This window comes from Synergistaceae bacterium, from assembly GCA_031272035.1.
In the GTDB taxonomy this organism is placed as follows: Bacteria; Synergistota; Synergistia; order Synergistales; family Aminobacteriaceae; genus JAISSA01.
This window is the reverse complement of the sequence record JAISUO010000061.1, coordinates 1-43,868: the sequence shown is the minus strand read 5'-3', so window position 1 is coordinate 43,868 and position 43,868 is coordinate 1. Positions and strand designations below refer to the sequence as shown.

Here is a 43,868-nt window from a genome sequence, read left to right as displayed (position 1 = left end):
CTATGCTTTTCAGCTCCAAACCACAGGAAGACCGGCCGCCCGACTGCGCTCCGGAAGAAATGGAGGGGATGCGCAGCATCAGAGTCAGGAGGTGACCCTCGCTCTCAAAGGCCTCTTCCAACAGGTTTCGGGGAACGACAAAAGCCCGTTCCGTATCTCCCGTCCGGAGAACCGTCCATGTCCCAAGCGACCGATCATTGACAAATACCACCAGTGACAAATCCGGCAACAGTGCGGTTGCGGGATACTCTTTTCCTGTCAGCGTCAGGATCTGGTCGCCTTCCGGTTTTCGATCGACCTTCATAAAAAACTTGACCCTGTTGCTGTAGGATCTCCACACCGTTACGGCGGCGCCTTCCTGATAGTCCTCGACGGGAATGAGGCCCTCCGACATTTTCAGCCAGGGCAGAGCCCGCTCCTCTCTCAAACTCAGAGGAAACTCCGGCAGGGGGAGCAAATCTTCCGCGAAGAAAAAATTGACCCCCGTCCCGGTACGACTCTGCGCCAGATGTCCAAGCCCCGGATTTCTGTGAAAAACGATCTCCTCCGGATTGACGTATTCCTGTTTGATGTGGAATCGATCAAAAACACCGTCAAACTCGAAGATCGACCGGTCCAGAAAAACGGTCTCTCCCTGATGAGGCTCCAGAAGCTCTCGTATCCATCCGTTGAAACTCCATTGGTATCGGCAAAAGAAAAACGCCATCCCTCCCGTGTTGAAAAGCGCCAGCAGCAACGGCACGCTTAAAAACAGACCTTTCCTTTCGGGAAGGGTATCCAGACACAAAAAGGGAAAAAGCCACACAAAGGGCGCGTACCGCAGCGTCCAGGCGTAAGGCTGAATGAAGGTCATCAGCAGCAGAGTGAGCCAGAGCCAGAGGTTTCCCCGACCCCTCAACAGCACCTGCAGCAATATCGCGACGCACAGCAAAAGGCCGAACAGAGGCCCCAGACCTCCCGTGTGGGTATGATACGCGTTTTCGAAAACTTTCCAGTCGGCCACGGGAGAACTCAGAGGATTTCTGAGCCTTGCGGGAATAAGCTGCCCTCCCGGATGGGAAAAAATCGAAAAAAGAAGTCTTGTGACGCGATTGCGGGCCAAAGGATAAACGGTGTCTCCATAATCGCTTATAATCGACGACGTTTCCTTCTGGAAAGACTGCACTGCAGGGTAAAAAATATTCTTCCCCTCCCGCAGGTTGGTGATGTAAGGATGAAAATTCATCACGCAGCTCACGAGAATCACCATCCCTCCAAGCCGCAGCCCCAACGCGCAGGATTTTCTCAGCGCTCCGAAACAGGATCCCGAGCCTTCTTTTTGTCGTTTCCTGTATTCCTCCCACAAACAATTTACACAGATGAAGAAAATAATGATGCTCCCGTAGGGAAACCCCGTGGTCTTCACCCCGAACAGCAGGGACAGCGACATGACCCCAAGGGCGAACTCGACGCCCGACGGAACTTTTTTTCGGAAAAAACCATTCGCGAACAACAGGCCGATCAAACAAAGAGCCGACAGGTCTCCATCGATGACCAGAGTCGTCCACTCCAGCGCAATGATGGGATTCAGACAGGCCGCGTACCACAGGCATTTTTTGAGAAGGGATTCGCCCCGCTTTACATGGGCCGTGTAAAAAAGCGTCGCCGCAAAAAGAAGAACATGACTGACCTTCCCGAACTGAATATCCCCCAGAGCCGCCGTCAGGCACGCCGCGAAGTACATGACCGATTTCGGATAGTACGTGGCCACCTCGGACCAGACGTCCGGAGCCCGGCCCAGGTCCATGTAACCGTCGTATACGGGGTTGAAGCCTCCGGCGATCCGTCGTATCGCGGGCTGAAAGTAGGCCAGTCCGTCGTGCATCATGTCGAGAAAATACCAGGAAAGGCCATGGGCGACGAAAAGAATCATTATAAAAACGACGATTTCCCTCCACGTTATTTCCCGACGCAAATAAACGGCCGTCCCCAGCAGAGCGGCGTGAGCGCACAGGTACGCGCCCGCCGGCGAGCCAACTCTCAGCAATAAAAACGCCGACAGAATGAAGGAGGGCAAAAAGACGTACAACACCAGAAAAAACGCCACCATCAGAGGCGAGAAAATTTTGGGAACCTCTTTTACCGCCATTTCACCTGAAAGCCGTGTCGTCATCGGAGCTCCACCTGCCCGTCATTTTCGTTTTTATTTTCAGAGCCGGGCCGAAACTCCAGACGATCCAGCCTCAGGCCAAAGGGAGACACCGCATCGCGTAAGGTCATGAAAGAAACGGAGGGAATGCGCAGCGACAAAATCAGGAGATGCCCGTCGTCCTCAAAGGATTCTTCCAGCAGCGACCGTGGGATGACGAAACGTTTTTCACCGCCGTCGGCCTTCACGCTCCAGACTCCAAGGGGCTGATGATTTACAAAGACCACCACCGGCAGTTCCTTCCCGTCCCCGGCGGAGGCGGGATACAGCGCCCCATTGAGAATCAGGCTCAGACCGCTTTTCGGCTTTTCATCGACCTTCATGAAAAACCGGACCTTATTGCCGGAGGACCTCCAGACAGTTTCCGCGATGCCTTCCCGATAAATTTCGATGGGAACAAGTCCTTCCGACATCCGCAGCCAGGGCAGAGCCTTTTCGCTGTTGAGCGTCAGGGGCTGCTCCGGCAGGGGAAGCAGATCTTCCGGGAAAAAGACGTTCACCCCGTCGGGAGTGCGGCTCCAGGCCAAATGCCCGATTTCCGGAAATCTGTGGAAGAGGACCTCTTCCGGATTGATGTATTTTTGCCGAAGGCGGAACCGGTCAAAAATGCCGGCAAAGTCGAAGATCGACCGGTCCAAAAATACGACTTCTCCCTCATAGGGCTGGAGATTTTGTCTCATGGCCCAATTGCTTTTCCATTGATTTTCCCCGAAGAAAAATAAAAGGCCCCCCGCGTTGACCGCCGCAATCGGCAGGAGAACGATCAGCACCCGTTCCTTTTTTCCGGAAACGCCGTCCAGACACACAAAAGGGAAAAGCCACACGAAGGGAGCGTACCGCAGCGTCCAGGCGTAAGGCTGAATAAAGGTCATCAAAAGCAGTGTCAGCAGCAGCCAAAAGTTTTCTCCGACCCTGGTCCTGTCCTCATCACGCAGCAGAACCCCCGCCAGAACGGACAGGCACAGAAAAATTCCGAACAGAGGCCCCATAGCTCCCCCGTGGACGCTGGGTCCGTTGGCGAGCAGCCGCCAGTCGGGAAAGGGCGAACTGAAGGGGTTCCGAATCCTGGCGGGTTCGATGTCCGGAACCGCACGGGCCATGATGGAAAAAAGCAGCCTCGTAAAACGGTTGTGGGCCATGGGATAAACTTCGTCTTCAACGTGATCCAGGCCCGTTGGCTGATTTACACGAAAAGACTGAACCGCAGGATAAAAAATATTCTTCCCCTCCCGCAGATTGGTCAGATATGGATGAAAATTGAGGACACAGCTCACCAGAAAGACCATTCCTCCAAGCCGCAGGCCCAGCCGGAACGAACTTCCCAGGGCATCGAAAAGGCGCTTTCCCGTCGATTCTCCCGACCTTTTCACGTACTCCACCCAAAGCCTGTTCACACAAATAAAGAAAAGAATGATGCTCCCATAGGGGCAACCGGTCGTCTTCACTCCGAACAGCAGAGCCAGCGACACGATCCCCAGGGTGTACTCCACGCCTGAGGGAACTCCGCCTCTGAAAAAAACTCCGGCAAACAGGAGCCCGATCAGAGAGAGGGAACCCAGATCCCCGTCGACGACCAGCGTCGTACACTCCGTCAGGACGATGGGGTTCAGGCAGGCCAGATACCAGACGCATTTTTTGAGGAAGGATTCGCTTCGGGTCACATGCGCCGTATAAAAGATTGAAGCCGCGAAGAGGACAATATGACTGGCTTTTCCAAACTGAATATCCCCGAAAACCGCCGTCAGACACGCCGCGAAATACATGATGGACTTCGGGTAGTACGTGGCCACCTCGGACCAGACGTCGGGGGCCCGGCCGAAGTCCATATAACCGTCGTACACCGGATTGAAGCCCTTGGCTATCCGCTTTATCGCGGGCTGAAAGTAGGCCTGGCCGTCGTGAAAAAAGTCAAAAAACCACCAGGAAACGCCATATGCGGCTCCAATGACGAGAACGAACAGAACGACGTCCCGCCAGGAGATTTTCCCGCGGCGGTACAGGTAAAACGCCGCCGCCGGCAGGACGGCATGAGAACACCCGAAGGCCAGAGCGGGAGACCCCACGCGCAGCAGCAGGAACACCGAGAGAATGAAAGAAGGCAAAAACACGTACAGCACCAGAAAAAACGCCATGTACAGCTGGGTCGGCATCAGTCTTTCGGTTTCATTTTGAATCGGCATCGTCGTCTCCGATCTTTGGCCGCAGCTCCAGGCTTTCCAGTTCCAGCCCGAAGTCCGACGTCTTCCACTGGGACAGACTCACGGAAGAGACCGCGGGCATACGCAGCATCAGCTTCAGAAGGTGTCCCTCCTCGTTGAAGGCCTTTTCCAGCAATTTTCGGGGCACGACAAAAGTTTGTTCGTTTCCCGTGCGGTCGATTTTCCACACCCCTATGGCCTGATCGTTTACAAAGGGCACGACAGACAAATTCGAGATCAGCGCATAATTTGTATAGAGTTTTCCCTTCAGCGTCAAAAGCCAGTCGTTTTCGGGTTTTCGATCGAAAGACATGAAAAATTTGACCCTGTTGCTGTAGGAGCGCCAGATTCTCACGCGACGTCCCTCCTGGTACTCCTCCGAGGGGACGAGTCCCTCCGACATGTAAAGCCAGGGCAGGGCCGCCTCGTCACTCAGGTTCATCGAAAACTCCGGCGGAGGAAGCAGGTCCTCGGCCAGAAAGATATTGACGCCCTTCGCGTCCCGATCCTGCGCCAGGCGTCCAAATCCCGGATTTCTGTGAAAAACGACCTCTTCCGGATTCACATATTCCGGAGTGACGGAGAATCGTTTAAAAATACTGTCGAAATCAAATATCGACTGATCCATAAAAACGATTTTCCCCCGGCAGGGTTCAAAAAAATCCCGCAGCCACAGGTTGAAGTACCATTGATACCTTCCGGAAAAAAATGCGATCCCGCCCGCATTGAAGGCCGCAAGCAGCAGAGGGAGCGCGATAAAAACTTTTTTCTTTTCGGGAACGCTGTCCAGACACACAAAAGGGAACAGCCACACGAAGGGGCTGTACCTCAGCACCCAGGCGTGAGGCTGAATGAAGGTCATCAAAAGCAGCGTAAGCAATAACCAGAGATTTCCCGGGCCCTTCAGGAGGACCTGCAGAAGGATGGCGGCGCAGAGCAGCAAACCGAACCAGGGGCCGAGCCCGCCCGCGTAGATGTTGTACGAGTTCTCGAAGTGCCGCCAGTCCGGCGCCGGAGAGCTGAGGGGGGAGCGAATCCAGGCCGGAGACAGAGTCGACATGGGAGAGGCAAAAATGGAAAAAAGCAGCCTTGTGAAACGATCGTGCCGGGTCGGGTACACCGCGTCTCCAATTTGATCCAAATAGGAGGGCTGATTCGTCTGAAAAGACTGAACCGCAGGATAAAAAATATTTTTTCCCTCACGCAGATTGGTGATATAAGGATGAAAATTGAGAACGCAGCTCACGAGCAGGACCATCCCTCCAAGGCGCAGACCCGGCCGGAAGGCATTTCCCAGGGCTCTGAAAAAACGCGGCCCTGCTCTTTCGTCCGGTCGCTTCGCGTACTCCGTCCAAAGCCGATTCACACAGATGAAGAAAATAATGATGCTTCCATAGGGAAATCCCGTGGTTTTCACGCCGAACAGCAGCGCCAGCGCCATGATCCCCAAAGCGTACTCCACGCCCGAAATCATTTTCCCTTTGAAAAAACTGTTCGCGAACAGCAGCCCGATCAGGCAGAGAGAGGCAAGGTCCCCGTCCACGATCAGCGACGTCCACTGGTTCAAAATGATGGGATTCAGACAGGCCAGATACCAGACGCATTTTTTCAGGAGGGACTCCCCTCGCGTCGTCTCCGCTGCGTAAAAAAGCGTGGCCGCAAAAAGAAGAATATGGCTGACCTTGCCGAATTGAACATCTCCCAACGCCGCCGTCAGACAGGCCGCGAAGTACATTGTCGACTTCGGATAGTACGTGGCCACGTCGGACCAGATGTCCGGCCCTCGGCCAAAGTCCATATAGCCGTCGTAAACCGGATTGAAGCCTCCCGCGATCTGACTTATCGCCGGCTGAAAGTAGGCCAGCCCGTCGTGAAAAAAGTCGAAAAAATACCAGGAAACGGCGTGGGCGATAACCAGAAGCCCTGCAAAAACGAGAACTGTCGTCCAGTTTATTTCCATACTTATTCTCTGGCGCAGGTAAAAAGCCAGGGCCAGTAAAACGGCGTGGGAACATCCATAAGCGACCGTCGGGGACCCCACTCTCAGCAGCAGAAATACCGACAAAATAAACGAAGGCAAAAAGACATACAACACCAGAAAAAACGCCATCAGCAAAGGAGAAAAAAGGCGCTCCGCCTCCGGAGAGCTCCGTTCCGCAGATTTATTCTGAATCATCATCGAGATGTTTCCCCCTTTTCTTCCGCACCGCCGGCGTCTCCGTCATCCGCTTTCTCCGCGCCCAAACCGAACTCCAGCCCCTCCAGTTCCAGGCCGAAGGTCGCGGGATCGATTCGCCCGGTTGGCAGAATTTTGAGAGAAACGGCGGGGATACGCAACATCAGCGTCAAAAGATGCCCGTCGTCCTCAAAAGACCCCTCCAGCAGCTTCCGGGGAATGGAAAACTTTTGCTCCCCCGCCTCAGGAGTAATTTTCCACTCTCCAACGGGCTGATTGTCGATCAATACCGGCAGAGACAGGTCGGGCGGAACTCCGTCGATGGAGTAGGAATTTCCGCGCAGGGTCAGAACCCCGTCTCTCTCCGGGGCACGGTCGACTCGCATGAAAAATTTGATTTTATTGCCATAGGAACGCCAGACGACGTCGAGCTGGCCGTCCAGGGAAATTTCCTCCGGAAAGAGTCCCTCCGACATGCGAAGCCAGGGAAAGGCTTCCCTCTGATTCAGGGCCAGCGGGAACTCCGGCAGAGGGAGCAGGTCCTCCGGGAAAAACAGGTTCACTCCGTCGGGAGTGCGGCTCAGGGCCAGATGTCCGAGAGCCGGAACTCTGGAAAAAACGGTTTCCTCCGGGTTCACATATTTGCGCTTCAGGCCGAACCGGTCAAAAATACCCTCCCACTGGAAGACCGTTTCATCCAGAAAAACCACCGATCCCCGGTAAGGTTCCAGCATTTCTCTCAGATCCCGGCTTAAACGCCACTGGTACGTCCAGAAGAAAAACAGGATGCCTCCCACGTTAAGGACCGCCACCAGCAGAGGAACGGTCAGAAAGAGTTTCCACCGCTCGGGAACGACGCTCAGGCAGACGAAGGGAAAAAGCCAGACGAAGGGGCTGTACCTCAGCACCCAGGCGTGAGGCTGGATGAAGGTCAGGAGCAGCAGCGTCAGAAGCAGCCAAAGGTTTCCCCGACCCTTCGAAAAAACCTGCGCCAGAACCGCCATGACCAGCAAAAGACCGAACAGGGGCCCCAGCCCCCCCGCGTACATGTTGTAGGTGGCCTCAAAGGGCTTCCAGTCGGCCACGGAAGCTTCAAAGGGATTTTTCAGCTTCGCGGGGACGGATTTGACCTCCGGATGAGAAAAGACGGAAAAAAACAGCCTCGTAAAACGATTGTGAGCGTCGGGATAGACATCGTTCCCCAGCGCGTCCAGATTGGTAGGGGAAGGGCTGTGGAAGGACTGAATCACGGGATAAAAAATATTTTTCCCCTCCCGCAGGTTGGTGATATAGGGATGAAAATTGAGAACGCAGCTCACGAGAAGCACCGTTCCGCCCAGTTTCAGTCCCGGCCTGAAGGTCCGCCTCAGAGCGTTCCAAAAACCCTTCTTCCGCCACGCCTTCCAGAGACAATGCACGCAAATAAAGAAAACAAGGATGCTTCCATAGGGAAAACCCGTCGTCTTCACGCCGAACAGCAGCGACAGCGCCATAACGCCCAAGGCGTATTCTCTCTTCGAGAGGGTCCGGCCCGTAAAAAAGGCGTTCGCGAACAGCAGTCCGATCGAACAGAGGGACGCCAGGTCCCCGTCGATGATCGTGGTCGTCCATTGAGTGAGGATGACGGGGTTCAAACAGGCCGCGAACCACACGCACTTTTTGACGGCGGACTCCCCTCGGGTGGCGTGGGCGGTATAAAGGACCACAGCCGCAAAAAGAAGAACGTGCCCGGCTTTTCCGAACTGAATGTCCCCAAGAGCGGCCGTAGCGCAGGCCGCGAAGTACACCATGGACTTCGGATAATAGGTGGCCACCTCGGACCAGAGATCCTTCGGGCGGCCGAGATTCATATAGCCGTCGTACAGGGGATTGAAACCTGCCGCAATACGGCGGATGGCGGGCTGAAAATAAGCCAGTCCGTCCGTGAAAAAATCGAAAAAGTACCAGGAAACGGCATAAGCGGCAAGGAGTAAAAGGACGAAAAGAACGCCCTCCCGCCCGTTCATTTTCCGGCGCGGATAAAAAACCGTCCCCAGCAGGATGACATGAGAACATCCGAAGGCCAAAGCCGGAGAGCCCGTCCGCAGCAGCAAAAAAACAGACAGAATGAACGAAGGCAAAAACACGTACAGCACCAGAAAAAACGCCACATTCAGAGGGGAAAAAAGCCCCTGTCCTTCTGTTTGTCCTTCCGTTTCCCTCAGTTCCACGCTTTGCACCTCCAGAAAACTTTTCACAGATATACAACCAAACTCAGGGGGCGTCCCCCCGGAACCCATTCTTAATTATCTATCTGAAATATCGGGCGAAATTCCATTTTTTCGAACATCAGGCTGAATTCCTGCCAGGCTTTGGGAACATCAGGGTTCGTCAGCCGCAGCATCACCGTCAGCAAATGCATTTCATCCTCATAACTTTCCTCCAGAATTTTTCGAGGGAGAAGGACGGTTTTCTCCTCCGGTTCCGGACGGTCGAAAAGCCACTCCCCTATCCGCTGATTGTTGGCGTAAATCTCAATCGACTGTTTCGCGAAATCTCCTTTTTCATCCACCCGAGGGGAGGCGGTAAGCAGGAAATTTCTGTCCGTCTCCGGCCGTTCCTTCACCTGCACATAAAATTTGACCTTGTTGGAATAGTTCCAGCAGCCTTTGGGAACGGGGAAGGCGGAGATCGTCATCAGCGTGGGCTGTTCCGACGGGTCGTACAGCATAATGCCCTCCGCCATTTTCCGCCAGGGCTCGGCTTCCTTCTCCGCCAGCAGAACGGGAAAGTCCGGCAGAGGGGGAATGTCCTCTTCGAAGGCGATGTTGCTGCCGAACACCGGTCTGCCCAGGTGACGCTCCCGACGTTCCGTCCAGAAAGAGGCCCCGGGAAAAGTCGTCTGTTCCGGATTGGCAAATTTTTGTTTAATCCCAAATCGATCGAAAAATCCATCACACTGAAAAACGCTTTTATCCAAAAGGACATACTGCCCGCTGTAAGGGGCGAGAGCCCTGACGATCCGCCGGGTATTTTCCCAGGAATCGTCCGCATACACCCAGGTCGTTCCCGCAATGTTGGCCAGGGCGAGGATAATCGGCGCCACAAGAAGATAATCCTTCTCTCGGGGAAGGGACAGACAAAACACGAAAGGCGTCATCCAGAGAAAAGGGGCGTACCGCGCAAACCAGGCGTGAGGCTGTATAAAAAGCAGCAATCCCAGAGTGAAAAGCATCCACACCCAGCCCTTTCGCTCTCCGTTTTTCAGCGTCAGGGAAAAAATCCAGTAAATGAAGCTCAACAGGAACAGCAGAAAAAACAGGGGGCCCAAACCTCCGGCCACGGCAAGTCCGCCTCCCCGAAACAGTTTCCATTCAATCCATGGAGCCCCCAGGGGGTTTTTAAGTTCGGCGGGAGAGGCGAAAAGAGCGTTCAGGCGCGTGTCGGGATAAACCGTAACCACAGGGTAGGACGCGATGGAAAAGAGAAGCCTCGTGAAACGATTATGAGCGTCGGGAAAAACGGACCGCGCCAGTTCCTCCAAGGCCAGCGACACATTACTGTCGGCGGAAGCGTCCACTCCCATCAGTGGATAAAAAATATTCTTTCCCTGCAGAAGATTGGTGATATAAGGAGAAAACCCCAGCACGACCACCAGGCACAGAAGAGGAACTCCCAGCTTCAGGCTCAGCTTCGCGGCCCGCATAAAAGCCGTTTTCCCGCGGGCCTTCCAGTTCCCCGACGAGGCGCGCCAGGTCTCCAGAAGACGATGGAGAGCAATACAGAACAGGATGATGCCGCCATAGGCAAACCCCGACGTTTTGACGCAAAAGAGCATCGCCAGGCAAAGAACCCCGATGACATGCGAAAGTCGGGTCAGGGGCTTCTCTGAAAAATGAAGATACGCGTAAAAAAGCCCCATCGTGGACAGAGAGGCCAGCGCCCCGTCCACCAGATACCCCGTAAACTGAAGCGCGGCTATGGGGTTCAGAGCGGCCAGCAGCCAGAAAAAACGTCTCAGAAAAGACTCTCCGCGGGTGTGATGAAACACGAACAGAACCGTCGCAAAAAGCAGAATCAGGTGATAGGCCTTTCCCCACTGGATGTCTCCGAAAACCGCCGTGACCGATGCCGCAAAATACCAGGCCATTCTGGGAAAATACGTCGCCTGGTCGCTCCAGGTATCGTGAGGACGCCCAAAGCTCATATAGCCGTCGTACACGGGATTGAAGCCCGCGGCAATACGGCTGATCGCCGGCTGATGGTAGACCAGAGCGTCGTGAAAAAAGTCGAAAAAGATATAGGAAACAAGGTGGCTGACGACGACAATGGCGACAAAGCACAGGCATTCCCTCCAGCCGGTTTCCTTCCGTCGGAGGAGAATCAGCCCGCCCAGAATACAAAGAGATGTCCCGTAGGCCGCGGCGGGGGAAGCCGTCCTCAGCAGCAAAAAGACGGAAAGAAGAAACGACGGCAAAAAAACGTAAAGCAGAAGAAGCAGCGAAACATCGATAAAAGAAAATTTCACGTTTTTGCGGAACACTGAAAACCCCTCCTGAAATAACCGGCTCCGCGTCAGGACGCCGGTTTCTCCCGCCAGGGGAGAAGTTCCACCCTTTCCAGCTCCAGTCCGAAGGAAGCCGTTTCCCACTTCGGAAGGCTGAAGGGAACGGCGGGGATGCGCAGCATCAGCGTCAAAAGACGACCTTCCGCTTCAAAGGCTTCTTTCAATAACCGCGCGGGAACGATAAAAGTCCCCCCGGCTTCGTTCTCACAGCCCGCCTTCCAGGTTCCCACCCACCGGTCGCCGACGAACACCCCAACGCTCAGATCGGGCCTCGGGCCGTACAGATCGTACGGTTTTCCCCGCAGGGTCAGGCGCAGGTCGCCTTCCGGCCCGTCGTCGACCCGCAGGTAAAATTTGATTCTGTTGCCGGAAGACCTCCAGATTTTTCCGCCGGACTCGTCGACGGCCGACAGCCCTTCCGACATCCGCAGCCAGGGCAGGGCTTTCTCCTCGCTCAGCACCAGCGGGAAGTCCGGAAGAGGAGGTAAATCTTCAGAAAAAAAGAAATTGACTCCCATGGGAGAGGCGTCCTGCCCCAGGCGCCTCAGCCCTGGATATCGGAAAAAAAAGGCTTCTTCCGGGTTGACATATTTTTGTTTAAGATCAAATCGATTGAAAATGCCATCAAATTCGAATATCGTCCGGTCCAAAAACACAGTTTCTCCGCAGTGAGGCGCAAAATCCTCCGTCGTCATTCGCGTAGCCCGCCACTGTTCGGCGCAGAGAAAATAAAAAACTCCCCCCGAGTTCACCAGGGCGATCAGCAGCGGGACGATCAAAAAGCGCGATTTCTTTTGAGGAACCGCGTCCAGACACAGAAAGGGAAAAAGCCAGACAAAGGGGCTGTACCGCAGCACCCAGGCGTGAGGCTGAATGAACGTCATCATCAGCAAAGTGAGCCACAGCCAGAGGTTGCCCCTTCCCGACGAAAGAACCTGCGCCAGAACGGCCAGGCACAGCAGAAGCCCGAACAGGGGCCCCAGCCCTCCCGCGTACAGGTTGTAGGCGTTTCCGAAAATCCACCAGTCGGACAGGGGGGCGCTGAAGGGGTTTTTCAGCCGAGCCGGACGGGGATCCGGGTTTGGATGGGCAAAAATGGAAAAAAGAAATCGCGTGAATCGATTATGGGCCTCGGGATAGACGATATTGGTCATATCTTCAAGTCCGGCGGCCGTATCCATTTTTTCCAGGGAGCTCCCCTGAACCAGCGGATAAAAAATATGCCTTCCCTCGCGCAGATTGGTCAGGTACGGATTGAAGCCGATGACGGCGCTCAGCAGCAGCACCGTGCCTCCAAGGCGAAGTCCGGTCACAGTGGCGCTTTTAAACGCTTCGAAGAAACGCCGCCCCGCCGGAGGATTTTCGTTTTCCCGGTAAACCGCGTACAGACGATGCAGACAGATGAAAAACAGAATAACGCTTCCATAGGCAAATCCCGTCGTTTTCACGCAGAACAGAAAAGACAGCGCCATGACGCCCAGAGCGTATTCCAGCCTGGAAACGGATCTTTGAGTGAAAAAGGCGTTAGCAAACAAAAGTCCGATCAGCGAAAGCGAGGCCAAAGCTCCGTCGATGATCAGGGAAGTCCACTGGGTGAGGGCGATGGGATTCAGACAGGCCAGAATCCACAGGCATTTTTTCAGAAACCCGTCGTTTCGCGTCACATGGATCGCATAAAACAGGGCGGAAAACAGAAGAAGAATATGATAAGTCTTTCCCGGCTGGATGTCCCCCAGCGCCGCCAGCGCGCAGGCCGCAAAGTACATCGCGGCCTTCGGGTAAAAGGTGGAGGCATCGGACCACACGTCGGGGGAACGCCCGAAATCCATATATCCATCGTACGCCGGACTGAACCCTTCGGCTATCCGGCGGATCGCGGGCTGAAAATAAGCCAGAGCGTCATGAAAAAAATCAAAAAAACACCAGGAAACGCCATAGGAAAAGGCGATCAAAAGAAGGAAAACGGCAATTTCCTTCCATGAAATCTCACGGCGCAGATAAAAAAATATCCCCGGAAGAACCAGGTGGGAACATCCAAAGGCCAACGCCGGTGAACCCACCCGCAGCAATAAAAAAACGGAGAGAATAAAGGAGGGCAGAAAAACGTACGACATCAAAAAAAACGCCGCCCGCAGAAAAGAAAAAGATCGTTTTGCCGCCAGAGGAGCGATTTGCGCCTGAAACATGAGATTCCTATCTTTTATTTTTCCGGCAAACCCGTTCGAGTTCGTTCCGCTGACGCTCGTGCGCCACAAAGGTATCCAGGATCAGCGCGCAGTTCAGCGTAACCGCCGAAACCAAAACAAGCCCCGTCGCCAGCAGCGCCAGAGGAACGCGGGTGATGAAACGCGTCCGCATGAATTCCAGCAAAACCGGAACCCCGGAGGCGCACCCCGCCAGGAGAAACAAGAGGGACAGCGCTCCGAAAAACAGCAGAGGCCGATAATCCTTCAAAATGAAAAAAATGGTTTTCAACACCCGCATCCCGTCACGCAGGGTGTTCAGCTTGGAAAAACTCCCCTCCGGACGATTTCTGTAAGCGATGGGAATTTCCACAATAGAAAGTTTACGATCCAGAGCTCGAATCGTCATCTCCGTTTCCACCTCGAAGCCATCCGATAAAATGGGAACATTCTCCACAAAAGAGCGGCTGAAAACTCTGTACCCCGTCATAATATCACGCAAATCACTTTTAAAACAAAAGTTTACTAATTTTTTGACCAGTATATTTCCAAAACCGTGAAAGCGCCGGTCGTTCACCTGGCCGTACGCTCCGCCGGAGATGCGGTCCCCCACGGCCATATCCGAGTTTCCCGCCTCGACGGGCGCCAGAAGTTTATGAACGTCTTCGGCGGGGTAGGTGTCGTCTCCGTCCACCATGATATAAACGTCGGCGTCGATGGAGCGGAAAATTTCGCGAACCACGGCCCCCTTGCCCTGACGCGCCACAAAAAAAACCTCCGCCCCGGCCGCGGAGGCCAGTTCCGCGCTGTTATCGGTGGACCGGTTGTTCATGACGACAATTCTGCAATCGGCGGGCAATTCTTTTTTGAAGTCCGTCACCACCTTCGCGATGGTAAGCTCTTCGTTATAACAGGGAATGACCAGCACTCTCCTCAGGATACTCACCCTCTGTTCATCAACACGGATTTTTCGAACAGACCTATCTTATACCACCACTGTGAAAAAAACAGGCGCGTCCCCATAAAAAAAGCCCCCCGAAGGGGGCCGTATAACATTTTTCTCAGATTTTCGGGGCTTTTTACCGGGCGACCATCCACACGGTGTTGCTGGCGGTCGTGTAGCTGTCCGTCAGGTTCGTGCTCTTCAGCAGTCCTGTGGTCTGAGCTCTGCCCTGCAGCTTGGACTTGACTTCGCTGCTCTTGTTGGACAGGTTGTAGTACACCCACCATCTGCGGGTGGAATCCACCGAGAGGCCGTAAGGACTGCCCGAAATTGTGTACTTCGCCGGGTTGTCCACGTAGGGCGTCAGATAGGTGACCGTCAGGGTGTAGGTGGTGCTGTTCTCGAAAATATCCATGCTGTCCGCGTAGAGCATCAGGGACGCCGCCTTCATGTTGCGCAGGTCGCTGATAATCGTGGAGGCCTCGGCCGAAGCCGTCGCCGCGCCGCTGGAAAGAAGCATTGCCGCCGCAAGAATACCGATAATAACGATAACGATCAACAACTCAACCAGTGTAAAACCTTTACGCACTTTTACCATTACCAATTCCTCCTTTAAGGATATTGCTTTTTCGCTCCGGATCAACCAACTGCTCATTCGCTCTGGAGCTTTTGGCGAAAAGTATAAGGCTTATTTACTCTATATCAATAGGACTTTAGACCTAATTCTATATCATTCTTAGAATTTTTTTAAAAATTTACAACAACAAACAAAAAACCCCCCGAAGGGGGTCGCAAACTGCCCGCCCCGCCGCGTGCGCTACCGGGCCACCATCCACACGGTCCCGGCGGAGCTTATGTAGCTGTCCGTCAGGTTCGTGCTCTTCAGAAGCCCCGTGCTCTGGGCTCTGCCCTGCAGCTTGGACTTGACCTCGCTGCTTTTGTGGGTCAGGTCGTAGTATACCCACCATCTCTCATTCGTATCCACCGAGAGACCGTAAGGATTGCCCGTAATCATGTACTTCGCCGGGTTGTCCACGTAGGGCGTCAGGTAGGTGATCGTCAGGGTGTAGGTGGTGTTCTCAAAAACATCCATACTGTCCGCGTAGAGCATCAGGGACGCCGCCTTCATGCTGCGCAGGTCGCTGATAATCGTGGCAGCCTCGGCTGAAGCGGTGGCCGCGCCGCTGGAAAGAAGCATCGCCGACGCCAGAATACCGATAATGACGATAACAATCAACAACTCCACCAGAGTAAAGCCTTTTCGCACTTTAATCATCACTCATTCCTCCTTAAAATATCCGCTTTTTACTTCAGACAACCTTACAACCTTCGGGCAAGCCCTTCGCCCGCTCTCTCCGCTTCTCACAAGTATAGGGCACATCGACTCCATGACAATAGGGCCTGAGAATCTAAACTGATATTTTCATATTCTTTTAATCTCGTTTAATCCAGGGGAGAAATTTGCACAAAAAAAAGCCCCCCGAAGGGGGGCCGTAAAACATTTTTCTCAGATTTTCGGGGTTTTCTTACCGGGCGACCATCCACACGGTGTTGCTGGCGGTCGTGTAGCTGTCCGTCAGGTTCGTGCTCTTCAGCAGTCCTGTGGTCTGGGCTCTGCCCTGCAGCTTGGACTTGACTTCGCTGCTCTTGTTGGACAGGTTGTAGTACACCCACCATCTCTCATTCGAGTCCACCGAAAGGCCATAAGGGCTGCCCGCAATCGTGTACTTCGCCGGGTTGTCCACGTAGGGCGTCAGATAGTTGACCGTCAGGCTGTAGGTGGTGTTCTCAAAAACATCCATGCTGTCCGCGTAGAGCATCAGAGCCGCCGCCTTCATGCTGCGCAGGTCGCTGATGATCGTGGAGGCCTCCGCCGAAGCCGTCGCCGCGCCGCTGGAAAGAAGCATTGCCGCCGCCAGGATACCGATAATAACGATAACGATCAACAACTCAACCAACGTAAAACCTTTCCGCACTTTCACCATTACCAATTCCTCCCTTGTTATTTACTTTCAGAATTTGTTCCTGCCATCCAATTCGTTTCTACCATCCAAATTGGAACCTGTGCGGATAAGTATAAGGCACTTTTACCCTATATCAATAGGACTTAAGACCTAAATCGATATATTCTAACTTTTCTCTAAAATAAAATATTTATTTTTGTCCCGCTTTTTTTATTCTGCTGAATACCGGACCCCGGTCCTCACCGACAAAAAATTAAGCGAACGACCCCGACTCGTTTCTTCGTCGATCGTCCGCTTATGCTTTCCCCGTCATCTCCGTAAAGGGAAATGCACCATGGGTGAAAAACCTGTCCGGGTCACCCTGCCGCGACCCGTGCTTTCCTGAATTATCAATCCGATTATTAATCCGATTATCAACTCGCCAATTTTTAACCCATTTAACCCATCTGAGAGATTGCGGAGGTGATGGGGCCAAAGATCGCCATTGCGATGAGGGCGACGATGCCTCCCACGAAGACGATCATAAAGGGTTCCATCAGGGAGGTGATCGCCTTGACCTGCTCGTCCAGCTCCTGATCGTACCAGGTCGCCACCTTTTCCAGCATGTCGTCCAGGTGGCCGGTTTCTTCGCCGATACGCACCATCTGACACACAAGAACCGGGAAAATCTTCGCGCCCCGGGCCGCGTCTCCCAGGTTGGTTCCCCGTTTTGCAGCTTCCAGCAGATTGTCAAAACCTCTTTGCACTACGCTGTTTCCGGCGACCTCGCTGGCCATTTCCAGCCCCCGCAGAATCGGAACGCCAGCGGAAACCAGCGATGCCAGAGTCTGAGTGGAACGCGCCATGGTGGACTTGAACACCAGGCTCTTGATGATCGGCACCTTCAGCTTGACCACGTCCATCATGGGTTTTGTGGTTTTGCTCTTGCAGAGCCAGACGATCGCCGTTATCGTAAGAAGGGTAACCACTGCGATCATCCTCCAGTTTTCTTCGCAGAAATCTCCCATGGCGAACATGAACTGCGTCAGCATGGGAAGCTCGATGTTCATGCCGTCAAAGACCTGCTTGAATTTGGGAAGGATGAACGCGATGAAAACAATGACGACACAAATCGCGAAACAGATGATAAAGCTGGGATAGAACATGGCCGAACGAATCTTGCTTCGGAGAGCCTGCTGTTTTTCCAACAGGTTGGCGACGCGGTCGAGAGCGTTCTCCAGAATACCACCCTCTTCCCCCGCCTGGACCAGCGCGGTCATCATGGAGTTGAAAACCGGTTGCTGCTTCATGATCTGGCTCATGGGAAGACCCTGATCGATGCCGTTCTTCACGGCGTTGACCGCATCCCGGAAAATCAGGTTCTTTTCCTGTTCCGTCACGATGTCCAACGCCATCGTCAGGCTCAGCCCCGCCTGAATCATGGTCGCCAGCTGACGGAAGAACACCATTTTCGTCTTGGCCGGCACCGTTCCGATGCGCTGCATCTTGTCGAAAATGGTCATCGTGCGCTTGTTGGCGATCATGGCCGCGCCCGTTCGAGTGGCCTGATTCACCGACAGCGGCAGCATTCCCTTTTGCCTCAAAGACTCCAGAGCTATTCCCTGGTTGTCCGCCTCCAGCAACCCTTCGACAATTTTGCCGTCCGCGGCCCGTGCCTTATATCGAAAATTCATAGTACTCTCCCTTCAATGTACTATTTAAATTTAACGCATCCCCTGCTGCTCCAGAAGAATGCGCTGCAGATCTTTCGGATCGTACGCATAGGTCAGCGCGGCATCCAGCGACAAAATTTTGCTTTTCACAAACACCGCCAGGCTCTGCTCCATGGTGTGCATTCCCACGTTCACGCCCGTCTGAATCAACGTCTTGATCTGGTTGGTTTTGCCCTCCCGAATGCAGTTTCGCACCGCCGGATTGGCGATCAAAAGCTCCGTCACGCAGATACGTCCCCCGCCGCCGCCTTCCTTTCCCTTGGGTATCAGCTGCTGAGAACAAATCCCCACCAGAACGGACGAGAGCTGTATGCGAATCTGCGTCTGATGATGAGGCGGAAAAACGTCGATGATACGGTCGATGGACTGAGCCGCGTCCTGAGTGTGCAGGGTTCCGAAAACCAAATGCCCCGTTTCCGATGCCGTAATGGCCGCGCTGATCGTGTCCAAATCCCGCAGCTCTCCGATCAGCAGAACGTCCGGATCCTGCCTCAAAGCCCGCCTCAGGCCCTCCGAAAAGCTCTCCGTGTCCGTGCCGATTTCCCGCTGATGCACCAGACATTTGTCCGATCTGTAAACGTACTCAATGGGATCTTCTATGGTAATGATATGGTCATAACGGGTCTTGTTGATTTCGTTCAAAATGGCCGCCAGGGTGGTGCTTTTCCCGTGGCCGGTGGGTCCGGTGACCAGAAAAAGTCCCCGTCTCCGCTTGCTGATGTCCTTCAAAACGGGAGGGAGGCTCAGGTCGTCGATGGAACGAATCTGCAGAGGAATAAGACGGAAGGCCGCCGCCATGTTCCGGGACTCGTAATAACAGTTTCCTCTGAACCGGGCTTCCAGATTGTCCGTTTTATACGTGAAACTGAAGTCCAGCTCATGGGACTCCTTGTACTTTTCCATCTGTTCGCTGGTCAGTATCGTTTTCAGAGCCTGTTCCACGTCGAAACCCGTCAGGGGGCCGCACTCGTCTATATACTGCAGCCCGCCGTCGACTCGCATCGCCGGAGGCACTCCCACGCCGATATGCAGGTCGCTGGCGTTTCTTTTTATTACATCGCCCAGTAAGACTTTCAAATCTGCCGGCAAAACAGACCCCTCCCCTGAAAAATTTAAAGGGTGGACGCAAAGACTTCTTCTATACTGGTCAGGCCCACCATAGCGGCATTGATTCCCGACTGCCGAAGCGTCTTCATCCCACGTTTTATAGCTTCCGTTCGAAGCTGAATATTACTGACGCCCTCCAGAATCATCTTCCTGAGATCGTCGTCCACCATCATAATCTCGTAAATGCCCTTCCGTCCCTTGTAACCCTGCCGGCATTCGTTGCAGCCCCGGGCCTTCCAGGCGTGAGAACCGTGGGGGACGCGAAGCGCGTCGCACAGGTTGGGATCCATCTCGTATTCTTCCTTACAGAAGGGGCACAGTTTTTTCACCAGCCGCTGGGCAATCACTCCGGAAAGAGACGCGGACACGAGGAAGGGCGCAACTCCCATATCCACCATACGGGTGGCCGCACTGGGGGCGTCGTTGGTGTGCAGCGTGGAAAGGACGAAGTGTCCCGTCAGAGCCGCCCGGATGGCGATGGAGGCCGTCTTCTGGTCGCGAATTTCTCCCACCATGACCTTGTCGGGATCCTGCCGCAAAATGGAGCGCAGGGCGGACTCAAACGAAAGGCCCGCCTTTTCGTTGACGTGAACCTGATTGATTCCCGCCACCGTGTATTCGACGGGATCCTCGACCGTGACGATATTGACGTCCGGCTGATTGATTTTTTCCAGCATGGAATAAAGCGTCGTGGATTTTCCGCTTCCCGTGGGTCCCGTAACCAGCAGAATTCCCCAGGGCGTCCCGCAGAAGACGTCGATCTTTTCCAGATCGTCGTTCTCCAGTCCCAGCTTCTCCAGACCCACCGAGGCGTTCTCCTGGTCCAGGATACGCAGCACGATTTTTTCACCGTGCAGGGTGGGCAGAGAGCTGACGCGGAGGTCCACCCGCCTGCCGCTGACCTTGATCAGAATACGCCCGTCCTGAGGTTTCCGCCTTTCGGCGATGTCCATCCCCGCCATAATCTTCATACGGGCCGACACGGCCGCGTGCAGGCCCACGGGGTAGTCGAAGGAGGTGTACAGAGCGCCGTCCACGCGATAGCGAATGCGGGCGCTCTTTTCGTAGGGCTCCACGTGAATGTCCGACGCCCCTTCGCGAACGGCCTGATCCAGAACGTTGCTGACGAGCTGAATGACCGGCGCGTCGTCCGCCTTGGCCTCGATGATGCCGCTCTCCTCCATGGGAAGCTCCGTATCGCCGTAAATTTCCACGATGGCGTTTTCCAGGTTCCCCTGAAGGTTGTAGAGCCGGTCCAGATTGGCCTGAATTTCGGAGGCCGTGGTGATGCCGATCTTGAGGTCCCGCCCCGTAAGCATACGCACTTCGTCCTGGGCAAGGAGGTCCAGAGGGTTGGCCATGGCCACCAGCAGCAGATCCCCTTCCACTATGGAAAGAGGAATGAGCTGCAGACGCTCCGAAACATGACGCGGCACCGATTTGATGGCCTCCGGCATGGGCCGGTAGCGGGTCAGAGTAAACATGGGCAGCTTCAGCTGAGTGGAAAGCGACTCCGCCAGCCGGATTTCCGTGATGATCCCCTCGGAAACGAGAATTTCTCCCAGACGTTTACCCGTCAGTTTCTGCTTTTTCAGGGCCTCCATAAGCTGAGGCTCCGTAATAACTCCCGCCTGCACCAGAATATCGCCCAGTTTGGGCTGAGATTTCATCATGCTGAGGAAGGGCTTCGACGGCGCGTCCGAAACCGCCACATCTCTCGTGGCGCCGCCCGCAGGCACCGGAGCCGCCGGAGCCGCCGCGGGCACGATCCCTCTTTCCGTGCTGACCACTCCGGTCTGCACCGGAGGCGGAACGATGGAAGGCGCTGTCGCCACCGCCGTATGCCCCATGCCGAAGGTCTGAGGCGCTACCGCCGCCGCCGGAGAGGCTCCCATGGGAGCGGCTCCTCCGTGGGGCATGGTGAAGGGAACCGTCTGAGGAGGAGGAGGCGTCATGGCAGCGGGCTGAGGCTGAATTTGGGGCTGAGGCTGAAGATGGAGGGGCTCCTGCCGTATCGGGGCCTGAGGTTTTTCCACCGTCGGCTCGGACAGAGGCGCGTTATTGTTTTTCAGGCCTCCCAGTCCCAGAGAATCAAGAGAGGGCAGGGGAGAAAATCCTCCTCCACCCGCGGCCGGAGCCGTCTGATTTCCCATGTAGGGAAGAAAATCTTCCGGTGTAAAAACCGCCTCGGGTTCGGGAGCGGAGTGAACCGGAGCCGCCGCTGCGGCAACCGGCGGAACGGGCGGCGCGGGAGGAGTCACAGCCGTTTTTGGCGCCGCCGGAGGCGTTGAAGCCGCCGCCATCCCAGGCGCCGGGGTTCCGGAGGGCTGGACAGGAGCATGAGCTGCCGGAGCGGCAGGCGGCGCCACCGGTGAAGAATGCGCCTCCGCCGGCTTGTTATCCGCCGGAACGGTTCCGGGACCGCCGCCGCCAATGGCCGCCAGAGCGGCGTAAATATTCTGCTCCGTAGCCAGAGCCAGCTTGATATTAAGGGTTGTGGACATCCGCAGCTCGTCCTGCGCCGGAAGGTTCAGGGGGTCAGAAATCGCCACCACCAGAGTGGTTCCGTCGTTCTGCAACTCCAGAGGGAATATCCCCAGGCGCTCCATCAACCCTCTGGGAAGTGAATTGATCGCCGATATGTTCGTGAGATAGTTTTTCACATCCACGACAGGCATCATAAATTGAAGAGCCAGCGCTTCTATCACCTGCTGCTGAGTCAGGATTCCCTTTTCTACAAAGATTTCTCCCAGCCGGTTATTGGAACTTACCTGGGCTTTCAGGGCTTCATTCAACTGAGCCTTCGTAATACTGCCTGCCTCCAGAAGAATTTCGCCTATTCTTTTTTTCGCCGCACTCATCCCATAAGCCTCCCACCAGGCTTTTACCTGCAATCATCTGCCTCAGACGCTCATACTCATTCACCTTGTCACTTGTCAGTGCGCTCGACAGTGATGATACTACTTTTATAATTATGATCCTCAAAAAATTTTATATAATATAACGGAAGCAAGGCAACAACGCAAGAGATCGCTTATCCCAATTTGCATTATAACAGCCCTTGCGCTAAAACTACACAAATTTGAGAAAAATTTTATCATTTTCACAGTGCATATCTTTTTTTTTATTTTTAATAATTTTATCATTCAATGCTAAAAACAGGCGGATTCTCTCTTCTGAACTCCGCTTCCAAACCCCGGGGCTCGTTTCGTCACGGGCGAAGAAGCCCGGGAAACCAGTACCGCTTGTTTGCCGCTGCCTTTTTCGCGTCCCACTCCGCCAGAATTTTTACGGCCTCGTTGGCGGCCAGTACGCTTCGATCTATCCCTTCATATTTAAACTTGTTCTGCAGCCGGTGGGCGACCACGGCAAAGACCGCTCCCGCCCTGAAGCCGTAAAGACCCGCAAGAGTAAAAATTGTGGCGGCCTCCATCTCGAAGTCCAGGACCCCCGCGCGATTCAGATCCTCTACTTTGTTCTCGAAGGAGGACTGGACGTAACCCCCGAAGCCCGGCCGGGCCTGTCCGCAATAAAAAGAGGCCGTGGTGCAGCTCACTCCCACATGATAAGGCAGGTTCAACCGTTCGCAGGCCTCCACCAGAGCCGTCGTCACCTCGTAATGAGCCAGCGCGGGATAGGAAACGTCCACGTACTGAGGGCTGGTTCCATCCTGACGCATGGCGCCGGAGCACAGGATGAGGTCGCCGCACTCCACGGCCTCGCTGATGGCGCCGCAGGACCCCACGCGAAGGAAGGTATCCGCTCCGAGAGCCGCCAGTTCCTCCAGCGCGATGGACGCGGAACCTCCCCCCATCCCCGTGGAGCAGCAGGTAATCGGCACTCCCTCCAGTTTTCCCGTCCAGGTGCAGTGTTCTCTGTTGCTGGCGACAAAACGGGATTCCGTCCACTGTTCAGCGATGAGGCTCACTCGACCGGGATCTCCCGGAAGCAGCACGTACCGGCTGACGTCGCCGTCCCCGCAGCGAATATGATACTGGAGATTTCCCTCCATGACCGGACGCTCCGCGTCTTTGGACTCCCAGTGCTCCTTCGGCCTCGTATCGCTCAAGTGTCCTCTCTCCTTCCTTCGCTCGCTCCGGCGCTTACGCCCGCTCCCGGATAAGCCCTTCCTGCAGAACCGCCAGTCCCTTCCCGGGGGCGATTGCACAGCCGCAGCCGATGCAGGCCCGCTCGACGGCCGCTACCGTGCCCACCAGCGTGTGTTTGTCGATGTTTCCCATATGCCCCAGACGAAGCCCCTTGCCCGCAAAAATTCCCAGGCATCCGGCGGACTGCACGCCTTCCTCCGCCAGACGCGCCCGGAAGGCCCCGTCCTCCAGTCCCGCTCCCTCGGGATAAAGAAAGATCGTCAAGGTCGAAGCTCTGCAGGACTTTTTCGCCGCGGGTCTGAAACCCAGCGCCTCCATGGCCGAAACAAAGATCGCCGCCTGTCGGGTGTGGCGGGCGTAACGCTCCTCCAGCCCCTCTTCCCGAAGGATACGAACGGCTTCCTGCAGGGCCCAAATCATGTTGACCGGAGGCGTCCCCCAATATTTGGACGGGTCGTGCATAATGGGAATCCATTTTTCGAAATCCACATAAGATTCGGGAATTGTACCCAGGGCCTTCCGTTTGGCCACAGCCCGGGCGCCGGCCCACAGCAGAGCAAGCCCCGGAGCGACCCCGAAGGCCTTCTGGCTGCAGGTCAGCAGAAGATCGATGCCCCAGTCCATCCAGGACTCCGCTCCTCCCGTGGCGGCCACTCCGTCCACGATCAGCAAAGTCTCCGGATGTTTGGACTTTATCATGTCGCAGACGGCCTTCAGGTCGATCATGGCTCCGGTGGAGGTGTCCACGTGAGTGACGGTGACCGCCGTGTATTTCTTTTTGGAGAGGGCGGCGTCGATCTCCTCCGGCGTGGAGACAGAACCCCACTCCGCCTTCAGGACGTCGGTTTTCAGCTCCCTCCGGGAACACATGTCCACGAAACGATCCCCGAAATATCCGTGAGTGCAGACCAGCACGTCGTCTCCCCGCTTCGTCACGTTCGCGATCGCCATTTCCATGGCCAGAGTTCCACTGCCCGCCACCACGAACATTTCCCCGTCGCACCGCCACATCGACTTCAAATCCGCCACTACGCCTCTGAAGTCGGCCACAAAATCGGCGTCGCCGAATGCCACGGTTTCACGCGCCATTTGATTCTGAATGGAACGAACAACGGGGGTGGGGCCTGGTATCATCAGAAGCCTGGGTGTTTGAATCATGAAAAATCCTCCTCTTTTAAGTTCGATATTCCGGCAGAGCCAGAGTATTTTGTTTATTTTTTGAGTATAACACTCTTTTCTCCCCAATTATTTCTGCCAGTTACATCTGTCTATGCTGAATGTTCGAAGAGTTCTGCCCTATAATGAGCAGGATTTCCAAAAAACAAACTTAACCTGAACAGAAATGGAGCGGAGATAAAGTGCAAAAGGAAATAGAAAAAATGGAAGAAGGAACGAAAAACGGTCTGAAGGCGAAAATGCGGCGGGGAGAAAAAATTCTGGGAACCTTTTTTGAACTGGGAGGGGCCGCGACGGTGGAGTGTCTTGGACTTGCCGGGTTTCACTTCTTCATTATCGACACGGAACACGGTCCCTTCGACGTGGAAAGCGCCCTCGATTTCGTCCGCGCCGCCGAGCTGCGAAAGATTGCCCCTCTGGTTCGGGTGAAGGACGCCACGCGTTCTTCCATTTTAAAAATGCTGGACATTGGAGCGCAGGGGCTCATCATTCCCTGCATCCGCACCGTGGATGAAGTGCAGCGGCTGGTGGAGTACGGCAAATACTACCCTCTGGGCCGGAGGGGCTTCGCCACCACCCGCGTCGCCAGCTTCGGATTCGAGCCGGGACTGAAAAATATCGAGGACTGGTTTGACCGGACCAACGCGGAAACTCTGATCATCCCTCAGTGCGAAACCGCCGAATGTCTGGAGAATATCGAAGAAATCGCCGCGATAGAGGGTGTGGACGGCATCTTCGTCGGGCCTTACGATCTTTCCGTCGCGCTGGGAAAACCCACGCAGTTCGACAACCCCGCCTATATCGCCGCCCTGAGCCGCATCCTGAAGGCCTGCAAAGATGCCGGAAAATTTTCTTTTATCTATTCGGGAGATGAGGCCGAAACGAAGCGACATTTTGCGGACGGGTTCGACGCCGTCGCCTTCGGTATGGACGCGATGTTTCTCGTGAACGCCTGCCGGGCTCTGATCGGTCGCATAAAACCCTGACCCTTCACGGGTTTTGTCCAAAATCTCGCCGGTAATTATTGGCACGGTAGTTATTGGTATGAAAATTATTGATGAAAATTATTGATGATTGACGCTCTTCATTTGCGTGTTAGGATAGTTTAGAGTTATCTGGTTATCTATATTTAAAAGGAGACGGATCGAATGGATATCAAAGCGCCGAGAGGAGTGCGGGACATTCTTCCCGACGAGTCGTGGAAGTGGGCTTACGTGGTGAACGTAACGGCCAGGACGATGGCCGATTTTGGATACGCTGAAATCCATCTTCCCATTTTCGAGCAGACGGAGCTGTTTTCCCGAGGCGTCGGCGAAACGACGGACATCGTGGAAAAAGAGATGTACACCTTCCTCGACCGGGGCGACCGGAGCATCACCCTGCGCCCTGAAGCCACGGCGGGCATGGTGCGGGCGGCTGTGGAACATAATCTCTGCGGACAGGGGAACTCCGCGAAACTTTGGTGTCAGGGTCCCATGTTCCGCTACGAACGCCCCCAGAAGGGCCGTTACCGTCAGTTCTATCAAATAGATGCGGAGTGCCTGGGGCTGCCCGGTCCCGTGGCCGACGTGGAAATCATCGCTCTTTCAGCGGAAATTTTTCGACGGCTGGGGCTCAGAAACCTGGAAGTCGTCCTGAACTCCGTCGGATGCCCCAACTGCCGCCCGCGCTACCGCCAGGCGCTGGTGGACTATTTCACGTCGAAAAAAGAGGGGCTTTGCGAAACCTGCCTCGGACGTCTGGACCGCAACCCCCTTCGTGTCCTCGACTGCAAAATTCCGGACTGCGGAGCCATCGCCGACGGAGCTCCCGCCGTCTATGACTATCTTTGCGAAGAATGCGCCTCCCATTTCGAGGAGGTCAAAGCCGGCCTGACGCGCCTGAGCTTCACCTACAAACTCGATAAACGTCTGGTGCGGGGGCTGGACTACTACACCAAAACCGCCTACGAAATTCTGTCGGGAGATCTGGGCTCCCAGAACGCCGTGTGCGGCGGCGGTCGTTACGACAACCTGGCGGAGTCCGTCGGAGGACCTCACCTGAACGGCGTGGGCTTCGCGGCGGGGATTGACCGTATCGTCATGGTAATGGAGCAGCAGAGCGCGACCTTCGGGGAAAAACCCCGGACGGAAGTTCAGGTCATCGCCCAGGACGAATCGGCTCTGGGGGCAGTCCAGATTCTGACCCACAGGCTGCGGATGGAGGGAATCGCCGCCGACCAGGACGGAGGAGACGCCACCCGATGGAACCGCAGCTTCAAAGCCCAGATGAAAAGCGCGGGGAGCTCCGGCGTTCAGTGGGTCTGTATCATCGGTCCGGAGGAACTCGCCGGCGAAACGGTGGTTCTGAAGAACATGGGTACCGGTGAGCAGGTCGTCATTCCCTGGACGGAGGTCCCGGCGCGCCTGCGCTGAAATACGCGTTCCGAACAATAAATTATGAAAGAAGAAGAAAGAAGAAGAGAGCGCGGGAGGGGACTCGCTAACTCTCTTCTTCTTATTCGGGGGGGTATTGAAACACCTTAACAAAAGGAACTCTCAAACAAAACGGTGAATTGTCATTTGTCCTTTGTTTGTTTCTAAAAACATTCTACAATACATTTCAACTATGTCAAGGGGTTTAGAAAGAAAAACTGTTTGTTTTAACAAACATATAAACTTAAAAAACAACCATTAGAGGATACTCTGTCTTTCCTTTCACCTCTGAGAGATACGGCGCGTCTTTTTCAGTGCACGACCATACAGTCCGCCCTGCGGGATCGTCAGATCAGGCAAGCCCCTGCATCACGATGTTGACGGCCTTGACCGTTTCTTCGTAGGCGCCGGAAAAAGTCGCGAGAGACTCCTCCACGCCGGAGTTTGCCTTCAGACAGGCTTCCAGGGCCTGACTCAGCTCGAAAATCGCCGTCAGAGAGAGGTTGCCCGCCACTCCCTTGATGGCATGAGCCGACTTTGCCGCAGCCTCGTAGTCGGCCGCCGCAATTTCCTTTTTCATCTGCTCGAAATGAGTGTCTCCCAGAAAAGTCGTCAGCAGCATTTTAAAAAGTTTCGTGTTGTTTCGTATCCGTCCCAGCGCTTTTTCCTTATCTATATATCGTTTCAGTTCTTCGTCGTTCATTTTGGACCTCCCGACAATAATTTACGATTCTTCGATATTTTCGTGTCCCGAAGGGCAGATGTCAAGTCCAACCCAAAGCCTCGCCAGCCTGAAGCCTCACCTCCGTCGCGCCTGCCGGGTCACAGGACCCAGCCGGGCACCAGCGACCAGGCCTGTTTCAGCTCTATGGCGTGGCGCTTCGCCTCGGGATCGAGCGCCTCAAGCAGCTTATGAAAAGCTTTCGAATGATTCATTTCTTTCAGATGACACAGCTCGTGCAGCAGGACGTGACGCACAAGGCTCGGGGGCAGAAAGAGCAGCCGGCTGTTCAGGCTGATGTTGCCCCTGGAAGAACAGCTTCCCCACTGGCTTTTTTGTTCCCGCACGGTGACGCCGGCGACTTTGAAAGAATGGGATTTTGCCGCGTCGCGCAGGAGCGGAGGCAGGTGAAACCGGCCCTTCAGAAGCAGCCAGCGCTTCAGGGCGGACAGCGCCTCGCTTTCTCTGAAATCCGACGTCAGAGTGATCGTCCTTTCTTTCGCCACGAGACGATCTACTGTCAGGGGAGCCACCGTCACCCGCCATGTCTCATTCAGGGCGGACAGGCGGATCGTTTCGGGCAGCCCGCTGGTGGCCTCCCGCTGCTGAATCCGCGCCTTCACCCTTTCCAGAGTTTTCTCAATCCAGGCCCGTCTGGACTCCAGAATCGACGGCAGGTCCCGCTCCACGCAAAATCCTTTGGGGATCACCACCGTCAGCCCCTCCGCGGAAACCACCAGCCGGACATAGCGCGCGCGGGAACTCCGTTTGAGGGTGTAAGGACAAAAGAACTCCGGGACGATCAAAGTTATTTCTCCCTTCGCTCCAGGGCCACCTTCGCCGCGCCCAACACAGGGGCGTCCGTTCCCAGAAGAGAGAGCCGCACAACCGCCACCCGCCGGAAAGCCTCCCCCAAATACCGCGAAAGACGCGCTTTCAGCAGGTCTATAAATCCCTCTCCCCTGGAGAGCCCTCCTGCCACGATAAAGAGTTCCGGGTCGAAAATATGAATCAGAGACGCCACACCTCTGGCGACGGTGGAAAGAGCGAAATCCCACAGAGGAGCCACAGAAGGCTCCGTCCTGCGCAGCCAGAGCGCCCTGAGATCGGGGGGAGAGCCCAGTCCCGCCTCCAGGGCTTTTCGTTCGAGCGCATCCGCGCCGCAAAGGGCCTCGAAGTGTCCCAGCCCCCCGCAGCCCGGGCCGCAGAGTTCATCCTGCCCCAGAACGATGTGTCCCGGTTCTCCCGCCATTCCGTGGGCCCCCGTCAGAAGCCGTCCCCCCGACACAATCCCGCCGCCTATTCCCGTTCCCAAAGTGAGAACGATAAAATCCTCCATGCCCCGGGCCAGCCCCGCAAACCCCTCTCCTATCGCGAAGGCGTTGGCGTCGTTTTCCACGGCCACGAATCCGCCTGTGCGCTCTTCCAGCATACGACGAATCGGCAGTCCGTTCCACCCCGCGAAGTTCGGCATCATCAGCACCCTCTCCCGGGAGGCGTCAAGACTGCCCGGAATGCAGACTCCCGTGGGAACATCTCCGCCGCCGCCCACCCGGCGCACCATGTCGGCCACCTGAGCGAGCACGGACTCCGGCGTCCGGGAAGATTCCGTTTTTTCCTCGATTCGGTTCCGGATAACATTCCCCTCCAGGAGGCCGACCATCACCTTATGACCTCCAAGGTCCACGCCTGTCGCTCTCATAGTCCCCATCCCTCGCCTTTTTTCCAGGAAAGAGCCAACGGCTCTAAGCAGGGTTTTTTCTGCCCCACGCGAATATTCCAAGCCCGATCAAAATTACAGCCCCGCCGACAATTGTCGCCCTGTCGGGAACTTCTCCGATTGACGCGTATCCCAGCAGCGCGGTCAGAATCGGAGTTATGTACATATAGTTGCTGACATTGGCCGCTTTTGTCGTAAGCGAGAACGCCTTTGCCCAGGTCAAATAAGCAACCGCGCTTGACAGCACTCCCAACGCCAGTACGGTAATCCACAGCACAGGCGGCGCTGTCGCTATAGTTTCCAGGCTTTGAGGAATAAACACCAGCAGCATGAGAGTCCCCGCAAAAATGCTGAACGCCGTAACCTGAATCGCGCTGTAAGTCTTTGTTAACCGTCTGTTCAGCACGTTGTACAAACTCAAACAAATCGCGGCGCAAAAAAGCCACGCCAAACCGATATTGACGGAGAATCCGCCGCTTATGACAGTCAGAAGCACCACTCCGACAAATGATACTGCGATTCCAATCCATTGCAGGGCTCGCAGGTGTTCGCGGTAAATAACGCCTGACATCACAGCGGTGATTATCGGTACGGTCGCGATGACTGTGCTGCCTGTCGCCGCGCCGACCGACTCGTTTCCCTTGTTAAACGCGGACACATAAACAAAGAATCCGGATGCTCCGGCAAGCAAAAACCACCAGACGTCTTTGGGCGAAAACATCCTGATTCGCAGCAGGCAGACGACAATCAGCAGTGTAATCGAGGCGACGGCGTACCGCAATAAGCCGAGCGGAAGCGCCGTTGTATAACGCATCGCGATTCGCGTCAGCACGTACGCAAGGGACCAAAACACGATCGTTATCGAAGCATAGAAATGGTAACTGCCAAATACTCCGGACCTGTTTTTCAATATAACCTTCAACATAATAATACCTTCAACATAATAATAAAAACTCTCCCGTTCGGAAACGAACTTTTGTACCGTGACCTATACACTACCACAATTTACCAACACTCCACCAATATACAACAATATACGGGCTCTTGCGCCCCTGGGGCAAATGTGCTATAGTTGCCTCCGTTTTAGATTCGGTTTTGCGCAAAGCAGAGGACAGCCCCTCTCACCTGAGCGACGCCTGTAACAGCGGCCGGCGAAAGTCAGCCAAAAGCGGAGCAGTTGCCGGGTAAAAATCGAGCGTTGCGGATACATTCGAAAGAGATATGTATACGATCGAGGGGCCTCAGAAGGTCCCTTTTTTTGTGCGGAAAGACCGGGTCGCGATTTTGGGCTCAGGTCCGCAAAAAATTCAGGAGGTGAAGCGCTATAGTCCCAAGAACAGAAGAAGACGAACACAGGATCAACAACGAGATTACCTCGCCGCAGGTGCTGCTGGTCGACGAAAACGGCGTCAGAGTTGGACAGGTGGCGACGGCCGAGGCGGTAAAAATGGCGGAAAGCCGTATGCTGGATCTCGTCGAAGTGGCCCCGCTGGCAAAGCCTCCGGTGTGCCGTATCATGGATTATGGCAAATACCGGTATCAGCTTCAGAAAAAAGAGAAAGACGCGCGAAAGAAACAAAAGGTGCAAACCCTGAAGGAAATCAAGATGCGCCCGAAAATCGACGAGCATGATTATGACTTCAAGGTGCGCGCCATAAAAAATTTCCTCGAAGACGGGCACAGGGTCAAAGTTTCCGTCTTTTTCCGGGGGCGCGAAATGTCTTTCCTCTCCAAGGGAGAAGAGGTGCTCAACCGGGTTATCGCGGAGTGCGACGGCGTGGGGAAAAATGAAGGCGCTCCCAAAATGGAAGGGCGTTACATGAGGATTATGATGACTCCCTCTGCCTCGGCCAGGCCAAAGAAGGCCCCTGAGGCGGCGCTTCCCGCGGAGTCCAAAAAAACGAAACCGCAAAAGGAAAAAGAGCCCGTTCCGATCGCAGCCGAGATGTCGGAAGCGGCTCCGGCGGAACAGGTCTAGAACAGGCGACCGAGAGGAGAGAATGTTATGCCGAAGTTAAAGTTGAAATCGCACTCCGGTGCGAAGAAGAGGTTTTCGTACACCGCAAAAGGCAAACTTGCCTACCGCAAGGCGGGACGTTCCCACATTCTGGAGCACAAAAGCGCAAAACGCACGCGCAGAATGCGTAAAACGGGTTACGTGTCCCCCACCCTCATGGATCAGATGAAGAAGATGCTTCCTTACGCCTGAACGCACAGGGGAAGAATCGTTACTGAAAGGATGATGTCGAATGCGTGTTAAAGGTGGAAGCATCAGCAACAAAAAAAGAAAAAAACTTTTTTCTATTACAAAAGGATACCGGGGACAGCATAAAAACGTGTACCGCCGGGCGCGAGAGGCCTATCTGGCCGCGCTTTCCCGGGCTTACGGCGACAGGAAGCGCAAAAAACGCGACTTCCGCAGGCTGTGGATCACCCGTATCAGCGCCGCGACCCGTTCGGAGGGTCTCAGCTACAGCATTTTCATGAACGGACTGAAAAAAGCCGGCGTTCTCATGAACCGGAAAATGCTCTCGGAGCTGGCGATTCACGACATGCCCGCGTTTCGGGAGCTGGTGGGGCAGGCCAAGGCCGCGCTGCACTGATCTGATACAAGTCCAACCGAGGCGACAGGCGGTCGAACGTGACGCCTTCACGCACCCGGCGACGAAGATCCGTAAGTTTTTGCAGGTTCCTGTCGCTGTCGGCAGGAACTTTTTAGTATCCGGTGAAATTATGACTCGGGGGGCGGAGTTCGTTCACTCCTTCAGGGATCCGCTGCCCCCGATATCCCCTCAGGGGCTTTATTCAGGAGGAAAGGAAAGAAATGAAGAATAAACTGGAGGAACTGCGGCGGGAGGGCGAGACAAAAATAGGCTCCTGCGCTTCCATCGCCGAACTCGAAGTCGTGAAGGGCTCTCTTTTGGGGCGAAAAGGGGCCGTTACGGAATTGCTGAAGGAAATCCCGAAGCTCGATCCGGCGCTTCGCCCCGAGTTTGGCAGCGCCATGAACGAGCTCAAGGGACATCTCAGCCGTCTGCTGGAGGAGCGGGAGGAGACGCTGCGGATGGCCAGCTCCGCCGTACCGTCCGATTTCGACGTCACGATTCCCGGAACTCCGCCTTTCGCCGGAGCCCTGCATCCCATAACGCAAATGAGATACGACCTGGACGACGCCTTTCGCTCGCTGGGGTTCGAAATTTTTCAGGAAGACGAAATATCGAGCGAACTTTATGCCTTCGACAACCTGAATTTTCCTCCGGACCACCCGGCGCGGGAGAGCATGGACACCTACTGGCTGGCGGGACACGAAACCGGACGCGGCGGGGACAGGCTCTGTCTCCGGCCCCATCTGACGGGCGGAAGCGTGCGCTATCTGCAAACCCATAAACCGCCCTTCCGCTTCGTCTACCCCGGGCGGGTTTACCGCAACGAGACCACCGACGCGCGCCACGAACGCGCTTTCTTCCAGTATGAGGCGCTGATTGTGGACCGGGACCTGCCTTTCTCGGCGGGGAAGGTCATGGTGAAGAGCATCCTCGACAGAGTGTTCGGACGGGACGTTCCGGTGCGCATGAGGGTGGGCTTCTTCCCCTTCGTGGAGCCCGGTTACGAAATAGACATGAGCTGCCTCGTCTGCGGCGGAAAAGGCTGCAGCGTCTGCAAAAACGTCGGATGGATCGAAATCATGCCCGGCGGCACGCCTCACCCCAACGTTCTGCGGGCGGCGGGGCTGGACCCGGCGGAATACACGGGATTTTACGTCAACATCGGACTGGACCGCCTAGTGATGATGCGCTACGGCGTCGACGACGTGAGACTCTTCCACAGCGCCGACCTGAGATTCCTGAGCCAGTTCAAATAGGAGGAACGAACGATGAAAATTTCACTGGATTGGCTGAAGGACTACGTGGCTCTTCCCGAAGATTTGGACATATCGAAAATTGCCTACGACCTCACCATGTCCACCGTGGAGGTGGAGGGCGCGGAGCACCTGTCGGAGAAGTTCGAACATATGGTTCTGGGGCAGATCTCCGAGGTTCTTCCCCACCCCAACGCGGACAGGCTTAAAGTATGCCGCACGGACGTCGGCGGCGAAATCAAAGAGATCGTCTGCGGCGGAATCAACCTGAGAGACGGCATGAAGGTCGCCGTGGCAAAGCCGGGGGCCATGGTGCGCTGGCACGGGGAAGGCGAGCCGGTGGAGATCAAAAACGCGAAACTGAGGGGCGTGGAGAGCTACGGGATGATCTGCGCCTCCTCCGAAATCGGGCTCTTCGACCTGTTCCCCTTTGAGGAGGACGCCACCATCATTGACCTCTCCGATTTCGACGCGGCGCCCGGGACTCCCCTCCACAAAGCGCTGGGGCTGGACGACGTCATCCTCGAAATCGACAACAAATCCCTCACGAACCGGCCGGACCTGTGGGGACACTACGGCATGGCCCGGGAGCTTTCCGCCCTCTACGACCTTCCCATGAAGGAACTTCCGGTCTTCACCGCCTCCGTTCCGGAAAAGCTGAAGGTCGTGATCGACGACCCGGATCGCTGCACGCGATATCTGGGACTGAAAATCGAGAACGTCTCGACTAAACCGGCCTCTTTTAAAATACAAAGCCGGGTCTGGCGCGTCGGGATGCGTCCCATCAACGCGCTGGTGGACATCACGAACTACGTCATGCTGGCGGTGGGGCAGCCCACCCACGCCTTCGACTTCAACAACATCGCCGGGGGAATCACCGTCCGCCGGGCCAGAAGCGGAGAGAAGCTGTCCCTGCTGAACGGCAGGGAGCTCACCCTCACCGGAGAGGACCTGGTCATCGCCGACGACGAGGAGGCCGTGGCCCTGGCCGGAGTCATGGGAGGCAGCAAGGACTCCATTCTGGAAAAGACAACGAACGTCATCCTTGAGATCGCCAATTTTACGTCTCTGGGCGTCCGGAGAACCTCCACCCGATTCGACGTCCGGACGGAGGCCTCCATACGCTACGAAAAAGGGATGGATCCCCAGAGGGTGGACGGAGCCATCGGCCTTTCCGCGGCGCTCTTCGCCGAAGAATTTCCCGAGATGAAGCTCACCGCCATGACGGACAACTACCCGAAACCTCTCTCTCAAACCCGCGTGACGGTTTCGCTGGACTGGCTGGCCCGCCGGACGGGGAAACGGCTTCCGGAAAGCGACATAGAAAAAATGCTGAAGCGTCTGGGCTTCGAGGTCGTCATTGAGGGCGACGAGCTGCGGGTGGTCTCTCCGTCCTGGCGGTCCACCGGGGACATTTCCCTGCCGGACGACATCATGGAAGAGGTGGCCCGCCTCCACGGTTACGAAAATTACGAGCCGACTCCCATTACCACGTCCTTTCAGCGCGCGATCAACCAGAGAGAATACGATCTGGAGCGCGGCATTCGGGAGTACCTCTCCTTCCGCTGCGGTATGAGAGAGATTTTCACCTATCCCTGGATGAAGGACGAATTTATCGCGGCGGCGGCGATTTCCACGGAGGACGCCCTTCAGATCGCCACTCCTCCCGCTCCCACCGAAAAATACGTCCGCACGTCGAACCTGCCCAACCTGCTGGAGGCCGTGGCGAAGAACCTGCGATTCGCCGACGCCTTCGCCCTGTACGAAATGACGCAGATCTTTTTCGGCCGGGATTACACCTCCAAAAACGATCCCCGGGAAAAGCTGCCGCTCCAGAAGAGAAGCCTGGCCGGGGCCATAACGGACCGGGCGGACGAATACCCCCGGCTTTTCAGAAGCGCGAAGGGCATTGTCGAACACATGGCCCGAAACGTCCACATGGAGCCCCTCGCCTTCGCCGGAATCCAACCGGGGAACCGACCGGGCTGGGCGGACGAAACGGCCTGCCTCGCCATAACCAAAAACGACGTCGTCGTGGGTTGCGTGGCCCTGCTGTCGAAAAAATCGGCCCTCTCCGCCGGAATCAAACAGGCCGCTGTCGCCATCTTCGAACTGGACGTGGACGCCTTGAAGCCCCTGGACTCCCGGACGAACCGATTTTCTCATCTGCCGGAGTTCCCTCAGGTGGAATACGACATCTCCATGATCTTCGACGAAAAGGTGACCTGGCAGGAAGTCTCGGAGGCGGCCTCCAAAGGTCAAAACCTCGTGAAAAGCGTTTCCTTCGTGGACGAATATCGGGGCCGTCAAATTCCTCAGGGCAAAAAATCCATAACCCTGCGGCTGATTATCGGAGCCGACGACAAAACCCTCACCTCCGAGGAAATCGAAAAGACCGCCCGGGCCGTGGAACGACGCCTGGAACATCAAATGGGAGGAACTCTGCGGGGCGAATGAAAGCAAACAGACGAGACATCTCAAAAAGGCGACAATATGCGTTAAAATAGAAGCGAGGAAACGCTGAAAAAAGACGCTGAAAAGAGAATTGTCGATTATCTGCCGGACGGAGGCCGGAGAGTTTTTTGTGAAACCGGACGGCCTCTGTCCCCCGGAATTTAATTTTCGTGTTATGTTATGCAGGATTCAAGTTATGTAAAATTGAAGTTATGTAGAATTGAAGTCGCCTGAAACACGGGTTGGAGAGTGGGGATAATTCCGTGAGTACACTTGAAAACATCGATAATCTGATTAACGGCCTGATGGAAAAGGTTCAAATGTTTGTGGACGAGCGCGAGATGCTGCTGACGGAGATAGCGGGACTGCGATCGCAGCTGGCGGATCGGGATCGGGACGCCGTCAGAGCCGCTCAGGAAGCTCAGATCGCCCTTGAAAATGCCCGAATGGACGCGCTGCGCCTGGAGCAGGAACGCTCCGACATCGAATCGAAACTTCAGGGGCTGAACGACAGGCTGATCTCCCTGGTGAAGGACCGCCACAGAGGTTGACGGGTCGTGGCTGAGCTGCGGGAAGTACGAATACCCATCGGGAAACGCAATTATCGTATGCAGACGGCTCTGGACGAACCGACTCTGGATCGGGTGGTTTCCATCGTTTCCGACGTGAGTTCAAGCGCCGGAGACAACGTGGATCAGGATCAGCTTTTGATGCTGACCTGTCTGCAGCTCGCTTATTCACTGGAAAAGATCTCGCAGCGCCTCGAAAAGCTGACGGACCGGCTGCGGGAAACAGAACGAATGAAAAACGGAGACGAATGAAATGACCGTATCACACATCTTTGACATTGGCGCGGCCTGCCTGTTGGCGTTCTTTGTGGTTCGGGGAGGCATCCGCGGCCTGACCGGAGAAATCGTTTCTCTGCTGGGGCTGGCCGCAAGCGCGGTGTGCGGATGGACCTTCGCCAAGCCTCTCGGCGCAGTGATTTTAGGATATTTTCCCGCCTGGGACAGAACCATCACCGAGCTGATCTGCTCCGTGGCGATTTTTATCGCCGTTTCCCTCGTTTTCGCCTTTCTGGGCCGTCTTCTGCAAATGGTGGTTCAGGCGGCGCGGCTTTCGCTGCTGGATCACTTTCTGGGGACCCTCTCCGGCGCAGCCCGGGCTTTTTGCGTGGTGCTGTTCGTCTACGGCGCCTTCTCCATTTTTTCCCCCGTCCTGCCGACGGACTGGATGAAGGAGAGCGTCGCCATGAAGGGAGCTTCCGTCGTGTGGCCCACCGTGCTGAAAATCATGAACGACCGCGGCTGGCTCGACCTCAAGGGGCTGACCCTTCCCCCGCAGGTGACGGCGACGTCGGTTCTTTCCTCCGACGTTCTTTCGAAAGACATCTCTCCGAAATCCCCGGATTCGGGCGTCACCGGTCCCGCGGCAGGCCCCCGGCAGTGAAAATTCCGCGAAACGCCGAAGGACAGGTATGCGCATTTCCGATTCCGTACTGACGCTTCTCGAATTTTATAAATCCCTTTTTCCCTTTGAGGAAAACCTGCGAGGCGAACCCGGCGAGAAGGCTCTGAACTCTTTGACGCTGTGCGGTTCCATGGAAGAGCTGGAAAAACGTCACAATCTGCTGAGGGCTTGGGTGGACTGCTCCGACCGCTATGGAGACCGGCAGATTCCCTGGGACGCCGGCGTGGTCTGCGTCTCGCCCTTTTTCCCCTCCGCCCGGAAAAGCGGCATTCTTTCAGGGGAGGATTTGCTGAAAATTCGCGGCCTGCTGCGCCTGGCCATGAACGTCCGCGAGGCGCTTTCCGCGCTGAAGGCCGAATACCCCGTCTTTGAGTTTCCGGAGCGGCGCATTCGGGATTTCGCCCCGGAGCTGGAAATTCTGTCCATCGTCGAGGACACCGGACGGCTGGCCGACAGCGCCTCCCCTCAGCTTCAGGAAATTCGCGGAGAACTGGAAGCCCTGAAACGCGCCGGACGCAAAACGGCATCCCGCCTCCTGGACGACCCCAATATTCTGAATATGCTGCAGGAGCGTTCCCTGGCCTGGCGGGACGGTCGTTTTCTGCTTCTGGTCCGTCAGGAGTACGTCAACCGCTTCCCGGGGCTTCTGGTGGACCGCTCTTCCTCGGGAAACTCCGTGTACATGGAGCCCCGAATGCTCTCCTCCATCAACAATCGAACCATTCTGAAGACAAAGGACGAGTTCGAGGAGGAGACCCGTATTCTCATGGAGATCACCCGTAAAATCATCGCGAGAGAACGGGCCATAACGGAGGCCGAAGCCGTCCTGGGAGAGATGGACCTGCTCTGCGCCATGAGGGAAGTCATGAAAAAACGGCGATGGACCCTGCCGGAGCTGTCCCGCAAAACCCAATTCAGCCTGGTGGGAGCCCGGCATCCTCTTTTGAAGGAGTCGGCGGTTCCTGTGGACATCCGCTGCGGCGCGGCCTTCACCTCTCTGGTGGTGACCGGCCCCAACACCGGCGGCAAAACGGTGGTCCTGAAAACGGCGGGGCTCTGCGTCGCCATGGCCTGGGCCGGTCTGCCCCTGCCCGTCCGGGACGGATCCCTCGTGGGCAACTTCGACGAGCTCCACGCGGACATTGGAGACGAACAGAGCATCGAGCAGAACCTGTCCACCTTCAGCGCCCATCTGAAAAATATCGTCGCGATTCTGAAAACGGCCGGGCACAAATCCCTGGTGCTTCTGGACGAACTGGGAGCCGGGACCGACCCCCACGAGGGAGCGGCTCTGGGCATCGCCATTCTGGAGACCCTGAGGGAGAAACACGTTTTGACCCTGGCCACCACCCATCACAACCCCATCAAACAGTACGCCCTGACCACGGAATCCGTGGAGACCGCCAGCATGGAGTTCGACATCGACAGGCTGGCCCCCACCTATCGGCTTCTGATGGGAGTCCCCGGCCAGAGCAACGCGCTTTTGATCGCCCGCCGGTGGGGAATGCCGGAGGACGTGCTGGAGCGGGCCCGGTCCACCCTGAAGGGCCGAGAAATTTCCGCCGAAGAACTGATGGGGCAGCTGAACGAGCGTCGAAGGCTGCTGGACCGGGAAGAGCGCCGCCTGGACGCCGAACGCTCCGAGATGGAGCGGCTGAAAAAACTTTACGAGGACCGCGTGGCGGAAATCGACCGGCAGCGGGATAAAATTATGGAGGTGGCGGATAAGCGGGCTTCCGACCTCGTGGCAAAAGCGGAGGCGACGTCCCGGGATTTGATAAAAGGGCTGGAGGAAGCGGCAAAATCGGCGGCTCACAAGGAATTTAACATCAAACGACAGGGTCTCCAGAAGATCCGCAGGGGGGTCGAATCCCGACACGCCAGACGCGTCGAGCGGGAACTGGAAAAAAGGCCGGAGACCTTCGTTCCCAAAGAGGGCGATACGGTTCAGGTGGCCGGCAGCGGACTGGTGGGCGTCATCCAGTCCATCAGAAACGGAAAGGCCTCTCTGGTGGCCGGCCCCATGCGGCTGGAAGCCCCTCTGGACCAGCTGCTCCAGACGCAGAAAACGGCCAGGGTGGCCATGCCTCCCGTTGACACTTCTTCTATAATGAGACAGGAAAGCGTCCCTTCCTCTCTGATGATCCGCGGCATGAACGTGGACGAGGCCATCCCTTTGGCCGGCGGCTATCTCGACCGGGCCTACAGGGCGGGGTACTCCAGCGTGATGATCATTCATGGGCGGGGAGAGGGAATTTTGCGCCGGGAGGTTCATGCTCTCTGTTCGAGGCTGAAATACGTGTCCGATTACCATCTGGGCGGAGTTGACGAGGGCGGTTATGGCGTCACCATCGTCTCTTTTCGAAAATGAAGGGGGGGCAAAACGGCCGTTTCGGTCGAACTTCCGGGCGAGGTCATCCTTATCGTAAATTTGTGAAGAAATGAGGAATTGAAGTTATGTTTACACATCTCAATCCCTATCTCGTGGTTGGAATTCTTTTCTTTTCAAGTTTGATCGCCGGGCGCATCTCGGAAAAAACGAAGATTCCGGCGCTGCTTCTTTTCCTGGCGGTGGCCATGCTGGCGGGGGCCGACGGTCCTGGGGGCCTGGTGTTCAACGACGCGCAGAGCGCCAACACCGTCGGAGCTCTGGCTCTGGCTTTCATTCTTTTTTCGGGAGGCTTCGACACCCGATGGCAGGAAATTCGACCCGTGGTTCCCCTGGGTCTGGTTCTTTCCACCGTCGGCGTTCTTCTGACCGCCCTCATCATGGCCTGTTTCCTGTGGCAGTTCCTGGGTTTTTCCTTCGCGGACGGTTTGCTGGTTGGCTCCATCGTTTCCTCCACCGACGCCGCCGCGGTGTTTACCATCCTTCGCACTCAAAAATGCGGGTTGAAAGGGACGCTCAAGCCGCTGCTGGAGTTCGAGTCCGGCAGCAACGACCCCATGGCGATCTTCCTGACCGCCGCAACCCTCCAGTGGATCATCGAACCCAACGTCCCCATTCTGCTTATGCTGAAAAATTTCATGCTCCAGATGTTCCTGGGGGCGCTGGTGGGCTTCGCCCTGGGACACGCCATCTGCCACCTCGTCCAGAGGATGCGCATGGAAAACGAAGCACTCTATCCCGTCCTCGGCATCAGCATCGTGCTGGTCACCTTCGGACTGGCCGACGCCATCGGAGGAAACGGGTATCTGGCCGTCTACATCTGCGGAATGATCATGGCCAACGGAGATTATCTCTACAAGAGGACCCTCTCCAAGTTCCACGAGGGATTCGCCTGGCTCATGCAGATCAGCATGTTCCTCGTGCTGGGGCTTCTGGTGAGGCCTGAGCACCTTCTGACCAAAGACGTCCTCCTGCGGGGGTTTCTCATCGCCTTCGGCCTCATGTTCATCGCTCGCCCCGCGGCCGTTCTCGTCTCGCTGATCAAAAGCGGGTTCAACCTTCGGGAAAAGCTCTTCGTGGGATGGACGGGGCTGAGGGGAGCGGTCCCCATCATTCTCGCCACCTATCCCCTTCTGGCCAACTATCCCCACGCGAGCCGCATTTTCAACCTGGTCTTTTTCGTGGTTCTGACCTCCGTGCTCATTCAGGGAAAGACCCTGACCACCGTGGCGCAGCTGTTGGGCGTGGACGCTCCCCTCCGGCTGCCTCCCCGCTACCCTCTGGAGTTCACCAAAACCCCGGAAAGCGGCCTGGACGAAACCCGTGAAGTGGACCTGCTGCCGGAATCCCGCGCCGTGGGACACAGGGTCCATGAACTGAACGTTCCTGAAGGAGTGACGATTCTGCTGATTCATCGGGGAGAATCCTTTCTCATCCCCAAGGGACACACCCTGCTGGAAGCGGGAGATACCCTGCTGATCTTCGGAGACAAGGAAAAACTGCAGGACGTCTGCCGTTCTCTGAGCGGGAGATTCACCCCCGAAGCCGCGCAGGAAGAGACGAAAACTCCATTGAAACTCGACCCCGATGAACCCCGGTACGAGTAGAACCGTACAGACAGGCATTTGCAGAAGAGCAAAAAGATACTACAATATATGAAACCATGTCTGAAGACGGGATTTTTTAGAGCAAAATAATGAGACGTGATTTGAAATGAAAAATTTTCTGGATTGGATTTTAAACCAGATCAAAAGCCTTTTTCGCGTGGAGGGCTTCTGGGTCGACAGAGGGCAGGGAAAGTGGGCGTATAAGCGCCGATTTCATCCTCTGCTTTACGTCGTGCTGCTTCTGGCGCTGGCAGGGGCCATCTCGCTGGGGGTCAACTTTTTCTACCCCGCCGAAGAGCAGGAAACCGTGACGGAGGAAAAACACCGGGAAGGCGACGTCGTCGAGCCGGACGGGGACGCGGGCAAATTTCCGGCGCCGCTGACGCAAACCCCTTCCGCTTCCCCCGACGCGGTTCCCTCCGAGCTTCAGGCGGCGCTCCTGCCCGAATTGCCTCCTCCCGCGGCTCCGGGCCCCATCGACCGCAGAATGCGCGTGAGGGACGACCAAAACTGGATTCGCATCAACAAGAGCACCTACATGCTCTACCTCTATCGCGGGAAGAACGTCAACCATTCCTACAGGATCGCGGTGGGACGGAACAGCGGCGACAAGCAGCGGCGGGGCGACAACCGGACGCCCACGGGAATTTTCGAGGTTCAGTCCATTGAGAACGCCAGCGCCTGGACCCACGATTTTCGGGACGGAAAGGGTGAGATTCAGGGAGCCTACGGACCCTGGTTCATTCGCCTGAAAACGGGAAAATGGCGAGGAATCGGCATTCATGGCACCCACGCTCCCGAATCCATAGGAACCATGGTTTCTGAGGGCTGTGTCCGCATGTTGAACGACGATTTGGAAGAAGTCAAAAAATTTGCCTCCAGAGGCATGAAAGTGGTTATCGAAGAATGAATCCCGACAAATCTGACGCGCCGTTTCCCGACCTTCCCGAGGGGCTCCACCTTTTGGATTTGCCTCAGCCGAAACGGGGATTTCAGCAGTTTATCGCCGCCTGGTTTTTTGTGGATGACCAGGGCAGGAGAATTTTAATCGACCCCGGCCCGGCGGACACCATTCCGCTGCTCGCGGAACAGCTCTCCAAAATCACGGACGGCGTGGATTACGTCCTTCTGACCCATATCCACCTGGATCACTCCGGCGGGCTGGGTCAGTTCTGCAACCTCTTCAAAGCAAAGGTCCTGGTTCACCCCAAAGGCAGAAAACACCTGCTGAACCCGGAAAAACTCTGGAAGGCCTCTCTCGACACTCTGGGGGACATCGCCGCGATGTACGGCGCGCCGCTGCCGACGCCGCCCGACGCTCTGCTGGAGAGCCCGGCTCTCTCCGGCGTCACGGTTCTGGAGACGCCGGGACACGCCCCTCACCATCTTTCCTTCATCATTTCGTTCCGCAAAGAACGCCTGTTCTTCACGGGCGAGGCGGCGGGGCTTTTTCTGCCGGTGCGCCAGGAGTCGGGACTCCCCTATTTACGCCCCACCACGCCTCCAAAGTTCGACGGGGACGCGGCGCGAACCTCTCTGACCGAGACGAACTGCCATCTTCGGGACGACGACTGGTTCTGCTACTCTCACTGGGGAGCTCTGAGGAAAGCCCGGCGGATGGTGGAGCTGGCCCAGGAACAGATCGAGCAGTGGATCGCCGTCACCGGACGGCTGCGGGATCGCTCAGAGGAAGAAATCACCGAATACCTGCTTCAGAACGACCCTCTTCTGGGCGGGTTCACCCACCTTCCGGAGGATCTTCGAGAGAGGGAACGCCTCTTCATCCGAAACAGCGTCATGGGAGTTCGAGGATATCTGAACAGCGGCGGCCCGCAAACCCGTCCGTAACTTCGGGATGTTGTTCCGGCTGCGGCGAACAGAGAACAGAGTGGCAATATGCAGGTATGAGCGGATTCACCGGTTGTGGAGTGCAATGCCTGTTTTCAGGCATATCCTTGCAGAGAGGTGATGTGATCATGTTATTGCGCGGCGGTTTTTATGGGAAGTGTTTACTCGTGGTTCTGGCGGTTTTTTTGTGTCGAAGGGGAGAGGCAGCGGGAGCTTTCGACGCCGCTGCTGTGAGTGATGCCATTTATCAGGCCATGAAAAATGACGCTCCATTTCCTCTGGCTGATCTGCCGGAGGCCGAAAAGACGGAGGCGCGGGCTTACGAAGTTCAGGCTCTGCTGGTGAATAAGCTGATGTCTGAAAGGCAGGATACCATTGTCGGCTACAAGGGCGGCATGACTGCCGAAGCTCAGATGAAGCGTTTCGGAGCCTCCAACCCCGCCAGCGCTCCCCTCTTCAAAAGCGGTTTTCTCGAAGTGACCGACCCGGCAACGCCCGTAAAGGTCAAAACTTTCGGCGGCATCATGCTGGAAACCGAATTCGCCTTCAAAACGGCCGCCCCCGTCACCGCTCCGGTGAAAGACGAGGCGGAGCTCAAAAAGCTTATCGCCAGCGTACATCCCGCCATTGAGGTCCCTCAGGTTCGCTTCACGGACATGTCGAAGCTGGGTTTCTTCGACCTGACGGCGGCGGTGATCGGCAGCCGGGCCTTCATCATCGGGAAGCCCCAGCCGGTGGACGGCGCTTTTGACGGAATGAAAGTCACCCTGACCCGAAACGGAGCCGTCGTCAACGAGGGGACGGGCGCGGACGCGCTGGGCAGTCAGTGGAAAACGCTTCTGTGGCTGGTCAACAACGTCCTGGCTCACGGCCAGAAAATCGAGGCCGGACAGTATTTTCTGACAGGCGCCCTGGGAAAGATGATTCCCGGCGAACCCGGCGAATACAAAGCCGAATATCCCTTCGGCACGCTGCTTTTCACCGTAGAATAATTCAGGAACGACCGAATCTGAAAAAAGAATAGCTGAAAAAAGAATAGAAAAAATAATGCTCAACGTGCGAGTTTCTGTGCGTTGAGCATTGT

General features: G+C 55.9%; 34 protein-coding genes and 1 pseudogene. 15 read left to right on the top strand and 20 right to left on the bottom strand.

Annotation, left to right across the window (positions count from 1 at the left end):
- The 16 genes and pseudogenes from LBR61_07725 to LBR61_07650 all read right to left on the bottom strand — a co-directional run.
- Positions 1-2,152: hypothetical protein (locus tag LBR61_07725; GenBank protein MDR1731968.1), on the bottom strand; the 2,152-nt coding region annotated here is incomplete at its 3' end.
- On the bottom strand, positions 2,149-4,368 hold the full coding sequence (locus LBR61_07720; GenBank protein ID MDR1731967.1) for a hypothetical protein: 2,220 nt from the start codon (positions 4,366-4,368) through the stop codon (positions 2,149-2,151). The genes LBR61_07725 and LBR61_07720, both read right to left, overlap by 4 nt.
- Positions 4,352-6,565: a hypothetical protein gene (locus tag LBR61_07715; GenBank protein MDR1731966.1), complete on the bottom strand. Its 2,214-nt coding sequence runs from the start codon at positions 6,563-6,565 to the stop codon at positions 4,352-4,354. Before LBR61_07715 ends, LBR61_07720 begins: the two co-directional genes overlap by 17 nt.
- Entirely contained in the window at positions 6,562-8,772 is a 2,211-nt protein-coding gene (locus LBR61_07710) for a hypothetical protein (protein MDR1731965.1), read from the bottom strand. Before LBR61_07710 ends, LBR61_07715 begins: the two co-directional genes overlap by 4 nt.
- A 71-nt stretch (positions 8,773-8,843) precedes the next feature.
- Complete coding sequence (locus LBR61_07705) at positions 8,844-11,084, bottom strand: hypothetical protein (GenBank protein MDR1731964.1); 2,241 nt, start codon at positions 11,082-11,084, stop codon at positions 8,844-8,846.
- 32 nt (positions 11,085-11,116) lie between these two features.
- The gene (locus LBR61_07700) at positions 11,117-13,222 is read right to left on the bottom strand and encodes a hypothetical protein (protein ID MDR1731963.1); all 2,106 of its coding nucleotides are present in this window, start codon (positions 13,220-13,222) and stop codon (positions 11,117-11,119) included.
- Positions 13,223-13,301: 79 nt separating this feature from the next.
- Positions 13,302-14,237, bottom strand: a complete 936-nt coding sequence (locus LBR61_07695) for a glycosyltransferase family 2 protein (protein ID MDR1731962.1) — start codon at positions 14,235-14,237, stop codon at positions 13,302-13,304.
- A gap of 133 nt (positions 14,238-14,370) precedes the next feature.
- Entirely contained in the window at positions 14,371-14,832 is a 462-nt protein-coding gene (locus tag LBR61_07690) for a prepilin-type N-terminal cleavage/methylation domain-containing protein (protein ID MDR1731961.1), read from the bottom strand.
- Between the two features lie 219 nt (positions 14,833-15,051).
- Entirely contained in the window at positions 15,052-15,510 is a 459-nt protein-coding gene (locus tag LBR61_07685; GenBank protein MDR1731960.1) for a prepilin-type N-terminal cleavage/methylation domain-containing protein, read from the bottom strand.
- A 250-nt stretch (positions 15,511-15,760) separates the two neighbouring features.
- Positions 15,761-16,219 (bottom strand): prepilin-type N-terminal cleavage/methylation domain-containing protein, encoded by a 459-nt coding sequence (locus tag LBR61_07680; protein MDR1731959.1) that lies wholly within the window; start codon positions 16,217-16,219, stop codon positions 15,761-15,763.
- Positions 16,220-16,635: 416 nt separating this feature from the next.
- The gene (locus tag LBR61_07675; protein MDR1731958.1) at positions 16,636-17,871 is read right to left on the bottom strand and encodes a type II secretion system F family protein; all 1,236 of its coding nucleotides are present in this window, start codon (positions 17,869-17,871) and stop codon (positions 16,636-16,638) included.
- Positions 17,872-17,901: 30 nt separating this feature from the next.
- A complete protein-coding gene (locus tag LBR61_07670; GenBank protein ID MDR1731957.1) occupies positions 17,902-18,999 on the bottom strand; it encodes a type IV pilus twitching motility protein PilT in 1,098 nt (365 codons plus the stop codon).
- Between the two features lie 23 nt (positions 19,000-19,022).
- Complete coding sequence (gene tadA / locus LBR61_07665) at positions 19,023-20,687, bottom strand: Flp pilus assembly complex ATPase component TadA (GenBank protein ID MDR1731956.1); 1,665 nt, start codon at positions 20,685-20,687, stop codon at positions 19,023-19,025.
- A gap of 762 nt (positions 20,688-21,449) precedes the next feature.
- A pseudogene (locus tag LBR61_07660) lies at positions 21,450-21,878 on the bottom strand (type II secretion system protein GspE).
- A gap of 350 nt (positions 21,879-22,228) precedes the next feature.
- Complete coding sequence (locus LBR61_07655; GenBank protein ID MDR1731955.1) at positions 22,229-23,086, bottom strand: nucleoside phosphorylase; 858 nt, start codon at positions 23,084-23,086, stop codon at positions 22,229-22,231.
- A gap of 34 nt (positions 23,087-23,120) precedes the next feature.
- Positions 23,121-24,284 (bottom strand): alanine--glyoxylate aminotransferase family protein, encoded by a 1,164-nt coding sequence (locus LBR61_07650; GenBank protein ID MDR1731954.1) that lies wholly within the window; start codon positions 24,282-24,284, stop codon positions 23,121-23,123.
- Positions 24,285-24,505: 221 nt separating this feature from the next.
- Here LBR61_07650 and LBR61_07645 point away from each other — a divergent pair, with 221 nt between their 5' ends.
- Both LBR61_07645 and hisS read left to right on the top strand, forming a co-directional pair.
- Entirely contained in the window at positions 24,506-25,288 is a 783-nt protein-coding gene (locus tag LBR61_07645; protein MDR1731953.1) for a hypothetical protein, read from the top strand.
- Positions 25,289-25,450: 162 nt separating this feature from the next.
- On the top strand, positions 25,451-26,716 hold the full coding sequence (gene hisS, locus LBR61_07640) for a histidine--tRNA ligase (GenBank protein MDR1731952.1): 1,266 nt from the start codon (positions 25,451-25,453) through the stop codon (positions 26,714-26,716).
- A 352-nt stretch (positions 26,717-27,068) separates the two neighbouring features.
- Here hisS and LBR61_07635 read toward each other — a convergent pair whose 3' ends face one another.
- The 4 genes from LBR61_07635 to LBR61_07620 form a co-directional block, all read right to left on the bottom strand.
- A complete protein-coding gene (locus tag LBR61_07635) occupies positions 27,069-27,419 on the bottom strand; it encodes an Hpt domain-containing protein (protein ID MDR1731951.1) in 351 nt (116 codons plus the stop codon).
- Between the two features lie 119 nt (positions 27,420-27,538).
- Positions 27,539-28,243 (bottom strand): M48 family metallopeptidase, encoded by a 705-nt coding sequence (locus LBR61_07630; protein ID MDR1731950.1) that lies wholly within the window; start codon positions 28,241-28,243, stop codon positions 27,539-27,541.
- Positions 28,244-28,245: 2 nt separating this feature from the next.
- Entirely contained in the window at positions 28,246-29,139 is an 894-nt protein-coding gene (locus LBR61_07625) for an ROK family protein (GenBank protein MDR1731949.1), read from the bottom strand.
- A 43-nt stretch (positions 29,140-29,182) separates the two neighbouring features.
- Entirely contained in the window at positions 29,183-30,082 is a 900-nt protein-coding gene (locus LBR61_07620; protein MDR1731948.1) for a DMT family transporter, read from the bottom strand.
- A gap of 399 nt (positions 30,083-30,481) precedes the next feature.
- Between LBR61_07620 and infC the strand changes: the two genes are divergently transcribed.
- From infC to LBR61_07555, 13 genes are all read left to right on the top strand, one after another.
- Positions 30,482-31,135 carry a translation initiation factor IF-3 gene (gene infC / locus LBR61_07615; protein ID MDR1731947.1) on the top strand — a complete coding sequence of 218 codons (654 nt, stop codon included), beginning with the start codon at positions 30,482-30,484 and terminating at the stop codon, positions 31,133-31,135.
- Positions 31,136-31,162: 27 nt separating this feature from the next.
- Entirely contained in the window at positions 31,163-31,366 is a 204-nt protein-coding gene (gene rpmI, locus LBR61_07610; protein ID MDR1731946.1) for a 50S ribosomal protein L35, read from the top strand.
- Between the two features lie 40 nt (positions 31,367-31,406).
- Entirely contained in the window at positions 31,407-31,760 is a 354-nt protein-coding gene (rplT, locus tag LBR61_07605; protein ID MDR1731945.1) for a 50S ribosomal protein L20, read from the top strand.
- A 221-nt stretch (positions 31,761-31,981) separates the two neighbouring features.
- Positions 31,982-33,019 (top strand): phenylalanine--tRNA ligase subunit alpha, encoded by a 1,038-nt coding sequence (locus LBR61_07600; protein ID MDR1731944.1) that lies wholly within the window; start codon positions 31,982-31,984, stop codon positions 33,017-33,019.
- A 12-nt stretch (positions 33,020-33,031) separates the two neighbouring features.
- On the top strand, positions 33,032-35,473 hold the full coding sequence (pheT, locus tag LBR61_07595) for a phenylalanine--tRNA ligase subunit beta (GenBank protein ID MDR1731943.1): 2,442 nt from the start codon (positions 33,032-33,034) through the stop codon (positions 35,471-35,473).
- Between the two features lie 260 nt (positions 35,474-35,733).
- Positions 35,734-36,021 carry a hypothetical protein gene (locus tag LBR61_07590; GenBank protein MDR1731942.1) on the top strand — a complete coding sequence of 96 codons (288 nt, stop codon included), beginning with the start codon at positions 35,734-35,736 and terminating at the stop codon, positions 36,019-36,021.
- A 6-nt stretch (positions 36,022-36,027) separates the two neighbouring features.
- Positions 36,028-36,291 carry a cell division protein ZapA gene (gene zapA / locus LBR61_07585; GenBank protein ID MDR1731941.1) on the top strand — a complete coding sequence of 88 codons (264 nt, stop codon included), beginning with the start codon at positions 36,028-36,030 and terminating at the stop codon, positions 36,289-36,291.
- A 1-nt stretch (position 36,292) separates the two neighbouring features.
- Positions 36,293-36,919: a CvpA family protein gene (locus LBR61_07580; GenBank protein ID MDR1731940.1), complete on the top strand. Its 627-nt coding sequence runs from the start codon at positions 36,293-36,295 to the stop codon at positions 36,917-36,919.
- A gap of 28 nt (positions 36,920-36,947) precedes the next feature.
- A complete protein-coding gene (locus LBR61_07575) occupies positions 36,948-39,311 on the top strand; it encodes a Smr/MutS family protein (protein ID MDR1731939.1) in 2,364 nt (787 codons plus the stop codon).
- 86 nt (positions 39,312-39,397) lie between these two features.
- Positions 39,398-40,936, top strand: a complete 1,539-nt coding sequence (locus LBR61_07570; protein MDR1731938.1) for a potassium/proton antiporter — start codon at positions 39,398-39,400, stop codon at positions 40,934-40,936.
- Between the two features lie 106 nt (positions 40,937-41,042).
- Positions 41,043-41,846: a L,D-transpeptidase gene (locus tag LBR61_07565; protein MDR1731937.1), complete on the top strand. Its 804-nt coding sequence runs from the start codon at positions 41,043-41,045 to the stop codon at positions 41,844-41,846.
- Complete coding sequence (locus LBR61_07560) at positions 41,843-42,784, top strand: MBL fold metallo-hydrolase (protein ID MDR1731936.1); 942 nt, start codon at positions 41,843-41,845, stop codon at positions 42,782-42,784. Before LBR61_07565 ends, LBR61_07560 begins: the two co-directional genes overlap by 4 nt.
- Before the next feature lie 167 nt (positions 42,785-42,951).
- The gene (locus tag LBR61_07555; protein ID MDR1731935.1) at positions 42,952-43,776 is read left to right on the top strand and encodes a hypothetical protein; all 825 of its coding nucleotides are present in this window, start codon (positions 42,952-42,954) and stop codon (positions 43,774-43,776) included.
- Positions 43,777-43,868 lie beyond the last annotated feature (92 nt).

Bases quoted from the DNA above. Each gene is read 5' to 3' on its own strand.
- rpmI (MDR1731946.1), top strand. From the start codon at position 31,163: ATGCCGAAGTTAAAGTTGAAATCGCACTCCGGTGCGAAGAAGAGGTTT.
- hisS (MDR1731952.1), top strand. From the start codon at position 25,451: ATGGATATCAAAGCGCCGAGAGGAGTGCGGGACATTCTTCCCGACGAG.
- LBR61_07680 (MDR1731959.1), bottom strand. From the start codon at position 16,219: ATGGTGAAAGTGCGGAAAGGTTTTACGTTGGTTGAGTTGTTGATCGTT.
- LBR61_07580 (MDR1731940.1), top strand. From the start codon at position 36,293: ATGACCGTATCACACATCTTTGACATTGGCGCGGCCTGCCTGTTGGCG.
- LBR61_07650 (MDR1731954.1), bottom strand. From the start codon at position 24,284: ATGATTCAAACACCCAGGCTTCTGATGATACCAGGCCCCACCCCCGTT.
- LBR61_07570 (MDR1731938.1), top strand. From the start codon at position 39,398: ATGTTTACACATCTCAATCCCTATCTCGTGGTTGGAATTCTTTTCTTT.
- rplT (MDR1731945.1), top strand. From the start codon at position 31,407: ATGCGTGTTAAAGGTGGAAGCATCAGCAACAAAAAAAGAAAAAAACTT.
- tadA (MDR1731956.1), bottom strand. From the start codon at position 20,687: ATGAAATCTCAGCCCAAACTGGGCGATATTCTGGTGCAGGCGGGAGTT.
- LBR61_07715 (MDR1731966.1), bottom strand. From the start codon at position 6,565: ATGATGATTCAGAATAAATCTGCGGAACGGAGCTCTCCGGAGGCGGAG.
- LBR61_07690 (MDR1731961.1), bottom strand. From the start codon at position 14,832: ATGGTAAAAGTGCGTAAAGGTTTTACACTGGTTGAGTTGTTGATCGTT.
- LBR61_07700 (MDR1731963.1), bottom strand. From the start codon at position 13,222: ATGTCGTACGTTTTTCTGCCCTCCTTTATTCTCTCCGTTTTTTTATTG.
- LBR61_07600 (MDR1731944.1), top strand. From the start codon at position 31,982: ATGAAGAATAAACTGGAGGAACTGCGGCGGGAGGGCGAGACAAAAATA.
- pheT (MDR1731943.1), top strand. From the start codon at position 33,032: ATGAAAATTTCACTGGATTGGCTGAAGGACTACGTGGCTCTTCCCGAA.
- LBR61_07685 (MDR1731960.1), bottom strand. From the start codon at position 15,510: ATGATTAAAGTGCGAAAAGGCTTTACTCTGGTGGAGTTGTTGATTGTT.
- LBR61_07720 (MDR1731967.1), bottom strand. From the start codon at position 4,368: ATGCCGATTCAAAATGAAACCGAAAGACTGATGCCGACCCAGCTGTAC.
- LBR61_07645 (MDR1731953.1), top strand. From the start codon at position 24,506: ATGGAAGAAGGAACGAAAAACGGTCTGAAGGCGAAAATGCGGCGGGGA.
- LBR61_07635 (MDR1731951.1), bottom strand. From the start codon at position 27,419: ATGAACGACGAAGAACTGAAACGATATATAGATAAGGAAAAAGCGCTG.
- LBR61_07560 (MDR1731936.1), top strand. From the start codon at position 41,843: ATGAATCCCGACAAATCTGACGCGCCGTTTCCCGACCTTCCCGAGGGG.
- LBR61_07625 (MDR1731949.1), bottom strand. From the start codon at position 29,139: ATGAGAGCGACAGGCGTGGACCTTGGAGGTCATAAGGTGATGGTCGGC.
- LBR61_07575 (MDR1731939.1), top strand. From the start codon at position 36,948: ATGCGCATTTCCGATTCCGTACTGACGCTTCTCGAATTTTATAAATCC.
- LBR61_07565 (MDR1731937.1), top strand. From the start codon at position 41,043: ATGAAAAATTTTCTGGATTGGATTTTAAACCAGATCAAAAGCCTTTTT.
- LBR61_07620 (MDR1731948.1), bottom strand. From the start codon at position 30,082: ATGTTGAAGGTTATATTGAAAAACAGGTCCGGAGTATTTGGCAGTTAC.
- LBR61_07675 (MDR1731958.1), bottom strand. From the start codon at position 17,871: ATGAATTTTCGATATAAGGCACGGGCCGCGGACGGCAAAATTGTCGAA.